Genomic DNA, 54,882 nt, shown 5'->3' with positions numbered 1-54,882 from the left:
GACTTTGGGGAGGTACTTCCTTTTTTGTGTTTTGAAACCCTTGCCCTGTAAGGGCTAAGATTTATGAAATTTATTCATTTATTTTTATTTTTGATATTTCCTTATGAAAATCGGATTGAATTTGTAACGACCATGAGAATTTGACGGCACTTTTTTGATTCATTCGCCAAAGTGTGATAAAATAGTTAACTGTGTAAAAAGTTTAGAATTAGGAGTTGTATATGATGAGTAACATCCAAGAAGGACAAGTGATTGAAGGAAAAGTCACTGGAATCAAGCCATATGGCGCGTTTGTTGAAATCGACGACCAAACACAAGGTCTCGTTCATATTTCTGAGGTAACTCACGGTTTCGTAAAAGATATTAATGAGCATTTATCTGTAGGTGACAAAGTATCTGTAAAAGTTTTGAATGTTGACGAAGAGAATAATAAATACTCTCTTTCGATTCGTGCGACTCAGGACAAGCCACAAGCTCAAACACAGAAACATCAAGCACCTGTTGCACAGTCAACAGAAGAAGATTCTGGCGGCTTCAACGTGTTGAAAGATAAGCTAGAAGAATGGATCGAACAATCAAAAGAGCGCGAAAAAACATTCCGTCGCTAATATAAAAATGTGTCTTTTGTAATTTTTTCATTTACAGAGGACACTTTTTTTGATTTCATCGCGATTTTTAAACATAATAGAACCAGCAATTCATTTATGTACGTTAAGTTGAAAGGAGTTTAGGTTATGGAAAATTTTCAGTTTTATAACCCGGTACAGTTGGTCTTTGGACGTGGTCAACTTGAAAAGCTACCGAACTTAATTCCGGATGGCGTCGAGCGCGTATTAGTTGTTTACGGTGGCGGCAGCATTAAGCGAAATGGGATTTACACCAATGTCATGAAAAAACTTGAGAATTATGAAGTTTTTGAGCTAGGCGGTGTAGAACCGAACCCTCGCATTACAACTGTCAATCGTGGTGCCGATCTTTGTAAACAACATAATATCGACTTCATCTTAGCAGTTGGTGGCGGCAGCGTTATTGATTGTACGAAGTCAATTGCCGTTGGTGCTAAATATGACGGAGATGCGTGGGACTTAGTCACCCGAAAAGTGAAAGCACCAGGCGGATTGCCATTTGGAACTGTCTTGACTGCTGCTGCAACGGGCTCTGAGATGAATCGCGGCTCTGTCATTACGAACTGGGAAACGAATGAGAAGTACGGATGGGGTTCACAGTACACGTGGCCATTGTTCTCCATTCTTGACCCAGTTCATACGTATTCTGTACCGAGAGAGCAAACGGTTTATGGAATCGTCGATATGATGAGCCATATTTTAGAGGACTATTTCCATAAACCGACGAATGCACCGGTACAAGACCGGATGGCTGAAGGAATTCTTCGGACGATTATCGAAACGGCGCCGAAGTTACTTAAAAACTTGGAATCATATGAGTACCGCGAAACCATTATGTATGCAGGAACCATTGCGCTTAATGGCTTCCTTCAGATGGGTTATCGAGGCGATTGGGCGACGCATAATATTGAACATGCGGTGTCAGCCGTTTATGACATCCCACACGCAGGAGGTCTGGCAATTCTCTTCCCGAATTGGATGGAGCATAACTTGAATGTTCATACGGAACGATTCAAGCAAATGGCCGTCCGTGTTCTCGGTGTCGATCCAACAGGCAAATCGGATGAACAAGTCGGTCAAGAAGGAATTGACCGTCTACGTAAGTTTTGGACAGCACTCGGTGCACCAACCCGACTTGCTGACTATGATATCGACGATTCGCAATTGGACGTAATGGTCGAAAAAGCAATGGCAAACGGACCTTTCGGAAACTTCAAAACACTTCATGCAGAAGATGTGCATACTATTTTACGTCAATCCTTATAAAATTCATTAAACCAGTCGTGAGGCGTTCTACGGCTGGTTTTTTTGTGTGTTATAAATGTTTTTTCATAAAATTGGTGACATGATAACTTTTTAGCCGTATATAATAACAAACAAACTTAGAAAAGTTGGTGAACCAAAATGTATCCAATTCACTCTGGAATTGAAAATCAAGTTTATGACTATAAAGATTTATCTTATATCTTGTTTCGTTTAGGTTTTGAAAACGAAGACATCGAATTCGAAAAGGGATCGATTGATTACCCGTTAAATCAGCCACATGGCGGTCGTGCATTTTTACGTATTCCGATCTACATTGAAATCGGCCACTTTAACGAACCTGAAGCGAAAGTTCGAATCGCCAAACCATATATTCTATCGCAGTCTTTTGAAGAAGGATTGACTGAAGAAGGGCTTTCAGGAAGTCTTTCCTCTACTGTGACGAGAACAGAAGCTGACTCAGTCTTACATTCGGCGCTAATGGAAGAAGCAGAACGAGTAATTGAACAAGTCGAAAAAGCATTGCTACAATAAATCAATCCATATAAATTCCTTGGTCGCCTGCTTGGATTTTTTCGTCTGGATCCGGATTAATGATTCGTTCTTCCTCACGTACCAACCCAAGCAGGAGCTTACCATCCTTCTGTAATTGGTGTGTAAGATCAATAATCGTGTGACCTTCCCATTTTTCCGAGATGTCTTGTAGATGTAGCTTTTGCGTGGACAACACGGAAGCTAAGTAATCAAATGTTTTTGCATGTCCGGACCCCACCAGCTCTTGATAAATGAGTAAGCTGGTCGTCTCGTTTGTGCAAATGACTTCCGTCGCTCCAGCACGTAACACATTATTTTTTTGTTGCTCAGTCAATACTTCTGAAAAAATTGGAATTTCTCTGTGAATACCACGTGCTGTGATCGTCAACAAGGTCGAACGGTAATCCGCTTCCACTTCTTTCAATGACTGATCAGCAGTAATAATAATTTTTTCCGCTTCTTCGATATTCGCCTGCTGCCACGTTTCATCAACCGTTGGGTCACCTTTAATAAAATGAACAAAGGTGAGCGGTAAAGGGTTTGAGCGACACGTTCGGTCAACGAGCACAATAGATGGTGGCTTTGTGTTGTTTTCCTGAAACAAATGAATGAGCCTACGCGTTCGCTCATTCCACCCAACGATAATGATGTGCCCCTTCCCTTGATAAGCAACCTGGCCCTGATGAAACTCCTTTTCTTTTTTCTGCGTTTGATTCGAAACAGCAACCATATAGTAGGCCACCAACCCTCCACCTAATAAAATCATGACCATCGTCAAAAACCTACCGAGCATTGTCACAGGTGCATAATCTCCATAGCCGATCGTCGTCCCTGTAATGAATGCCCACCAGATTCCTTCAAAAATCGTATTGAATTGCTGCGGTTCGACTAAATAAATAACCGTTCCAAACAAAAGCAAAAAAGATAGAACCGTAATAACCAATCGAAACAATGTCGGTAACTGAAAATATGTTCGTAGCAACTGTTGAAACATAGTAAACCACCTTTGTATGTAGCGACTCACGGATATTTTAACCAGATTGCTATGAAATTATTAAAAAAGACTGAGCTGATTGTTGATAAAAGTGGTCTAACTGTCGATAAAAGAGTGCTGACTGTTGATACGAGTGCTCTGACTGTCGATAAAGTCGTTGTAACTGTTGATACGGGTGCTCTAACTGTTGATAAAGGTGTTGTAACTGTTGATACGGTCGCTCTGACTGTCGATAAAAGCGTTGTAACTGTTGAAACGAGCGCTCTGACTGTCGATAAAAGTGTTGTAACTGTTGATAGGAGTGCTTTGACTGTCGATAAACGCGTCGTAACTGTTGTTAGAAGCACTCTAATAACCGTATTAGAATAAAAAGCAGTACATATTAAATGCTATGTTATATTTATTGCTGATAAGTTTGTCAATTGTGAAGTTGGTTGAATATTTGGAAAAATGGAAGTTATGCTATGATAAGTGTTAGAACTTTGTGGAAACTTATACTTAAACGGACGGGGCTGTTGTGAAATCAGGGCAGGATAGAGTAGACGATGAAAATATATTAAGAAAAAAGTCAATGTGTACAAACATTCATTTCGTGGTATAATGAAAATAGAAGGATTATAAGTGCATAAACTAATAAAGACCGCCCATGCTGGTACATGGAGCGGTCGAAATAGACCGAACCCCATCAGAGGGGCTAGGCAGCAAAAGGAAAAAGTAATCCCTCAGCGCCGCTCAAACGCATTGGAGGGGTTATTTTTTTGGTTTTTGTCAGACATAATAAACGCCACCAACATCCCGAAGGATATCATCAGCGTTAATGCACTAACAATGTCCATAGGCGAGCACCTCCCTCCCCGGGAAGTCTCCCGACGAAGACTAACGGCAGATCAACAGTGCTACCTAACCCCTCATGCGAAGCCAGTCTATTGTATTTTATTGTAACATATCGCTACCATTTATACTGAATACTGAGACAATTTTTATTTTATATAAACTGATTAATAGTTTTACGAAAATAGCAAAAAATTTCCGTAAAATGTGAAATGGTGCACTTAAGTAAATGTGGCTTTAGTTAGCAATCAATACAAAACGCTTGGATAGAGTTTTATTTCTAACCAAGCGTTTTCGTGCATTCATTCAAGTATTATTTCATCTCAGTTTTTCCATGGTAAGTCAACTACTTTCCTAAAAGGTGAGCTGCTTTTCAAATAAAAATCAAACTTATTCTGCTTCCGAAACCACCGTGCGTGCAGTTGGCACAGCTTTCAAGCGTTCAACCGGGATTTCTTTACCGGTTTCTTCGCAAATACCGTATGTGCCTGTATCCATTTTTTCTAATGCATGATTTACTTCTTCTAATTGCTGTCGATCACGGTGATAAATTGTCATATCTTTTTCTCGTTCAAAAAGCTCGGTACCTTGATCGCCAGGGTGCGTTTCGTCAAAGGAGTTCAGTTCTCCGACGGAACCTTCCATTAAATCCTCTTGGTTTAAATAGCGTTCGATACGCTCTTCCAAGTCACGTTTTTCATCTTCAAGTTTATTTTTTATTTCTTTCAAATCTTGCTCGTCCATAAGATGAATCACTCCTGATTTGTTATTTTGCCACCACTCCAATTGTGCAACGTGATAAACAAATCAAACGATCGTTTTCGTCCTTGATTTCAATTTCCCATACCATCGTCGTTCGTCCAACATGTCTTGGTGTCGCATAAGCATAAATGGTTCCATCACGTTTGCTTTTGATGTGGTTGGCATTAATTTCAATTCCGAAGACATTATATTTTTCCGAATCGACATTGAGAAAACCACCGAGACTTGCGGCGGATTCAGCTAAAGCGACAGAGGCTCCTCCATGCAAGTAGCCCATTGGTTGATGAACAGTAGGTGTGACAGGCATGGATAAAACCACTTTTTCTTTTGTTCCTTCTAATACCTCAATTCCCAACGTTTCAAACAATGTACCCTCTAAATTCATTTACAGTAGCCCCTCTCAATTTTCCCTTTTTCCAAGAACTTATTCGATTAGAGTGTAAAAACATGAGCAAGCAAGAAAGATAATCCATATAACAAACCATAAAACGTATTCGTCTGCGCGGTATATTTCATCGCCGGCATCATTTCAAGCGGTGTCTCATTCTCTTTAAATGTTTTCACCGCATCATATGCTTTTTTCGCACTGATAAAGACAATCAGACCCCAGATTGGCATCATGTCGACCACCATAAAAATCACAGCACATAAATAAGCGAAGATGAAAAAGCCAGCAAGCACGCGAATCGCATTGTCACGGCCGACTAAAATCGCAAGCGTCTTCCGTCCGTGTTTCTTGTCGCCTTCTAAGTCACGAATATTATTGGAAAGCAAAATCGCTCCAATCAATACAGCAATCGGAATCGTCAATAAAAGTAACTCTCCGGTCACAACTTCTGTTTGAATGTAAAAACTAATGCCGATAATAACAGTACCCATAAAAAATCCGGAGAAAATTTCACCGAACGGCGTATAGGCAATCGGTATTGGACCTCCAGTATATAAGTAACCGAATAACATACTGACCGAGCCGATGACGGCAATCCAGAACGTCGTTTCTAAACAAATGTAAAAACCTAATAAAACGGCGATTCCATAAAAAATAAAGGCCAAATTCCGGACTCGCACTGGTGAAACGCCATCACGAACAATTGTCCCGCCGATTCCGACGGACTGATCGTTATCGAGTCCTTTTTTAAAATCATAATATTCATTAAACATATTGGTTGCCGCTTGAATCAGCATCGATGCCAGTAACATGGCAATAAACAAACCAAAATGTAGTCCCGTTTCCAAGCTGGCAATCATCGTGCCAATAAAAACAGGTGCAAATGAAGCCGTCAATGTATGTGGTCGAATCATCCGCCACCACACTTGAAAGCCCGATTTTTCTTGAAGTGCATCTCGGATGGATTTATCGCTGGACATGAAACAATTCCCTCTCTCCCAAATAATACGTTGATTAATCTAAAATAAGTTTAGAGAATGCCTACTTGGATGTCAATGTGAACAACTTTCGAAACTTGATTGAAGCTTAATTGAAAGGCTATGTTAAAACCACACACGTCCTATGGGTAACATCGTTCTGCCGATAAACCATATGAAGCCGCCGATAAATCGTGTGGAGCCGTCGATAAAATGAGTAAAGCCGTCGATAAACTGGGAGAAGCCGTCGAAAAACTGCCAGAAGCCATCGAAAAACGAATCAAAGCCGCCGAAAAACCGTGAGAAGCCGTCGAAAAACGAATCAAAGCCATCGATAAAACGTGAAGAAATCATTATTGCATCATCAACAAGGAACTTTATTAATGCATTTTGAAAAGAAATATTTTTTCCATTGATATTGACTCATGAATACAGTAAACTAAACCAAATCACGAAGACACAAAGGAAGTGAACAGATGAACGGACAAGAACGCAAAAACATTCAGCCAGGTATAGAGGTTGATATTGTTCTAAAACAAGATCAACGAACTGGAAAAACGACGCGTGGAATTGTAAAAGACATATTGACCAAGTCAGCCCAACACCCACACGGAATTAAAGTTCGACTACAAGACGGACAAGTTGGCCGAGTGAAAAACATCATCGGTGAATGAGTAAAAACAAGGCAATTCCTCTCTTCATTTCCTCAGCCTCCCAACCTTCACTTCGGTGCTTATTCTTGTCCACATCCGTAAAAAGACTTACAATATAGGGTGGACCGTTTTTAATGAGAATAGGTGGAGGAATATGCATGATTCAAATTGAGAAAACATCCGTGCATGACCAATTAAATCAAGCAACGGCTTATATAACGAACCGTAAACAAATTGAGGTATCCCTTGTGGAACCGATCGAACATATATCTGCCCTGCAGTTTTTCAAGAAAACGAAAAACTTAGGGGACCGAATGTTTTGGCAAAATCCGACTGGCGATATGAAAATCGCGGGTGTCGGTGCACATAAACGATTGACCCCCGAAAAAGGTGAGGACCGTTTCCAGTCCATTCGAAAGCAATGGGAAGCGTATTTGGAGAATTGCTTGCTTCCTGAAGCGGGCGAAGCTGGAACAGGTCCCATTTTATTTGGCGGCTTTTCATTTATGGATCACATCAATCAAACAGACGACACGTGGAAAGCATTCGCTTCTGGTGAGATGATTTTAGCGAAATGGATGCTGACAGAACAAGACGGTCAGACATACTTAACGCACCATACGACGATTGATGCGACAACGAATGTAAATGAAATCGCAAACCGTTTTACCGAAATGAAAAAGGTGCTGAGCAAGCCATCCATTGAGGTAACCTTACCGACGGTGCAATCGATGCATGATCAATTTACGTATGAACACTGGGAAAACTTATTGAATGAAGCAATCGATGCCATTCGTGAACAAGCACTTGGAAAAGTCGTATTGGCGAGAAAAACAGACGTTTTATTCGATCACGAAATTCCACTTGCTGAAGTCATTGAACGAATGATCGATAAGCAGACGAATAGCTATGTATTTGTCATTGAGCAGGAGGACGACGCATTTATCGGTGCAACACCGGAACGACTCGTTCAAGTAAAAGGAAATGAATTGTTATCGGCCTGCCTTGCTGGGACAACCGCTCGAGGAAAGACAGAGGAAGATGATGAAATGCTCGCATGGCAGCTGTTAAACGATGAGAAAAATCGTGAAGAGCATGACTATGTCGTGCAAATGATCAAGCAGTCGGTCGCTCCTTATGTCGAAAGCTTTGATATTCCCGATGCACCCGTCATTTATCCGTTAAAATCGTTGCAACACTTATTTACACCAGTGACAGCTACATTGAAAAACGATGCAACGATTTTGGATTTGGTGAAACAATTACACCCCACACCGGCATTAGGTGGAGAACCGCGTGACAAAGCCCTTCAATTTATCGATGAAAAAGAGCCATTTGATCGTGGTTGGTACGCGGGTCCAATCGGTTGGTTGGATGCAAATTTTGATGGGGAATTCGCCGTCGCGATTCGTTCGGGACTCATTACTGAAAATCAAGCTACGTTATTCGCAGGTTGTGGTGTCGTAAAAGATTCTGACCCACAAGCGGAATACGAAGAAACACGGATCAAGTTTACACCAATGCTTGATGCTTTGGGAGGTACACAGTAAATGAATATGGGAGAAGCGTCTAGATATTTAACCAACTTTGTCGATGAGTTAGCCCAAAACGGAATGGAACATGTCGTCATTTCGCCGGGCTCTCGCTCGACTCCCTTAGCATTAACATTTACCGAGCACCCAACGATTCAAGAGTGGGTGCATTTTGATGAACGCTCATCCGCTTTCTTTGCATTGGGGATGGCGAAATCAAAACAAAAACCCGTCGCATTAGTCTGTACATCTGGAACGGCTGCAGCGAACTATTATCCGGCAATTGTCGAAGCGTATTATAGTCGTGTGCCATTAATCGTCTTGACAGCAGACCGCCCACACGAACTTCGTGATAACGGGGCACCACAAGCAATTGATCAAATCAAAATGTACGGCGACTACGTAAAATATTTTCACGAAATGGCAATTCCAGAAGCGGACCCATCGCTCGTAGCGTATGCGAGACGCCAAGCAGCAAGAGCGTATAGCCAAGCGGAAGCGACCCAACCAGGTGCTGTTCAGTTGAACTTTCCTTTTAGAGATCCGCTTATTCCGGATTTCACATTGGAAAATCTTTGGGGCAATGCATCGGGCAAGTATGTGACAGGAATCACCGGGCATGAACAGCTACAACCAAGTCAGACCGAAACACTGATCGATCAACTAAAAGATTTATCAAAGGGCGTCATCGTTTGTGGAGAATTGCCGGGTGATACTGATGTCGAGGCGATCCACCAATTGGCAGAACAATGGAACATCCCTATTTTCGCGGACGTATTATCGCATGTTCGTCATGGAAATACCGGCAACGCAAAAGTCATATCAACGTATGATGCCATTTTGAAAGACGAAGAAGTCGCACGCAGCCTGGAGCCAGACTTCATCCTTCGCTTAGGTGCGATGCCTGTATCAAAGCCATATTTGAAATGGATTCAAGCGGTGCCACTGAAACATCATATCGTCGTCGATCAAGCGAGCGGATACCGTGAACCGGCAAGTTTGGAAACGACAATGGTCTACAGTGAACCGAATGAGCTGATTCAGCAAATGCTGAAATCACCCGTGCAACTAACCGGTGATGCGGCATGGTTAGACACATGGACAAAAATGGATGAAACGGCGATGAAAGAGATTCATGAATCGGTTGAAGGGGAACAGTTAACCGAAGGCAAAGTCGCATATGAATTAACCGAAGCGGCAACTACCGGCGACGTTATTTTCGTCGGTAACAGCATGCCAATCCGTGACTTAGATACATTCTCACTCGCCAAAAAAGAAAAAATCCTCATCCATGGAAACCGTGGAGCGAACGGCATTGACGGATTAATTTCAACAGCGACTGGATTCGCAGCGACAGGGAAAGCCGTGACCCTATTTCTCGGCGACCTATCCTTTTTACATGACTACACGGCATTATTTATCGCAAGAAAATATGAACTGAATCTGCGTGTTGTCGTCGTCAACAACAACGGAGGCGGGATCTTCTCTTTCTTGCCACAAAACAGTGAAGCGGACCATTTTGAAACATTGTTCGGCACGCCATTTAACCCGCCGATCAAAGCATTGGCTGAAGCGGTCGGCTATCACTATCACCAACCGACCAGATCCAAAGAATTACAACAGCTGCTGGAACAGCCAATTACGGGAATGGAAATCATCGAAGTCGTAACAGAGCGTGATGAAAACAAACAACATCACCGAGCGTTATGGCAACGCATTGCAGAAAGTATCAGTAAAGAAGGTTGATTGAAATGATTGTACCTGTAGGAAATCAACAATATTTTGTCCGGCTGGCAGGTGCTGGCGAACCGGTCGTACTTCTACACGGCTTTACCGGGACCGCCAAACAATGGGAAAATCTTGTGAATCAATCAGACATTTTTTGTCAGTGGATTGGAATTGACATGCCAGGCCATGGAAAAACCCTCATTCGTGATGAAAAAACGATGGAAGGCTATGTCGATGAATTGATTGAAGTCATTAATCAATTAGAGCTCAATCGCTTTCATTTAGTTGGTTATTCCATGGGTGGCCGCACCGCTATGCTCCTGGCAGACCGGTACCCGAACCGTGTCAAAAGCTTAACCTTGGTCGGTGCATCGCCAGGACTTGAATCGGAAGAAGAGCGAGCCGAACGAAAAAAGAAAGACGAAGAACTGGCTACATTTATCGAAGAAAAAGGAATCGAGCGATTTGTCGACTATTGGGAAAATATCCCGCTCTTCCAAACGCAAAAGTCTTTACCGAACGACATTCAAAAAGCGATTCGAAAAGAACGACTCATCCAAACGGAGCACGGACTTGCGCTATCGCTTCAAACGATGGGAACCGGAGTCATGCCGTCTTTATGGGACCGTTTAGAACAACTGAACCTTCCGACATGTTTAATTACGGGTAAGCTCGATGAGAAATTTACGGCAATCAATCAAAAAATGGTTGAACGCTTGCCACAAGCGGAGTTGAACATTGTTGAAGAAGCGGGTCATGCAGTTCACGTGGAAAATCTCCATTCTTTTGTTAAAATAGTAAGTGAATTTTTACAAATCCATATGAAACATAAAACACATACGTAGGAGGAAAACAATATGGCAGTCGAATGGACAAAAGTTCGAGACTATGAAGAAATTATTTACGAAAAATACAACGGAATCGCAAAAGTTACCATTAACCGACCAGAAAAGCGTAACGCGTTTACGCCATTAACGGTTAAAGAAATGATCGATGCATTCACAAGAGCACGTGATGACAAAGAAGTAGGTGTCATCGTTCTTGCAGGTGCAGGAGACAAAGCATTCTGTTCCGGTGGAGACCAGTCTGTTCGTGGACACGGTGGTTATGTCGGTACAGACGAAGTGCCACGCTTAAACGTATTGGACCTACAACGCTTGATTCGTGTCATCCCTAAACCAGTCGTAGCGATGGTTTCCGGATATGCAATCGGAGGCGGCCACGTGTTGCACGTATGCTGTGATTTGACGATTGCTGCAGACAATGCTGTATTCGGCCAAACAGGACCAAAAGTAGGAAGCTTCGATGCTGGTTACGGCGCAGGACTTCTTGCTCGTATGGTTGGACATAAGAAAGCACGTGAAATCTGGTACTTATGCCGTCAATATAGTGCAGAAGAAGCTGAAGACATGGGCTTAGTCAACACTGTCGTACCTTTAGAAAAATTAGAAGAAGAAACAATTCAATGGTGTAACGAAATGCTCGAAAAATCACCAACTGCACTACGTTTCCTAAAAGCATCCTTCAACGCTGATACAGACGGCTTGGCAGGACTGCAACAAATGGGCGGAGACGCAACACTACTTTACTACACAACTGATGAAGCGAAAGAAGGCCGCGATGCATTTAAAGAAAAACGCAAACCGGACTTCGACCAGTTCCCTCGCTTCCCATAAGTCGCAGAAAACAAAGATCACATCTATGGCTAGGTGTGATCTTTTTCTTTATATTTCGAAACGAAAAGGACCAAATCGATAAGGAGAACGGAGTGAATATAATGGACTCTATGATCTTTGCCGCCGTATTTGTCATCTTTATTATCGCTATCATGTTTAATTCGAAAAAGAAGAAGTGATTATTTTTGAAAAAGACGTAAAAGAGGGATTCTAAATGGGAACATTATTTTCAAAAGCATATGACAGGGTGATGAAGCCTGTCGAACAAAGACGCTTCGGAAAAATACGAAAAAAGTTTGTCTCCAATCAACAAGGAACAGTTTTGGAAATCGGTTCAGGGACAGGCGCGAACTTTCCATATTATAAAAATGCCGAAAAAGTTATTGCCATTGAACCGGACAAATCGATGAGAGAGCTTTCAGAGAAAAAGCGAAGCGAGGCGACTGTACCCATCGAATTAGTCGATGCGACGGCTGAACAGTTACCTTTTGATGACAATACATTCGATGTCGTTGTCGGAACGTTAGTGCTCTGCTCGGTCACTGATTTAAACCAAGCTCTTCAGAAAATAAAACGCGTGGCTAAATATGATGCACCCGTATTGTTTTTGGAACACGTTCGGCTAGATCAACCATTCGTTGGTAGATTACAAGATGTGGTGACACCTGTCTGGAAACGGCTATGCGATGGCTGCCATCTCAACCGCAATACATTGGAAATCATCAAACAGAATGGCTTTCGTGTAGAGCAAGTGGACGAGCATTTTAAAGGATTGTTTTTGGAGATTCGAGCGAGGAATGAGAAATAAAAAAGTAAGGTGGAAAGTTCATTAATTTATTATTCTTCGTAAATGTAAGTATGTATCACCTGAACAACCTTATTGACAAGATCATTCGGTGCTTTTCCTTTTATTTTTGCATTTCTGGTTTTCCAATCTAAATTTTTAACTTGGTCGCTAATGATAACTCCTTCGACGGCAAAACCTTCTGGTATATGAATGTTGAATCCCCATTCTCGTTTTGTTCCACTAATAGGACAAACGGTTGCATAACCAGTTACACGATTAAATTTCGCTGGAGATAATACAATAGCAGGTGTTCTTTCAGAGCTTGTTTGTGGATAAAAGTCTAAATAAATAAAATCTCCTCGATCTGGAACCTTCATATTATAACTCTTCCTTTCCAACTGATTTATCGAAGAATTCATCGTACGGGTTTTCACCTTCACATTGAGCTAGTAAATCGTCTAAAGTTGGCTTACCTTTTGGTTTTAAATAAATTCCATTATTAGTTTCCTGAATTTCTAATTCTGTTCCTTTTTCAATCCCATATTTCTCAGCTAACTTAAAAGGTATACGAATTCCAATGCTATTTCCCCATTTTTGTGCTTTCACAGTTATATGATGCCTCCTTGTTTCCTCGTTTGGCTCCATTATACCACACTCCCACCACTAAATGTATACTCTAGTATATACATTGGAGGTAGAAATGATACTTAAAGTAGTGTATAGACAGGAAACTCATGATACAATGTAAACCAAAGTGCAGTGGATCATATATTACAATTCACCACCCATGCAGTTACACGGAATGGTCGTATAGACCGAACCCAGTGAAAAATGGCTAGTAGCTAAAGGTTGGATAATCTCTCAGTGCCGTACTAACGCTATTGAGGGTTTTTTTTATAGTTACCAGAGACGTTCAATGCAAGGAACATTCCGACCGAGATTAGCAGCAGTATACATATTCTAGTTATCTCTAAAATTGACTGTAGTGATCAATCGACAACAAGCATATTCCGAATCCTTGTGAAAACAACATTTATACATAAAACTTCTTTTCGGAAACTAGACATAAGAAACTACAGGAGTGATTTGAATGGACAATTTCTTAATAATCCTGTTTATGTTGAGCTTCATCGGCATAATCATTAGTTTAATCCGCCCTTCTTTCATTCGTTTTTCAAGTAGAAAAAGTGCTATGAAAGTATTCATACCTTTACTTTTGGGAAGTTTTATTTTTATTGGTGGTCTTAAAGAGGGCTTCGTATTTTTATTTTCATTACTATTTTTGCTCAGTTTAGTTGCGATGATCATCGGTTTAATCCGTCCTTCTTTACTGAAATTCTCAAATCGAATAAGTGCCATGAAAGTTTTGTTCCCGGTATTTTTAGCAAGCTTCCTTATCGTTTTAATAACGACAGATCCTGTTGAGGAACAACGGACTGACCAAGAGACAGTACAAGAGGATGCAGTTGAACAGAAAGAGACTGAAGAAACAGAGAATGCAGAAGAAGAATCTGAAGAACAAAAAAATAAAAATGAAGATGAAAACGCGGCTGAGTCTAAAAGCAAAGACGATCGTGAAGAAATACATAACGAGGAAAAAGAAAACACGAATGAAGAATCTGATTCCTCATCAGTGAACAAACAAGAAGAAAATCAACAAAACAATACAGAAAACAAGAATGATTCCAATACATCGAATGATGAGTCAACGAACGAGTCGACGGATTCAGAATCAGACAAAAGCCCATCTAATGAAGCCAAAGGGACGACGGCCACTGTGACTCGGGTCGTAGACGGTGATACGATTGAAATTAACCTGAACGGGATGATTGAAAGTGTTCGTTTGTTATTAGTCGACACACCAGAAACTGTCCACCCATCACTACCCGTCCAAAAATTTGGACCAGAAGCCTCTTCATTTGCGAAGAAAATGTTATCGGGCAAGAAAGTTCAAGTAGAGTATGATGGCCCAAAAAGAGATAAATACGGACGGTTATTGGCTTATTTGTGGGTTGATGGTAAAAACTTTAATGAGATGCTTTTAAGAGAAGGATTGGCCAGATTAGCTTACGTTTACGACCCACCCTACACGCATATGAGTTCATTCACGAAAGCTCAATCGGAAGCAGTAAACGCGAAGAGAGGCATTTGGAGTATTGAAGGTTATGTACAATCAGATGGTTTTAACACTGTCGAATCTGAAACCGAAACCAAGCAATCGAACAATTCTTCTACGGCATCCACTGAAACGAATGCCTCCGGGTCTTCAGCCTATAACGGACCATATAATCCACATGGTAAAGATCGAGATTGCGGAGACTTTGATAAACAAAAAGGCGCCCAGGCATTTTTCGAGGCTGCAGGCGGTCCGGAACAAGATCCTCACCGATTAGATCGAGATGGTGATGGGACCGTTTGTGAAAGTTTGAGTTAAGATTGATAGATTGAATGATGATTTATATACAAAGAATTGATTCCCCTCAGAGGCACTTCTGAGGGTTTTTTTATGGAATGGAGATGAAAAATCAATCAATAAGTTTAATTCCTCAATTAAAATCTGAATTTTTTGTTTCTAACTTAATTTACTAATATAAAAGAAATTACTTAGAACTATTTCAGATGTTACAATAGACGATATACATACTTACACACCAAGGGGATGAGAGAATGACAATCATGCCACAATGGCTTACGAAACGTGCGATGATGACACCGGATCGAGAAGCGGTTGTCTTAAGTGATGATACACGTTATACATTTAAAGAACTAGACCAACATGCAAGTCAATATGCATATCAACTGAAACAACAAGGAATCAAACAAGACGACCATGTTGCTGTATTATCCAAAAATAGCTATGAAATGTTTGTCATGATTCATGCACTGCAAAAGATTGGTGCGGTCATGTTTCTATTAAATACACGCTTATCCGTCAATGAATTTTTATTTCAACTAAAAGATGGCGAAGTGACTCACCTATTATTCCAAGAAGGCTTTCGGTCTGTCGTTGATGAACTAACTGTCGAAGTCGATTTACATAGCGTATCTTTCGAGCAATTTTCTTTTGAAGGAAAGGTAGAAGAAGGTATCGCTGAATTCGATTTGGACCACGTTACGACCGTTCTCTATACAAGTGGTACAACTGGATTGCCAAAAGGCGTTCAGCTTACTTACGGAAACCATTGGTGGAATGCGAATGGATCTGTCTTGAATCTTGGACTGAATGCAGATGACCGCTGGTTGCTCTGTGTGCCACTATTCCACGTGAGTGGACTATCCATTTTATTCCGTAGCGTGATTTACGGCATACCAGCTCACTTACATGAGCGATTCGATGTCGAAAGTGTGCACGAAGACATCATGAATCGCGGTGTTACGACAATGTCTGCCGTTTCTGTCATGTTAGAAGAATTGGTCGAACGATTGGGAAATGAATCATACCCAGAGAGCTTCCGTTGCATGTTACTCGGTGGCGGACCAGCGTCGAAATCGTTATTAGAGGCAAGCAGAGAGAAGAGTATACCTATCTTCCAAACGTATGGAATGACAGAAACAGCGTCGCAATTCTGCACGCTAGATGAAGAAAATGCATTAAGAAAATTAGGTTCTGCAGGCAAACCATTATTTCCTGGGCAATTAAAAATCATGAATGATGCTGAAGAATGTCGGGTTGGCGAAGTCGGTGAAATTCTGATGAAAGGCCCATCCATTACAAAAGGCTATTGGAACCGCCCAGATGCTAATAAAGAAACCATTCATGACGATTGGCTAAAAACCGGAGACCTAGGTTATCTGGATGAAGAAGGATTTTTATATGTTGTCGATCGAAGGAAAGACCTAATCATCTCTGGAGGCGAAAACGTCTATCCGGCAGAAATTGAATCCGTATTAAAATCACACCCATCTGTCAAAGATGCCGGAGTCGTCGGGAAAAAACACGAACGATGGGGACAAGTGCCTGTCGCATTCGTTGTGATTCGGGAAGAAGAGACGTTTTCAGCCGAAGCTTTGATGGATCACTGTGAGAAAAACTTAGCGAAATATAAAGTGCCGAAAGAGTTTCATGAAATTGATGAGTTGCCGAGGAATGCTTCTAGGAAGTTGATGAGGATTAGGTTGGGAAAATAAAAATATTTAAAGATCGTAATTATTGATTTAATTGGAAGTGTGTATTGATCGGATAACCCTAATTAGTAAGTTTAGTAATTAATGTACAGATACCACACACTAATAAAATAGTCATATTATTAACCAAACGGTGCAATAGGATTAGCTATAAAACTTATAACATTTATAACTTTCTTGTCAATAAAACTCGTAAATTATAAAATCATAGTAAATATCTTCAAAAAATGCTGTGTAAGGAGGTTTTAGTTTTGCAACTCATCGATAATATAAATAAAACATTAAGTTCAGATTTAAAGGATATTATAAAGAAAGATAATAAGGTTTCAATCGCTGCTGCTTATTTTTCTATTTATGCATATAAAGAATTGAAAGAACAGTTAGAACAAGTTGAGGAACTACAATTCTTATTTACCTCGCCCTCTTTTACTTCCGAGAAAACTAACAAAGAGAAACGTGAATTTTATATTCCGCGTTTAAACAGAGAAAAGAGCCTCTATGGAACAGAATTTGAAGTCAAATTACGAAATGAACTTACTCAAAAGGCAATTGCTAAAGAATGTGTTGAATGGATTAAGAAAAAAGCTCAGTTTAAAACAAATGTAACTCAAGAACACATATCGGGTTTTATGAATGTGAACGGAACAAATGAACACCACACCTATGCACCTATTAATGGTTTTACTACAGTCGATTTAGGTATTGAAAAAGGTAATTATATGCATGGTTTGGTTCAGCGACTAAATGGTGAACATGCATTACACTATAAGCGTACTTTTGACCAAATTTGGAACGACGAAGAAAAGTTGCAAGACGTTACAGAGGAAGTTATTGACAATATTACGACCGTTTATAAAGAGAATTCTCCTGAATTCATCTACTTCTTAACTCTCTATAATATATTCAATGAGTTTTTAGAGGATATCTCGGAAGATGTTTTACCAAATGATGCAACGGGCTTTAAGGATTCTTCTATTTGGAATACATTATATGATTTTCAAAAAGAAGCTTGTTTAGCCATAATTAATAAATTAGAAAAATACAATGGTTGTATTTTGGCTGATAGCGTTGGGTTAGGTAAAACCTTTACAGCGTTGAGTGTTATTAAATATTATGAAAATCGCAATAAATCAGTCCTGGTTTTGTGTCCTAAAAAACTATCAGATAACTGGAATACATACAAACAAAATCTTCTTAACAATCCAATCGCAGATGACCGTTTAAGATACGATGTACTTTATCACACAGATTTATCTCGTGATAAAGGTTACTCTAATGGAATACCACTTGATAGACTAAACTGGGATAACTATGACTTAGTTGTTATTGATGAGTCACATAATTTTAGAAATGGCGGACAAGTGTATGGAGATAATGATGAAAAGGAAAATCGTTATCTTAAACTATTAAACCGTGTAATTCGACAAGGTGTTAAAACAAAGGTTCTAATGTTATCGGCAACCCCTGTTAACAATCGTTTTACGGATTTAAAGAATCAATTAGCTTTAGCGTATGAAGGCGAAGAAGAAAAGCTTAATAAGGAATTGAAAACAGAGACTACGATAGAAACAATTTTTAGACGTGCTCAAGCTGTTTTTAATACCTGGAGTGATTTATCTCCAAAACAACGTACTACAGAAAGGTTACTTAAAACGTTAGACTTTGATTTCTTTGAGCTACTTGATAGCGTTACGATTGCACGTTCTAGAAAACACATCGAACAGTATTATGATAGTGCACAAGTCGGGACGTTTCCTGAGCGAAAAGAACCGAAGTCCATAAGATGTAAGCTCTCAAATATTTATAATCTCATGGACTACAATGCTATTTTCGAACATTTAACCATGTTAAACTTAGGTATTTATAAGCCTACTGAATATATTTTACCTAGTAAAGTTTCGAAGTATGAGGAGAAATATGGAACGGATATGGCTCATACAAGATTTAAACAGTCAGACCGTGAACAAGGTATATTAGTTTTAATGCGGACTAATTTATTAAAGCGATTAGAAAGTTCAGTCTATTCATTTCGTCTAACCATGGAACGTATGTTGTCTAACATAGAAAATATGATTCAAACTATAAGCAACTACAGAGAAGGTAAAGTGTTAGAGGTTAATCAAATAAGTGATGATGACTTTGATACGGATGACCAGAACACTGACTTTTTTAGCGTGGGTTCTAAAATCAAAATCATTTTAAACGATATGGACTATCAAATGTGGCTTGAAGACTTAAATGATGACAAAGAAATCCTAATTAAGTTAATAGATGAAATGAAGCGAGTTCAACCAAAGAACGATGAAAAGCTTTATCAATTAACCAAAGAAATAGAGCAAAAGATTAATAATCCAATAAACGAAGGGAATAAAAAGGTCATTATTTTCTCAGCGTTTTCTGATACTGTAGAGTATTTATATCAATATATTGGTGAATACTTTAAAGATAAATATGGTCTGAATTCTGCTATGGTAACAGGAGGTGAAGGTGGCTCTAATACAATAAAAGGCTTAACAAATGATTTAAATACAATATTAACGTGCTTCTCACCAAAATCGAAAGACAAAGAATTAATTTTTCCTAACCAAAAAGAAGAAATTGATATATTAATAGCTACAGATGTCATATCAGAAGGGCAGAACCTTCAGGACTGCGATTATTTAATTAATTATGATATTCATTGGAATCCAGTTCGTATTATCCAGAGGTTCGGGCGAATTGACCGTATTGGAAGTACAAATAAAGAGATTCAGTTAGTGAATTTTTGGCCAAACATGGATTTAGATGACTACATCAATTTAAAAGCACGAGTGGAAACGAGAATGAAAATTACAGTCATGACATCAACAGGTGATGATAATCCGATTGATGATGAAAGTGGAGACTTACAGTACAGAAAACAACAATTACAACGACTACAGAAAGAAGTTGTTGATATTGAGGAAATGACCAGTGGTGTATCCATTATGGACCTTGGTTTAAATGAATTCCGTATGGACTTACTTAGTTATATTAAAGAGCATCCTGATTTAGAAAAATCTCCAATGGGCATGCATGCCATAGTGTCATCGTCGAAAGAACACCCACCAGGTGTCATATATATATTAAGGAACCTTCACAGTGATGTTAATGAAAAAAGTCAGAATCGACTTTATCCGTTTTATTTAGTTTATATATCAGAAGATGGCGAAGTGATAAATAATCACTTAGACCCCAAGACTACTCTTGATTTATTAAGGCTAAAATCGAAAGGCGTTAATGAACCCATTATGAAACTGTGTCAAAACTTTAACAATGAAACAAATGATGGTCGTGATATGGATAAATACTCAGATCTTCTTCATGACACTATCAGTTCAATCATTAATGTAGATGAGGAAAGTGACATAGATAGCCTCTTTAAAGTTGGTGGAACTTCAGCCTTGAGAACACATATAAAAGGATTGAATGACTTTGAACTAGTTTCATTTGTGGTGGTGAGGTAATGTTTAATTTTCCTGAAAGCACTTTATTTGACCGCCGTATTCCAAAGAAAAAGTTCTATGAACATTTGCAAGTAAATACCAAGCTTGAGCAACTGTTTGTAAAAGAGATAGATAAAATTGTATGGAAGTATAAGTTATCCTTGGATACTGTGAATATTAATGCAGGTAAAAATGTGAATGAAATTGAGATACTAGAAGTACATTTGAAACAAGATAAAGTTAGTCAAAAAATCATTGAACAAATTGATAGAGAAATACCTTATCATATTGTATTTTTGATAGAGCATGGTTTTATGTGCCAACTTTGGGTTAGCTATAAAGAAAGACATAAAAACGACGAAGGCCGATTTAAGGTCAATACTTACTTTAAAACAGATTGGATGAAAAAAGAAGAGTTGTCATTAAAAATTGAAGGTCTTAATCTAGACCAAGTCTATGAATCCTTCATTAAACAAATTGGCAAAGGACAAATAGAAATAAATGAAGAAGTAACCCTAGAGGAAGCTATTAATAATTCAAAAGAAAAAGAGAAGTTAAAAAGACAGATTCAATCATTAGAGAAAAAGATTGCAAAAGAAAAGCAATTTAAAAAACAAGTGTCAATGATGAGCGAATTAAGACAACTTAAAGAAAGATTTGATAATGAGTAAATTAGAAAGGGCTGAAGTAAATGGATAAAATGAAAATGGAATCAGTAAATCTCATAGAAGAAAATATACTAAAGCTTTCTGAACTATTTCCAAATGTGATAACTGAGACAAAGGATGAAAATAATAATCTTGTTAAAAAAGTTAACTTTGAATTATTAAAACAAGAATTATCTGAACAAATAATTGATACGCATCATGAAAGATATGAATTTAGATGGGTGGGAAAAAATGCAGCAATAAATGAAGCTAATACACCAACTAAGCTAACACTAAGGCCAATATATGAGGAGAGTAAAGCTTGGGAAAAAACACAAAACATTTATATAGAAGGCGATAATTTAGAAGTATTAAAAATAATGCAAGAGAGTTATTTAAATATGGTTCAGATGATATATATCGACCCTCCTTATAACACTGGTAATGATTTTATATATAATGATTCTTTTAATGTAGATAAAGAAACATATGAAAAAGAAATAGGTCTTTATGATGACGAAAATAATAGACTATTTAAAAACACTAATTCAAATGGACGCTTCCATTCAGATTGGTGTAATTTGATTTATCCAAGATTAAAATTAGCCCAAAAACTCTTGAAAGAAGACGGTGTTTTATTTATAAGCATTGATGATAATGAATTGGAAAACACATTGAAAATCGGAAAAGAAATCTTTGGAGAAGTAAACTTTGCAGGAATTGTTACGTGGGACAAAAAAAGAAAAGGATCATTCCTATCTAAAAATATTATAAGTATGACAGAATACTGTGTAGTATTCTGTAAAGATATCTCTAAAGCAAAAATTGTTGGAGGTGTAGCCGATGAAACAGAATCGCAGCCATTAATCAAAAGAACTAATAAGCCAAAAACATTGGAGTTTCCAGAAGATGTGGTTGAGACTAAACTAGTGGATGGATTATATAAAAAGGGTAAATATGGGACCGGGAGTAGCAGTGTTGAGTTATTAGAGGACGTAATTGTTGAAGACGGCTTTATCAAGTCTAAATTAAAAATCTATGGTCCGTTTATTTGGTCGCAAAATAAGGTTAATGAACAGTTGGGACTAGATGCAAAATTCATTATTAATACTGATTCTTTTCAATTAAGATGTTTCAAAAAAAATGATAGTACCAAATACAAAGGTTTCCCATCATTAATAAGTGGAGTAGAAATAAACGGCACTAATGAAGATGCATATGAAGAATTGATTAATCTATTTGATTCTGAAAAGATATTTGATTATTCCAAACCAAAAAATTATGTAAAAGAGTTTATTAAAAGTCAAACCCATTTTAATAAGGATGCTATAATCATGGATTTTTTCTCAGGATCTGCTTCAACTGCACATGCTGTTATGGAATTAAATGCATTAGATGAAGGTAATAGAAAATTTATTATGGTGCAGTTAGATGAAAAAGTAAACAAAAATAGTAATGCCTTCAAAAATGGATATAAAACCATTTCTGATATTGGGAAGGAAAGGATTCGACGCGTTGGTGAAAATATAAAAAAGCAAATTAATAAAGATAAAGATGATAAAGGATTTAATTGTGTGCCAGATATTGGTTTTCGTGTTTTTAAATTAGATAGTTCGAATATGAAAGATATTTATTATGCAGCAAATGAATACTCACAAGATATGATTGCATCATTAGAATCTAATATAAAAGAAGAACGCACTGACTTAGATTTACTCTATGGTGTTATGATTGATTGGGGGTTACCATTGTCGTTAGTACATGAAACAGAAGAAATAGGAAATGCAACAGTTCATATAGTGGAATACGGTTCTTTAATTGCTTGTTTTGATGATAATATTTCAGACGAAGTGGTCACAAGTATCGCAAAGAAACAGCCATTAAGGGTAGTTTTTAAAGATGATAGCTTTGATAATAGTCCAGACAAAATAAATGTAACGGAAATATTTAAACTTTATTCACCTAATACAACAGTGAAAGTTATATAGGAGGTAAATCATGAAGTTACAATTTAAACATCAAAAATTTCAAGCTGATGCCGCTTCAGCTGTCTGTAAAGTGTTTAACGGTCAACCTAAAATAACTCCAACTTACATTGTTGATAAAGGAATTTCTAGTGATCCTCAAATGTCCCTTGAGGAGAATGAGCAATTAACAGGTTACTATAATAAAAGAATAATGTTAAATGACAGTCAAGTTTTAGAAAATTTGCAGAACGTACAGCGTGAACATCAGTTAGAACCATCCGATCATTTAGATGGGAAATATAACCTAACGGTTGAAATGGAGACAGGTGTCGGAAAAACCTACACATATATTAAAACAATATTCGAGCTGAATAAGTTGTATGGTTGGAGTAAGTTTATCGTTGTTGTTCCATCAGTTGCTATTCGTGAAGGTGTTTATAAATCGTTTCAGATGACGCAGGAGCACTTTAGTTTAGAATATAATAAAAAAGTTAGATTCTTTATTTATAATTCGAAGGACTTAACGAAGATCGAACAATTTGCTAGTGACAGTGGGATTAATGTAATGATAATCAATTCTCAAGCTTTTAATGCAAGAGGTAAAGATGCTCGACGTATATACATGGAATTGGATGAGTTTCAATCTAGAAAACCTATTGATGTTATTGCAGCTACTAATCCTATTGTGATAATTGATGAACCTCAATCAGTAGAGGGGAAAGCTACTAAGGAGAAGTTAAAAGAGTTCAAACCATTGATGACATTGCGCTATTCGGCAACACATAAAAAAGGATCTATATATAATATGGTCTACCGTTTAGATGCATTAGAAGCATACAATAAGCGATTAGTTAAAAGAATAGCAGTTAAAGGTATTTCTGTATCAGGAACAACCGGAACAGACAGTTACTTATATTTAGAAAGGATAAATTTATCAGGTGATAAACCACCAACAGCTACTTTAGGTTTTGAGAAAAAGGGTAAAAACAAAGTTCGCCGTATCACACGTAAGATATATGAAGAAGATAATCTTTATGACTTATCAGACGGACTTGAACAATATAAAGGATTTACCGTTGCACGTATAAATGGTTTTAACAACTCAGTAGAGTTTACGAATGGTGTGATTTTGTATGCTGGTGAAGTTGTTGGTGATGTTAATGAAGACCATTTGCGACGTATTCAGATCAGAGAAACTATTCAATCACATTTAGAAAAAGAGCGTGAATTATTTTATAAAGGTATTAAAGTTCTTACTTTATTCTTTATCGATGAAGTAGCTAAATATAAACGGTATGATGAAGATGGTCAAGAAATTAACGGAATTTACGGTGAAATCTTTGAAGAAGAATATCGATCTATATTAAACGAGTGGCAAATTGCACTTGGTGAAGATGATTACCTTAAATATATCAACAATATTGACGCTTCTACAACACATAAAGGTTATTTCTCTATCGATAAAAAATCAAGACAGTTTAAAGACAGCAAAATAAACAACCGAAAAGAGAATACATCAGATGATGAGGATGCTTATGATCTTATTATGAAAGATAAGGAACGTTTATTAGACTTAAAAGAAAATGTGCGATTTATCTTTTCACACTCAGCTTTACGTGAAGGTTGGGATAATCCGAATGTTTTTCAAATTTGTACTTTAAAACAGAGTGGCTCTGACGTTCGAAAACGTCAAGAGGTAGGGAGAGGTCTTAGACTCTGTGTAAATAACATGGGCCAAAGAATGGATGCTACTACACTAGGTGAAGATGTACATAAAGTGAATACTTTAACGGTTATTGCTAATGAAAGCTATGAAGATTTTACGAAAAGTTTGCAATCAGAAATAGCATCGGTTGTCGCAGATAGACCTAAAGAGGTCACACATGAACTATTTGAAAATAAGGTTATTAAGGACGAAAATGGACTAAACGAACAAGTTGTTGACCGAAAACTAGCTATAAAAATCACTAATGGTCTAATTAGAAATGGTTATATAAATGATGAAAATGAATTAACCGAAACCTATTATGATGACGTGAAAAATAATCAGTTAAAGGTTCCTGAAGAACTTGCAGCATATACACATGAGGTAGTTAGCATTCTTGATTCGATTTACGATCCTAGTGTTATGAAACCAGAAAATGCACGGGATAATAACGTAGAGGCTAAAGTTGATCATTCAAAGCTCCGTATGAAAGAATTCAAGGAACTATGGAACAAAATCAATCATAAATCCGCTTATGTTGTTAATTTTGATACTGATGAATTAATTAGAAAGTCAATTAATGAGTTAGACCGAAAGTTAAGGGTATCTAAAATTTACTTTAAAGTTGCTGAAGGTGAAATGGAAACTATTAAGTCGAAGGAATCATTGACCGCGGGTGAGGACTTCAAAAAGAAATTTTCTAAAGAGGAAGAGGTAGAGGCAGCCGCCAGCACTAATGTTAAATATGATTTAATCGGTGAAATCGTCGAACATACAGGCCTTACTCGTCAGTCAATTAGTCAAATTCTTAGAGGAATTAATCAAGAAACATTTGAACAATTTAAAATGAATCCAGAAGAATTTATCATTAAAGCTTCGAATCTAATTAATGAGCAGAAGGCCACAGTTATTATTGAGCATATCTCATACAATAAATTAGAAGAATCATATTCCACTGATATATTCACGGAACCAACTCTAAAAGGCAAATTAGATGTTAATGCAATAAAAACCGATAAGCACCTTTATGATTATTTAATTTTTGACTCTTCAAATGAACGTAAGTTTGCAGAGGAGCTAGATACAAAAGAAAACATTGCACTATATATAAAGTTGCCAAACGACTTCTATATAAACACACCAGTAGGTAAATATAACCCCGACTGGGCGATTGCTTTTGAAGAGGGGACAGTCAAACATGTTTATTTTGTAGCAGAAACAAAAGGAAGTATGTCGTCATTAAGTATTAGGAAAGTAGAAGAACTTAAGAAAAAATGTGCAGAAGAACACTTTAAAAAGATAAGTGATGATTCAGTAAAATATGATATCGTATCAAACTACGAAGAGTTATTAAATTTTGTTAATTTTAACTAATGATAGAAAGAGGAAGCAAGCATTGAGTATAGAAGATACAGAATTTATGAAGCAAGCATATGGCATGCTGTATGATTTGGAGAATCAGTTAAGAAAAGTTATTAGTATAACAATGACCGAAGAATATGGATCTGGATGGCTTATTCAAGCCCCGTTAACTAATTTGTACAAACCGTATAGGAAAAACTTTTCTAGATTTTATTTGCACGAACTAGTCTCAATGCTTTCCTCGTACGAATGTTTTTCAGAAATATTTAAAGTTAAAGAAATAGCTCAATTGAAATCTATTTTACCCATTAGAAATAAGATTGCACACTGTAAATTAATCACTAAAGAAGAGTTAAGGTTGCTTTCATATGTATTAGGTTTTGTAAATGAAACTGCACATAGCATTGTATTCGTTAATCAAAAAATAAATAATTAGAGTTGAAGACCAACATTTTTTTAAAAAATTTTGAGGAAAAGTGGTGAAAGTTTGTGAATATAAATGAGTTTGTTAATAATTTTTCAAATCATCCAGTACTTTTTATTGGAACAGGTTTTAGTTTAAGGTATTTAGAAGATTCTTATACATGGGATGGACTCTTATCCTTCATTGCTAAAGAATTAAAGGGAAATGATGAGTTTTATTTAGATTTAAAATCACATAATTATCATAATGGAGAGTTTGATTTTTCTGGGATTGCAACAGAATTAGAATATGAGTTTAATAAAGACCTGATGAAATATAGAGACGGACAGTTCAAAAAGATTAATGATGAATTCTACGAAAATATGAAAAAAAACATAAACTTAAGTAGATTTAAAATATATATAAAACAATTATTATCAAGTTATAGACTTAAAGACGAAAAATACGAAGAAATTTTGGAGTTAAAAAAAGTAAGAAAAAACATTGGGTCTGTTATTACAACCAATTACGATACATTTATAGAGCGAATATTTAAGTTTGATCCCTTAATTGGCAATGAAATTTTATTGAGCAATCCATATGGATCTGTATATAAGGTTCATGGTTGTGTAAATCATCCTGAAAAAATAATCATTACACAAGATGATTACAAGTCTTTTGATGAGAGATATGAATTAATAAGAGCACAGCTTCTTTCATTATTTATACATAATCCAATTATATTTCTTGGATACAGTGTAAGTGACGAAAACATTAAGAAAATCCTCAAAACAATATTTACTTATGTTGATCCCAATACTTCGGAAGCTGAAAAAATAAGAAAAAACTTTTTACTCGTAGAGTATGAGAAAGGGTCGAATAATACGCAAGTTACCGATCATGACATTGATTTAAATAGTTCTTCAACAATAAGGATAAATAAAATTAAAACCGATAATTTTATTGAAATTTATAAAAGTTTAGCTGAGTTAATCTTACCTGTATCTGCAATGGATATTAGAAAAGTTCAAAATATAGTAAAAGAAATATATTCTGGAGAAGGTAGCATTGAAGTTAGCATAACTGAAGATATGGACTCTTTAAAAAATCGCGAGAAAGTTTTAGCAATTGGGTCTTTAAAATCCATAAAATACGAATTTCATACTTCTTCGGAAATGATGGAAAATTATTTTAAAATTGTTGAAGAATCTAATCATCAATTATTAGAACTAATAGATAAATTAAAAATTCAAAAAAACCAATATTTTCCTATTTATGCTTTTTCACAAATACAACCACAATTAAAAGATATTAATAGGTTAAAAGATATTCAAAAAAACAAATTAAAAAATATATTTAAAAATGAAGTAGACTTTGGTGAGCAACATGAGACTATAAATGAAGTTTTTAATGATCCTTCAATTCCTCAATCTAGAAAAACTATTGCAATAGCTTTAGGTATGAAAAATAATCGTATTTCTAATGAAGATGCTAAAGAATATTTAATAACTTTAGGAAATAAGAAGTCTACAGATTACAGGAAGCTATTATGTCTTTACGATTACAAAAAGTACAAAGAACCTCATGAAGACATTTTTAACTAGTATTACTTTTATAAAAGCCATCGTACATAGTGATAAGTATTGAGAGTGATTATATGAGCCACCGGTTAAAAGTAGGTGTGTTAGAAGAAGTGGATTTAATTGATGAAGATATTTGGAGAGTTTTCACAATTATTCTTTCCAACAAGTCAAAAAAGTCTTCTACTTATAAATATGCCTTAATGAAATCGATCATTGAAAATTTATATCAGGTAAATGAGAATTATGAATTAACTTACGACCAACTAGCATATGTATTTGCTAAAGTTTATTGGAATTTAGTGATTAATCATAACCTGACAAATCATAACAGAGGACATCCTTCTAGTGTAGTCAGTGCATTACAAGGGTTTAAAGAAAAATATAGCATACCTCGGGAGTTTAACTTCGATAAAATTAATCATGAATTACAACTTAAAATAGTTTCGAAAGTAAAATCAATAATGAAGATTAATGTATTCGGAGCATTGTACGGAGACACAAAAAAACAGTTCTACGGATTCGACCATAATAGAGAATACTTCAAGTTAAATCCAAGAGTACATGAGTTTATGCTGACATACCAACGGCTAATCGTTCATTTAACAAATTACCATATGGCAAGGATGATTGAGCAACTAAACGACATACCAGATATAAACTACTTGATCGGTAAAGTGGAAAGTATAGCGAAAAGAAGCTCTTTAAAGCCTTATGAGAATATATTGCTACATTATTTCGAATCAACATGTTTTTATTGTGGACGAGACCTTTATAAAACCAAAGCAACTCACGTCGATCATTTTATTCCATGGTCATTCGTTCAATCTGATCATATCTGGAATTTAGTGTTGGCTTGTAATCAATGTAATACATCGAAGAGCGATAAGCTTCCAGATCGGCAGTATTTAAATTTCATTATTGACCGAAATGAACAACTTCAAGAAAAAGTAATAGAGAATAAACAAACTCTTCTAGAAAATTATAAAGATAAAAAAATAATTTTGCTTTATGACTATTCTATCAAAAATGGTTTTGATGAGATTTGGGTTCCGAGAACTTTTTAATCTTCAACGCTCTCTAAAAATATTTTGTCATTAAAGCTGCCTCTCTCGGTAGCTTTTTTTATTCTTTTTTCTTCAACATCTTCCATAGATACTCCATGTATTTTGGTTAATGAATGCATAATTTCTAAAATGTCTGCCAGTTCTTCAATTACCTCATCGTCAGAAGAAGCGTTTTGATATTCAGTAATTTCCTCATTTAATTTCTTTTTTAATTCGAAAGTATATTCTTCCTTGCTAAGAGTTCTCGTAGTATATTTCTTTCCGGTAAGCTCAATAATTTGAGGTATTTTATCTCTTACTAGTTTATTATGTATAGGCATTAGGACACCTCCATAGTTTTTGATTTATATACTACACCTTACAATAATTTATTTCTATTATAATATAATACTAGAATTCTATTTAGAGAAGAGGTCATTCAATGGCAAAAGTAAATTTTATTTCCGACGACAATCTGTATAAAAAAGCAGAAGATGCATTTATAAAGCATAAAGTATTCATTCAAAAGTTGCTTCCTGAAGCAGATATACAACATATAGGAAGTACAGCAATCCTTGGGAGCTTAACCAAAGGGGATTTGGATATTCAAGTAAGAGTGTCAGCTGCGGAGTTTCTGAGAGCTGTTACTGTGTTAACGAAACATTATGAGATTAATGAGGGAAGTACAAAACAGATACATTTCGAGCATTTCAAGACGATGCGGCGGAACCTCCTTTAGGCATCCAATTAACGGTTATTGATTCTGATCTTGATTTCTTTTGGAAGATTCGTGAGGTATTAAAGTTGAATGATGAGTATTTACGAGAATACGATAATCTAAAAAGAACATATGAAGGCAGGGATATGGAAGCCTATCGAGAGGCCAAAAGTGATTTCTTTGAGAAATTAATGGCATCACCGGAATTTAAGCGATTATAACTTAAACTTTGCAGCACGATATGTAAAACATTCAACAACCCATTGACTTTCCCACACAAAATTACTACAATTTATATAATTTTAAGAAAAAAGGAGTTTCGACAATTATTGAGAAACTTCTTTTTATATTTCATCTTACAAAGGACGATACAGCATAGGGGGCATATTCAATGGGTATTCATCATCACAATCATCCGTACATGACGATTCATGATTTCAACGAGCACAGTCATATTGGGTGGGACAATTCATTAAAGCCGATAGCTGAAGTGGAATCTGGACAAGTGGTAACTTATGAGATCACCGAGGCGTCTGGCGGTCAATTCACAAAGGGATCTACAGCACAAGATGTAGCAAACATTGATTTCACAAAAGTGAATCCAGTAGCAGGGCCTGTATATGTGAAAGGTGCTCAGCCTGGCGATACGTTAGAGGTCGAATTTCTCGACTTTAAACAATTGGATTGGGGTTGGACGGCACTCATTCCTGGCTTTGGTTTACTTGCAGAGGATTTTAAAGACCCAGCGATTAAAATTTTTGATTTGAAAAAGAGAAACACAACTGAATTTTTAGATGGCATTGATTTATTTCTAAAACCTTTCCCAGGTACAGTCGGAGTTGCGCTTCCTGAAGCAGGGGATTTCAGTATTGTACCTCCACGTAAAAATGGAGGTAACATGGATATCCGCCACCTGACAAAAGGAGCAAAGCTTTACTTACCTGTTTGGGTAGAGGGTGCTTTATTTTCTATTGGTGACACACATGCTGCTCAAGGAGATGGGGAAGTATGTGGAACGGCGATTGAAGCTTCGATGGAGGCAACGGTTCGCTTTAAGTTGCATAAAGGGAAAACGATTGCCGAGCCGCGTTATGAAATTCCTGGACCTCCCACACCAGAAGCGGATAGCCGGGGCTACTTTGTGACGACTGGACATGGAGAAAATCTCTTTAAAGCTTCTCAAAATGCGATCCGCTATATGATTGAGCACTTGGTGAGTGAATACCATATGACAGAAGAAGAAGCATATATGCTTTGTAGTATCACGGTAGATTTAAGAATTAGCGAGATCGTCAACTCTCCGAATAGTCTTGTATCTGCGTTTTTACCGAAGTCTATTTTTAGATAGGATAATTATTGATCTAGGGACATTTAAATAGAAAAGTTAAAAATAGAACTCCAGACGACCTCGGAGTTCTATTTTAATTATAGTCTGTTCAGCCAGGATTTCATTACATAACTTTAACGAGGAAATTGAATTAATTGAACATCATCAAAAAACTTCACCTTGTATCCTAAACGAATAAGTTCTTTTTCAACTTCCAACACATACCCGCCTAATTGATTAACTTCATGGACGATATTCTTCAACTCTTCTTCATTAGCATCCGTTAGGTAATAGCAGCTATCGATTTGAAAAAGATCCATTAAAAACACCTACTTATTTTGTATAATCATATGCTCATATAATATCACTTCTCAACGTTCTTTTTCACATTAGCACAAAAAATCAAGTTTTCGAGAATCATTCAGTTATACTGGTATGTAAGAGTAAGAGGTGATCCAATGTCCTACCAAGATCATGAAAAAGCTATACAACGATCATTAAATTATATTGAACAACATCTGGCTGAACGATTGCAGCTTAACCGTATGGCTGAACATGCCGGTTATTCGAGATTCCATTTTCAACGTGTTTTTCGAAAAATTATCGGCAAATCAGTTGCCGAATATGTGAGAGAGCGGCGGATGACACAAAGTGCGAGGGAATTAATTACGACAGATCAGCGAGTGATTGATATCGCTTTGAATTATCAATTTAACTAACTTCCGAAAGAAGTCTCCCTCTTCAAGCGTGTGATGGGAGTAGCCCAACGGTAAGGGGGAGATGAATTTCGGTTGAGCGATAGCCCAAAAGTTACTGTCTTTTATATCAATGTGGTATAATCAGTCTTATAACGTATAAGGGCTGGTATGACATGAATTTAGATAGTAATAATCATTCAGTGTTCTTGATGTATTACCATTTGGTATTGGTAGTGAAATATAGAAGGAAAGTCATTGATGACACCATTTCAGATTATTCGAAAGAAAAGTTTGTATCGTTGGGTGAGAAATACAACATTACGTTGGTCGAATGGAACCACGATATTGACCACTTTCATATTTTGTTCAAAGCTCATCCTAATACCGAACTATCAAAGTTCATCAATGCCTATAAAAGTGCCAGTTCAAGACTTATCAAAAAAGAATTTCCTTTTGTGCGAAAGAAGTTATGGAAAGAAATGTTTTGGTCAAGAAGTTTTTGTCTGCTGACCACTGGTGGTTCACCTATTGAGGTGGTTAAAAAATACATTGAAAATCAAGGAATAAAGTGAGGTGAATTGATATGACTAAACTGAATAAAGCATACAAATTCAGAATATATCCAACAGATGAACAATCTTTGATGATCCGTAAAACCTTTGGTTGTGTTCGCTTTGTCTACAACAAAATGTTGGCAGAACGCATAAAAACCTATGAAAACCTAAAAGATGATAAAGGTGCCATGAAAAACGTTAAACATCCTACTCCTGCCAAGTATAAAAAAGAGTATGAATGGCTAAAGGAAGTAGACTCGTTAGCATTAGCCAACGCTCAACTGAATTTAGATAAGGCATATAAAGCCTTCTTCAAAGGGAATGCTAAATTTCCGAGATTCAAAAACAAGCGCCACAAACAAAGCTACACAACAAATGTCGTAAACGGTAATATCCAGTTGTTGGATGGTCATATCAAGTTACCTAAACTAAAAAAGGTCAAAATGAAACAACATCGAGAAATCCCTTCAGAATATAAAATTAAATCCTGTACCTTATCTATGACAGCATCGGGAAAATATTATGTTTCTATCCTTACAGAATATGAGACAGAGGTTAAGGCTAAAAAAATAAAAAATGTAGTCGGTTTGGATTTTGCAATGAATGGATTGTTTGTCGATAGTGAGGGTGAGAAAGCCAATTACCCTAAGTTCTATCGACAAATGCTTGATAAATTAGCAAAAGAACAACGCAAACTTTCTCGAAAAAAGAAAGGTTCTTCGAATTGGAACAAACAGCGTATTCGAGTAGCGAAAATTCAAGAGAAAGTCGCCAATCAACGCAAAAACTTTCTTCACCATAAATCAAAAGAATTAGTTACTAATTTTGATGCTATAGTGATTGAAGACTTAGACATGAAAGGGATGTCACAAACACTCAAATTCGGCAAAAGTGTCACTGATAATGGATGGGGAATGTTCGCATCTTTCTTACAATACAAACTAAAAGAACAAGGGAAACAACTTATCAAAATAGATAAATGGTTCCCCTCTACAAAAACTTGTTCTAATTGTGGAAATGCCCAACCAATGCCTATGAACATTAGAACTTACACTTGTTCATGTGGTCTAAATCTCGACAGAGATTACAATTCAGCAATCAATATCAAAAACGAAGGCCTTCGCTTATTAGCGAGTACCTAATAACGAAATAAACTTTTGGAACAAGAGGGTTAGCTTGGTCAATTTCGTCAGCTAATAAAAGTGACGATTACCCAAGAAGCCCCCACTTCAAGCAACCCGTAAGGGTGGTAAGTGGTGGGAGTAGTTCACGTCGCAAGAATCCTTTACAAGAGCTTTCAAGAAAGTGTATGACATAACGCCTAGTGAATATCGGAAATTGCTTAGAAAATTAGTTAGCAAAGGAGAGTTCATAGTGAGTAAGAGTAATAACGCACCGAATGGGTGGAAATTGACCGGGGAATCGCCATTTGATTATGAAACCGGATTAGACAATAACATTGTGAATCATCGCGTAAAAACAATGATGATGAAACTAAAAATAATATAATCAGTATGCTCTTAGGGTGGAGTGCAGATGCACTTTTGTATATTCCTAGGCTAGTGATCAATTTAATTAAAGCAATATTTTAATTCTGGTGCGATTATATAAGAGATTATGAGAGAAAAAACAAGAACCAAAAAAGTTTTCAGTGGATTCCATCTTGAGTCTGAGGTTGTTGAATGATTAGAAGAATTAGCAAAAAAATATAAATCTGAAACAGTTATGAAAAAGAGCTTTAAATTGGATTAAGTACATAAAATGTTGAAAGTTTATTCTAAGAGAAAAGGTATTTTGAAATACGAACCTTTGTTCCTAGTTTTGTCTTTGATATGGTATAATAGAGTTATCCCTTTTCCAAACAATTTTATTGTTTAAGGGAAGAAGATTCTTTCTTCTGGAAAGGGGTGAATAGGTATGGTTGAAGTGCTGATCATTGTTACGTCAGTCATTAATTTTGTAATAGCTATGATCAATTTTGCTGTTGCAAAAATGAACTATCGTAACAGGAAAAAGGACTCCCGCTCTGCAAAGCGGAAATCCCAGTAACTCACAGGGTTTGAAGATTCCCGAAAGGGTTTCTTCATTCCCTACCCATATTCTATTCTCATTATATACTCATCATACAATTAATACAAGAATAGAGGTAATAAAATGCTTTGGTTAGCTTTTTTCCTTTCTTTACTCGCTTTATGTATAGGCATTTTTTCAATTATCTTCATAAAAAGAAAATAACACACTTACCCTATTTATTTAACCTGTCATCTTGGAAACCAACAGTCGAACAGATTATTTTCAGTGGTATGCATTGTCTTGCATCTTTGGTACAATTATAGTTAATAATATTTTTATTTGTCAGAATTTAAAGGAGGTGAGTAAGTATGTTTCTAGACTTGTTAAACACGTTGTTTATTGATGCGACTGTCTTTTATCTGTATTTAGGAATCCTCTTGATTGTTGTTGGTGCAATTTATGTCAGCCATCTTTATAACCAACATCTATCCAACAGTGATTATTTGTTTACGAATCAGCACCAAAGCACAAAGGTTAATATAAATCCATTTGAGAAACCGATTATAACCAATGAATCATTTATCGTATGGCTGATCATGACGTTTAAAAGAATAGATGAAAAAGACGATAAAGCCGATGACAATTCCTCTTATTTTAAACAGATTTTTAAAATAAGAGGAGGACAAGAATGGAACAAAACAGCTTACTCACTTTCTTCAGAAAGTATTCTTTTTTAATTTTTCTATTGTCATTTTTGCTTATACTGAGCGGGTGTAGCAATAACTTCACACCTGTTGACAGTGCATCTACAGGGTTCTTTTCACATTACTTTGTATATCCGCTGTCACTTTTGATTAAAAAAGTTGCTCTTTTTTTACAAGGAAATTACGCGGTGGCTATTATTGTTATTACGATAGGCATTCGTTTCGCGCTATTGCCATTCTTCATTAAACAATCGAAGAATAGTAAGGAATCCCAAGGGAAAATGGCATTGATCAAACCGGAAATGACTGCGATACAAGAGAAGTACAAAGGAAAGAACAGCCCAGAAGATCGGCTGAGTATGCAAAAAGAACTAAGTGCTCTTTATCAAAAACATGATTTTAATCCGGTGAAAATGGTAACAGGTTGTCTGCCTATGATCCTTCAAATGCCGATTCTAATTGGTTTTTATTATGCGATTAGGCGCACACCTGAAATTGCCGAACAATCATTTCTATGGTTTAGTCTCGGAGAAACAGATATTTTATTCGTTTTAGTGGCTGTTCTTATTTACTATCTGCAAGCAAAAGTCAGTTTGATTGGCTTGGAGCAACCCCAACGAAAACAAATGGCGATGATGGCTGTAATCTCTCCGATTATGATCGGAATCATTTCGTTAAACGTACCAGCAGCCCTACCATTATATTGGGCAGTGAGTGGTTTATTTGTAATCATTCAGACGGTAATTATAAAGAAAACCATCCACGGAACATAAATTAGCTTATTAATTAGGGGTGCAAATCGTAATGGATTTAGCACCCTGATTTTTTAAGGTATGGGGGCTTATACAAGTAACACTGCATTCATATAGGTCCACAAATGGTTGTTCGGGTACGCCTTTTGGATATGGTCGAAAGCCTGCATGGTCATGAAAAAATTAAATAACGGTGTACAATTTATCGGGAGATAAAGTATGACTTCTATAACATGTTCAACAAACGGAGCCATTTTGTTTAACAAGGGATTGCCTATTTTATGGTAAAATAAGGTTATGAAAAGGGGGTTTATAGATGACTTTAAATCACTTCATAGGGGCTAATATAGAACTTCCTACTGGTACATTTGGTAGGAACCCAACATATAAACCTCTATCGGAATTGAAGTTAAAAGGACTAAGTTTAGAAAAACGTTTGAAGAAGAATAACGGGTCTAAGCTCGTTAAGGTGTATGAAACAGAAGAAGATGCAAGTGGAATTGATGTTCTTAATTTAGTTTCTGGGTACGAACCAGTAAGAGAAAAATTTACTACTTCTTTTGTATATGAAGTAGAAGGATACTTACACACTAACAATACAGCAAGTCACCATAAATCTATCAAGACACTTTTTAATTATATTGACGAAAACTTATTAGAAGGGAATTTTATGGAAATATATTCTTGTTGGGATGGACATGAAGGTAAAGAAAAAGATGACAGTAAAAATGTAGCTATTAACCTTAGCACATTTCAATTTGGAAAACATTTAAAGTTAAAAGACATAAACCATCTTTGCGAAACATTCTTTTTAGAAGATAAGCAGTACGTATTGATAAAGAGATAGAAAAGATTACACTATTTAAGTAGCGGGCGCTTTCATTTAATAAGAAGCTTTCTTGTTAAGTAAATGGATAAATGAACGTTGAAATAACAAAGGTAAAAATATGTACAAACTTTAATTTCGTGGTATAATTAACATAGGAAGATGATAAGTGCATACAATAATAAAGACCGCCCATGCTGTAACATGGAACGGTCGTAATAGACTGAACCCCAACAAGAGGGGTCGGCAGCTAAGGAAAATAATCCCTCACGTACCTGCAAAAGCGCATGAGGGATTATTTTTTATGGTTATTATCAGAAACGATAAACGCTACTAACATCCCGAAGGAAATCATGAGCGTTAGCGCACTAACAATGTCCATTGGCAAGCACCTCCCTCCCTGGGAAGTCTCCCAACGAAGACTAACGGCAGATCGACAGTGCTACCAACCCCCTCATGCGAAGCCAGTCTATTGTTTTTATTGTAGCATAGATTAGCAGGATGGAGTTACATTTTCGGCGATTCATAAATTTTAAACAAACAGGCGTGATTGTTGAAGAAAGAGATAATATAAAACGCTAAAAAGGCTGAGTTTACTCAGCCTTTTTTGCTTGCTAATTGTACTGTTGAAACATTGTTAAAGAGAGTGCAACTAGATGTGTTATTCATATTGTGAATAGCACTTTTCTCCCCCATAACTGAATGGGTTAGAGTTAACCCAGCCTTTTTTGTTTGCTTAATAATTTAAATTAATACTTCAATAAGCCGTCACTTTGATTCGCCTCATATCTTTGATAGTTCAAAGCGACAATGGCAAGGATTAAAGCAAATACAGCAATAACCCCTCCAATGATTGAATTAAATTCAACTTTATATAGATCAATATTTATTCCACCAATAAATGAACCGATTGCCATACCTATGTGTATATTCGAATTATTGATACTTTGTTGGATGTCAGATGTCTCTGGTGCAATAGAAACTAATTGGCTTTGTATTGCCGGTGTAAGTGCCCAGCTTAAGAAACTCCATAACATTAATGCAATAACTAACATCACAGGTTTAGAAAGAAGAACAAAAATCATGAATAGCATCGTTGCAAAAAGCGATAAGACAACGATGATTGTTTTTTTAGTTCCAAAACGGTCAGATGCATAACCACCAGACCAACTACCAAAAATTGCAGCGACACCAAGTATTAAATACATAATAGTTAAAGAGTCTCCAGTAAGATTCATTGTTGTTTGTAAGAAAGGGGTTAAATACGCGTAAAGCGATAAGTGTCCCACATAAAATAGAATGGAGATGGATTGTGTCATTATTATTTTTGGATTTGAAAGGGCATTAATTTGAGCCTTTAGCGGCAAAGCCTCTTTTCCTTCAATTTCGCTCATGAACAACCACATCAGTACAATTAAAATCATCAGGATGAAGACAATCATTAAAAATGGTGCTCTCCAGCCCCATTCATTCCCTAGAAATAAACCAAAAGGAACGCCAAAGACTAATGAAGCGCTCACTCCCGTCAATACGATACCGATCGCTCTGGAGCGGTGAGTCGTAGACGTGATTTGAGAAGCAATCGACAAGCACAATGAAATAAGAAGTGCTGCGAACATTGCTGATAGAATTCTTGATATTAGAAGTGGTGTAAAACTTGTACTTACAACGGCAAGAACGTTAGAAAGTAAAAAAAGTACTAAAACGATAATAATTAATTTTTTGCGTTTTATTTTAGCAGTTAATGAAAGAAGTATAGGACCCGAAATGGCAAAGCTTAATGAAAATACAGTGATCAAGAGGCCAGCGCGTCCTAAAGTGATGTCTAAATCATTTGCAATTAAAGGAAGAATCCCTCCAATAATCAATTCGACCAATCCTACAATAAAGGTAATGGTCGTTAAAATATATACTCTTTTATCCATAAAGTTCCTCCCAAAAAAACAGGGCCACCCACAATGGGAGGCCCCGCTAAGTAGCAGATCATTTGCCCTCTAACATAGTTTTAATGATGATTCCTGTTCAGTATTATTTAATTAAAGATAAATTATCATGCTTTAAAGTTGCTGTCAATTGAATATAAGCTTTTATCTGAGCAGACACGATTGTTGAGTAAAAGGTATGGTTAACTCGATTTTTATTTGCAGAATATTTAAAATGATACTTCAATAAACAGTCACTTTGTTTTATGATGAAAGAAGAGGTGATGGTATTGGATTCAAACGTATTGCCAGAGGGTTTGTCGCTTCCAGCTCTTTTCTTGAATGTAAATGCATTTGATGAAAACTGTGAAATGATCGCTAGTAAAGCTCAGGAGAAAACGGTTCGAATCGCTACAAAATCTATTCGGTCTATCCCGGTTTTACAGCGGATTTTAAATTCGAGTTCTGTGTTTCAAGGGTTATTATGCTATAGCCCTGATGAAGCTGTTTATCTTACTGAAGCGGGATTTGATGACATCATGATCGGCTATCCGTGTTGGAATGAACAGGCACTGACGAAGATTGCAAAATTGAATGCTCGTGGTCATCAAATTACGTGTATGGTGGATGCTGAAGAACAGGTAGAATATTTACACCGCATTAGTGAAAAAGCTGAAGGATTTTTTTACTTATGTATGGATATCGATATGAGTACGACATTTGGTAGTCTTCATTTTGGTGTGAGACGTTCGCCGATCAACTCCGTGCGTGAAGCGGTCCGTTTAGCACGAAAGATCAAAACATATTCAGGTTTGAAGCTTCATGGTGTAATGGGATATGAAGCGCAGATTGCGGGTGTGACGGATCGGATGCCTGCCAATCGCATAAAAAACCAAGTCGTTTCGTTTTTAAAAGAACGTTCAATCAATGAAATTCATACGCGGAGAAAGCAGGTTGTTCAAGCGCTAGCTGAAGAAGGAATTGAGCTATCGATTGTCAATGGTGGCGGCACGGGAAGTATGGATTCAACAGCAATGGATGATCGTGTCACAGAAATTGCCGCAGGATCCGGCTTTTATGCGCCGTTATTATTTGATTATTACCGAGATTTTCAATATAAACCAGCGCTATTTTATGCATTACCAGTCGTCAGAAAACCGGCACCAAATATATATACATGTACGAGTGGTGGCTTTATTGCATCAGGTCCACATGGTAAAGATAAAATGCCGCAACCGATTTATCCACCAGGGGGAAAGTTGCTGCCATTTGAGGGTGCGGGCGAAGTACAGACGCCAATTCATTATGAAGATGTTTCCCTAAATATTGGCGATCCGATTATTTTTAGGGCTGCAAAAGCTGGTGAAATTTGTGAGCGCTTTCAAGAGATAATTTGTGTAGAGGATAAACGGATTGTTGATCGTTATTCTACGTACCGGGGGGATGGCCAATGTTTTCTTTAATTAAAAGAGCGCAGGGGAAGAAGTGGAAAAACTGGGCAGAAACGCATGAGGGCCAGCCGGAGTCGACGTTTTATCCGTCCTCGGTAGATGAAGTCGTTACCATTGTGAAAGAAGCGGCCAACCAAGGAAAGAAAATTCGTGTGATTGGTGCTGGCCATTCATTTACGAACTTGGTCGGAACAGAGCAATGGCTCGTGTCGCTCGATCAATTGACGGGGATTGAGCAGGTGGATGAAGCAAATGACACAGTAACGGTATTTGGTGGAACTCGTTTATATCAATTAGGTAAAGAACTGGATCGATTAGGCTATGCTCAAGAAAACTTAGGAGACATTAATGTTCAATCGATTGCAGGAGCGATTTCAACAGGAACTCATGGAACAGGCCTGTCATTCGGGAATATCCCGACACAAGTTGAAGCGTTAACGTTTGTGACAGCATCGGGTGAGCTTTTAACGGTTTCAGAAGAAGAGAATGCAGACTATTTTAAGGCATCTCTCGTATCTTTAGGCACATTTGGGATTATTGTGAAAGTAAAACTGAAAGTCGTCGAATGCCCTGTCTATGAATATCGATGTGAGAAAATTAATTACCCGCTTTTTATAGAGAAGCTTGATGACTATATTGCGAACAATCGTCATTTTGAATTTTATATCTTTCCTTATTCTGATCTGGTACAAGTGAAACGGATGAACGTATCAGAAAACAAACCTCAACGATTATTTTTTCATCATTGCAAAGACCTTGTGATGGAGAATTATTTATTATACGTGCTATCGACAGGGTGCAAATGGTTTCCAAAACGAAGCCGAATGATCAGTAAGTTTTTAGCAAAAGGTATCAGTGAAACGAACATTACAGCAAATAGCCATCAATTATTTGCGACACCACGGCTTGTGAAATTTACTGAAATTGAATACTGCATCCCGCTTCACTATTTAAAACCTGCGCTAGATGAAGTCCGTGCCTGTATCGAAGAGAAAAATCATGAAGTTCATTTTCCGATTGAATGTAGAGTCGTGAATGCCGATGATATTTGGCTTAGTCCGTCTTACGAAAGAGAATCCGCATATATTGCTTTTCATATGTTTAAAGGAATGCCATATGAATCCTATTTCCGTGATATGGAAGCCATTATGCGAAAATACGAAGGAAGACCACATTGGGCGAAAATGCACAATTTGAATCAAAAGGATTTACAAAATCTTTATCCAAAGCTTTCGGACTTTCTCACCATTCGTGAAAAGCTTGATCCTAATGGAATGTTTATGAATGAATACCTGGAAGAAAAACTCGGGAAAGCTCGAGTTGAAAAAGAACCGGTGGGATGAATTGAAAGAAATTGATTTAACATACGATAGAAATAATAATGAACCCTGGAAACTAAATCAGTTCCAGGGTTCATGCATGTTTATTTACCTAACCACTCATCAACAGTGTCTCTATTTTCTTCAATCCAATTGGCTGCGGATTCTTCAAATGGTACGTCATTTTTTTCATACTCAGCCATCATATCTTCTAGGTCGTCAACTTCGATGCTCCATTGAGAAAGGATGTCGTAAGCCTCTGGATATTTTTCTTCGATACCTTTGTAAGAAAGGACATAGACATTGTCGTATTTAAAGTGTTCCTGTGTATCTTCTAAAAACTTCAAGTCATTACGGGAGAACATAGAATGCGGTCTCCAGCCGGTAATGATGAATGGCTCTTCTTCGGCTAGTTTATTCTCCATGACTTGTAGCATGGCAGCTTCACTGGATGGTGTCAATTCAAAACCGTCTAAGTTGTATTCAGGATCGGCAAAAACTTTTTTGGATAGTTCAACGATACCGGCACCTTCACCGATCGTGACGACTTCTCCGTCAAATTTTTCTCCTTTACCTTCAAGGTCTGCAATTGATTCTTCTTCTACATATTCAGGAACGACCCAGCCGAGTGGCACGTTTTCGTAGCTTGTCGCAACTTTTTGTAGCTCATCTTTATAATCATTCCACAGAGCTTCTTCTGTGTATGGAAGCCATGCGTCCATAAAGAAATCTACTTCTTCAGAAACCATGCCTTCCCAAATAACCGGTTGATCAAGAAGTGTTACTTTAACATCGTATCCAGCTTCTTCAAGAATTTGTTTCGCAATTTGTGTCGGTGCTTCAGTACTTGTCCAAGAAGTTTGACCGAATACAATTTCACCTTTTTCTTCTTCTGTGTTTGTACCTTCCTCAGATTCCCCATTGTCAGAACCACAAGCAGCAAGAATCAATACAGCTGCCATGGCCATCATTATGATGACTCTTTTCATAATTAAAATTCTCCCTTCGCTATCTGTTGAATATTCTCTATCTGTTCTTTCAATGTTTCTGCGGTAAATTGCTTGGAATCGACTTTATCCGATGCCCAATAGTGGTGCTTTTCACCTTGTATCTTTTTTAACATATTATCTGTGTTGTAGATTTTTAGGTTATAGACCCAATTTGCCATATTTAATATAGCGGCTTGATGGGACCCTTCATTGGAAGCTGTACACATCTCTTCAATAAGATGAACATTATAATCTCTGAAATAGGCGTCATAGACAGATGTCATAACACAACCATCAGTGACGACACCTCCGACGATTAGGTCGGTTACGCCCATGCTTTTCAGCAATAAATCCAATTCAGTTTCAAAAAAAGCACTCCAACGATATTTATCTATGACGATATCTTCTTTTTGAGGAGCAATTTCGTCCCAGATTTCGATATTTTCAGTTCCTGAATCATAAAAATAAGGAGTTCCATCTTCATTTAATGGCTCGCCTAATGAAAGTCCAATACCATCCTGACGATTGATGTGACGTGTATAAATAATCGGCATTTGTTTCTCGCGTGCTACCTCAACGATTTTTTGTGTATGTGTAACGACGCTATCCATATTAATTAGTCCAAAATCAGATTCTTTTTGTAAGTCAATGAGCACAAGTGCTGTCTTGTTGTTTTGCATATAAAAATCTCCTTTATTTCTTTTTTGGTATTCGTTCAAATATTTCTCTGGACTCAAAGTGGTTCGCTAAACGCATCATCCAGTCCAAGTAATCCTTTGTATCGGCAATTAATTCAAGGTCTCTGTTGGCATCCTGTTTAATGGATTCCTCTTTGGATTCTGTCGCAACTTCTTTTATGGCCGGTTCAGCTTGTTCAACGGCTTTTGTAATGATACTTCGTTCTAAGCGAATCATCTTTACAAAGTAGTTCAAAAAGTTTTTCATAAAGTCTTTTTCAGCAATGAAGTGATCTTTTCGTTCGCCTTTTTTCCAAACTTTCGTGACCATTTCAGTATCAATTAATTCACGGATCCCATTACTGACGCTCGCTTTACTCATCGCCACTTGCTCTGTGATCTGGTCCAAAGTAAGTGGTTCGTCGGAAAAATATAACACTCCGTAGATACGACCGACTGATGGTGTGACGCCATAGACAACCATAGACTGGGCAATGGCGCTCACCATTAGATCCTGGGATTCCTGTAACTTCTCCTGGTCATTTGCCAATAAAATACACCACCTTTTATTAATTCGTACAATTAATTTAATTTATATAATATATATTATACAAAATAAATAAAAAGTCAAATAAAATTTTTAAAAAAGTAGTCATATTCAAGAATGTCCATGCATATATACATTCTATAAGCAAAAAATTCTATAAATACATTTTTATCATCCTGCTCACACTAGAGGTAGGAGGATGATGCAAATGGACAAGCGGAGATTTTATGTCAATGTAGAAACGGGAGAAATTTCAGAGTTGAAGGTAGGTAATAATGCGCAGTTTACAGTCTATGCAAATCCAGAAGAGGTCAAAGCGTTGCGCAAATGTTTTGAAGACAAAGATCATGCGGACTATGGAACGTACTGGCGAGCGCATGTGCCGTTCAAGGAGTATCACAACGACGAGGATAACGATGCTGTTGATCATGAACTGCTTCGGGCATATAAAATGATCTATCAACTAGGCGATGAGGAGGCGAAAGAGCATATTAGCCAATTCCCGTTTTTCGAATCACTGATGGACTCAGATGATTTTTAAAATCATTCCTAAAATCTTCCGTATTCTTTTCATTTTGAGGTTTAGCATTTTCTAAAAAAAGGTATAAATGTAGTAGACAATACGGAAGGTGGTTTAGACAATGAGACATCGAATGAATTTCAAAAACATCTTACTTTCGTTGATTGTCATTCTTGCTTTGCCAATCTCTTTCGCTGCGAATGCTGAAGGAAATTTGGAAGTAAGCTATGATGAACAACAAAACCACCAATCACAACTTCAACAAAAAAATGAGATGGTTGTGATGGGGGAAACGCAAGAAGAGAAAGAAGAACATACAGAACAACCATTGACTCATGAACAAATCGTCAGTGTGACGGATCAATTCATGGATCATTTGGTTCAAGATACAGATCAGTACTACAACGTGAAAGCATATGAAACAATGGACGAATTTAAAGAAAGCTTCTATGGCTTTGCTTCAGAAGAAGTCGTTGATGAATTCGTAGATGTATATTACGAAATCAGGGACGGCGAGTTGAAAGTCATCCCAACTTCTACACCGCCGTGGTTTGAAGCGGGAGAAGATTATAATGTGCAACAAACAGAAGCAGGAACTTATGTTGTCACACAAGAAACTGGGAATGAACTTCATGGAAACTATACGATTGAAGTCGGGATTGATTTGAATGAAGATCAGAAACCACGTATAATGAGCGTTAACTATCAAGGTTAATTTGCTGTAAAGGAACGTATGCAATTGAATACTTTTAGAGATTATTACAACAATGAAGTTAAATTCGCCATTCGTGAACAAGCTTTCTCGGAAAATCCGCAGCATGTCTGGGTGATTACCCGGTACGGTGACCAATGGCTTCTGACGAAACACGGTGACCGAGGAATGGAGTTTCCCGGCGGAAAAGTTGAGCCAGGGGAGAATGCACCCGAAGCTGCGATCCGCGAAGTATTTGAAGAAACCGGTGGGGTGGTCAACCACTTAGAGTTCATCGGTCAATATTACGTCGATGGAAAAAGCGACTACATTATTAAAAATGTGTACTTCGCTCATGTCGATGAAATGACGGAACAAGTCCACTATTTTGAAACGGATGGACCTGTACTATTGGATCGACTACCGGATAATGTGAAAAAGAACAAGCAGTTTAGCTTTATGATGCGAGATGAGATTTTGCCATTATCTTTAAAAGAAATTGAAAAAAGAGATTTAATGTAAGAAGGAACACAAGCGCTTAGTGGCGCTTGTGTTTTTTTGGTGGTGAATAGCTCATGCTAATTGCGGTAGGGCTCATATATTTTGGGGTTGGGCACATAAGTCGCAACTTTGGGTCCATAAATTCGTATGCGGGTCGCATTTCTTTTGTTCCTGGGCGCATATCCGTGTGAGATGGACGCATACTTTTTCAGAATGGGCGCATATATTTTGTTCGGTTAATTATTGTGGCTCGATTTCTGAGATATTCTCCGTACTTCTTTGGTTAATGAACTGAGGAGCTTCGAACAAATTGAACAGGCAGAAAAATATTTGGATTCTACTAGTCGTAAAATTGAAAGCATGAAGAATCTCTTGAACACTTTCGAATTTACGCGGTATACTATAAGTAGAGAACAATACTTTAGTGAATTGGAACGCTTTTTAGATGAATACGGAAATGAAGAAGGATTGAATGTACAAATTTTTTCGTATGAAGCAGAAAAGGACCAAGAAAACTACTTAAAACGCATTAACCAATCAAAAGCAAGAGTGAAACGTTCACTAAGGAATTATGAGACGTATTTTTCGGTAAATGACACAAAAATGTGTATTCCCATCACTGTGTTAAATGAAAAATACGTCGCGGAAGTAAAATCGATCATTAGTAATTCAGAGGTAGAAAGAATTGATGGAAATATTATAAACATACTCTTAGTAGCCTATGTTTTGGTCGTGGAAGAACCAGAAAATAACGAAGGCGGTGTTTTAGATGGCACGGAGTAAAGAGTCTGTAAATACGGTTGTAAAAAGCACTGAACAACAAAGTAAGCAAACCAAAAAACGTGCAGGTATACCACTCGCTCGTGTTGGCTTGAACAACAGACAAAAGCGTTTACGGGAAGAAAACAGAAGAACAATGGCTAATCGCAGAGCCAAACAAAAAGAAAGTGTCCGATAATGGACACTTTCTTTTATATTTTTTCTACATATCACATAACTTATATTAAACAGTGATAACCGAGGTGATATTGTGAATCGGGAACCGAAAAGAAAACGTCTCAACCTACCATTGGCTATAGTGCCAATGTCAAATAAAGAAAGAAATCTTAGGGAGACCAACCGAGCCATTATTAATTCTTTTAATAAGAATATTCAAATGCAAGACCCCTACTTAATTGCTGAAGAAATCTTAGAAAGCATTATTGAAGAGGGACATCCAGTTGAAGAAATAGTAAATCTGTTCCATCGAAGAATATCCGAATACCGAAAGTAAGAATTATTTGCAAAATAAACTTGCTTATAACAGGTTTATAGTATAAAACAGAATACTATTGAAACATTTCATGAAATATAAATTAAGGCTACTGATTTACTATCAAAGTGTATTGTCACAAAGTATTTTTCACTTTTGTCAAAATTAGATACAAAAAGTTCGCTTAAAGATCTAAAACCCTTCAGGTTGGAATACATTAATCATGTACTTAATTTCCATTCACAACCTGTTTCATCTAAAATACAAGCGGCTAGTTCTACAGGTGAAAAAGTTATTTAGTTTCTCTCTATCTCAAATCCTTTGTCCTTCAATAACTCGAGCACATTTCCTTCATTAAAAAAGTGAGCGGTTCCTACTGCAACAAAGAAATTTTTGCCGGAATATTCATTTGAGATCTCGGCGATTCGATCGGCCATCATTTGATCTCTTTTGACCATCATATTATCGATATACATCTGTTCGTATTTCTGATTTTCAGAGTTGGAATCTACAGTACGTTTAATATCGGTTAACATTGATTCATCACCAAGTCGGTAACCAGCAAAGCTCTTTATCCCTTCATTGATTTGCTTATCCATATTATCAATAGTCTGTTCGAGCATGTAAGCATAGTAATCATCTGGCTGATTATGAATCAATTCGTAACGTTCCCGACCTTCAAGGCCGATAATTTCCGTGTTTTTTGGTTTTGTTTTTGTCAAATATTCTTCCACGCTATAGTCGCTAGTAAGACCTTTTTTTCCTATTTCATAGTTTATAATTCTTTTAGAGAGCGCGTATGGCTTCATGCTATTCAATTGTCCAAATCTCGCTTTAATCTTTGTTGAATAATCCCTAATTGAATCAACTAATTCTTCTGGCATATGATCTTCTAATGTTTCTCCATTTGGGTAATAGAAATATTCTTGGGTTAGATCTTGTTCATCCTCAGAGAAATGCTTTTCAACTAGAAGAAAGTCTGAGTTTTCAAGTGCTGATTCGATATCTTCTTCAAATGGATACATATCCTCTGTGCCTATATGCATAGTTCCTAAAAAGTGAAATTGATTTTTGCCATCTGTTCCTGTCCAAAAAAAGCCTTTTGTCCGATCAGGTAAATCAAAATCTTCTACACTTATTATATCCTCTTCATTTATCTCCGTTTCATCAATACTTTTTGTCTTTTTTTCTTCTTGTTCATTTACGTCCTCATCGTGATCTTGTGCTTCTTCCTGGCAACCAACAAGTAAAATCAATACCCCTACTAATAAATAAACCATCTTTCTCATGTACTTTCCTCCCCCTATTAAAAAGTGTACCAAAAATTAATCTATATACAATTATTTTCCTTGCGTATATTTCACAACACAGGATTAGTAAAGCTACATCCGACATGTTAGGCCCATATATTTTGAGACCGGGCACATAAATTTCAACTTTGGGTCCATAAATTTGTATGCGGGTCGCATATCCTATGTTCGTGGGCGCATATCCGTATGGAATGGACGCATATTTTTTCAAGATGGGCACATATATTTGGTTGAGTTAATCTTGGTGGGTGAATAGCACGCGCTAATTACGGTTGGGCTCATATATTTCGAGATTGGGCACATAAGTCGCAACTTTGGGTCCATAAATTCGTATGCGGGTCGCATATCCTTTGCTCCCGGGCGCATAACCGTGTGAGATGGAACCATATTATTTCAGAATGGGCGCATATATTATCCGCAGCTTACAATGACCAACAAAAAAAGGACCGGGATCACCCGGTCCTTACCACTTTTTATTCAATTATCCTCTAAACGTTGGTCCTGCTTCAGCGATATCTTTTGTTACATGATCGAACTGTTTGAAGTTTTCATGGAATTTCTTCGCTAAGTCTTGTGCTTGCTGGTCGTAACGATCTTTGTCAGCCCATGTTTTCTTTGGGTGAAGAACTTCTGTTGGTACACCAGGGCACTCGGTCGGAATGTGAAGACCAAAGAAATCGTCTTGTACGGTTTCAACATTTTTCAGATCGCCTTCCAAAGCTGCTTGAACCATGGCACGTGTATAACCAAGTTTCATACGTGAGCCTTCGCCATATGGGCCACCTGTCCAGCCTGTGTTCACTAGGAATACTTCTGAGTTGTGCTCATCAATTTTTTCACCGAGCATTTTTGCGTATTCTGCAGCTGGTAATGGCAAGAATGGTGAACCGAAGCAAGCAGAGAATGTCGCTTGTGGCTCTGTGACACCACGCTCAGTTCCAGCTAGTTTACTCGTATAACCACTTAAGAAATGGTACATTGCTTGTTCTTTTGATAGCTTACTGATTGGAGGCAATACGCCTGAAGCATCAGCAGTCAAAAAGATAATTGTATTCGGATGTCCGGCACGACTTGGACGGACGATATTATCAATATTATCAATTGAGTAAGCGGCACGCGTGTTTTCTGTTAAGCTCGTGTCATCATAGTCTGCTTCACGGTTTTCGTCCAAAATAACGTTTTCCAAAACAGAACCAAAACGAATGGCATTAAAGATTTGTGGTTCTTTTTCAGCAGATAGATTCACGGTTTTTGCATAGCATCCGCCTTCGATATTGAATACACCGTTTTGGCTCCATGCGTGTTCGTCATCACCGATTAAGCTTCTGCTCGGGTCGGCGGATAAAGTTGTTTTCCCTGTTCCGGAAAGTCCGAAAAATAAAGCAACATCACCTTCTGCGCCGACGTTCGCTGAACAGTGCATTGGAAGCACTTCATTTTTAGTCGGTAGCATATAGTTCATGACAGAGAAAATGGATTTTTTAATTTCTCCAGCATATTCTGTTCCGCCAATTAAAACGATTCGGTGCTTAAATGAAACAATAATAAATGTTTCAGAATTTGTACCGTCTACTTCAGGGTCAGCTTTGAAATGTGGAGCAGAAACGACTGTAAATCCAGCCTGATGATTTTCTAGCTCTTCTTTTGAAGGACGGATAAATAGACGATTGGCAAATAGGTTATGCCAAGCAAATTGTGTAATGACTTGGATCGGCAGGCGGTATTTTTCATCCGCACCGGCGAAGCCTTTGAAAGTAAATAATTCATTCTGAGTTTCCAAGTAATCGATAACTTTATGAAATAGATTTTCGAACTTTTCTTCGCTGATTGGTTGGTTGACACTTCCCCATTCAACATGATCTTGGGATTCTTCATCTTTTACGATAAATTTATCTTTCGGTGATCTTCCTGTATATGTTCCAGTTGTTGCGCGAATGGCTCCGGTAGAAGACAGGACGCCTTCCTCACGGCTCAATACTTTTTCAACAAGTTCAGCAACTGAAAGATTTTGATGATTCACGTCTAAATCGGTTAAGCGAGAGACGAGCGAATCAAGTGTATTTGTGCTCATTCATTCATCATCCTTTACGTTTAAGTTAAAGTGTGCTGTTTCAATCTGGTTATTAGTATAACACATTAGATATATTAATCCATACTAATGGTGAAAATAATTGTGACTAAATTATAACAACATTCAGAGGTACTTTACCAACCTTTTATTAAAATTTGATGGATTGTTTTATCTTTCATACTCTAAATCTGTCGCTTAATCATGAAATATCGTATTTAATGTAAACATGTTATGCTTTTATTAAGAAGTTTACAAGCTGATTTTTTTGAAAGGTAGGTTATTTAAATGGAAACGAAAACAAATAAAGAAGAAACTTTGAGACAGTTCCAAACGTATATGCTTCAATTTCCTGAAGAGGCAGAGAACCTCATCCCGTTTATTTCCTTCATTAAAGACCGCGAAGAATTATTTGACCGAAGCGTGTCACCGGGACATATTACCGGTAGCGGATTTGTTCTTCATCCGAATAAGCCGGATCATATATTGATGTTATTTCATAAATCATTGGAAAGATGGTTACAACCAGGTGGCCATGTGGATCCAGGAGAAACACCAGAGGAAGCAGCCATTCGTGAAGTGAAGGAAGAAACAGGCATCGATGTGCGTCTTCATTCAGTACATAAAGAACAGCTGTATCCTTTTGATGTCAATATTCATTACATCCCTACGAATAAACAAAAAGGCGAACCAGGCCATTTTCATTATGATTTCCGTTATCTTTTCGTGACAGATGAGACAGAAATCGGTCAAAATGATGAAGATCACGATGTCAGGTGGGTACATGTTTCAGAAATTCCGGACCAATTAATGGCTCGTGCGATTAAGCAGATTCAAGCGCTGCACCAGTAGATGGACGTTCACGTTTTCAGTAAAGTCGAATTAGTTAATCATTGACAATATAAATTGACAAGTTCCCTTATTTAGCGATATGATAATGCAGAAACGGAATAACTCTTATCCAGAGAAAGCGGAGGGAACAGGCCCGATGAAGCTCGGCAACCATCACAAGCTGTGACAGGTGCTAACCTGATGCAAGGTGTCCCTTGGACGATAAGAGCGGAAGGCGGATAATCACCTTTCCCTTTTGTCATGGATAAATGGGGAAGGTTTTTTTGTTGGATTGAAGACGTTCGTTTTCAATTGATATTAAAACTACGTCTCTGACATCACTCGATTACAAGCCGTATGAAGAGTGATGCTGTCGTCTGACCAGGAGAGAGTGCCGTAATAATTCTTGGGAGGAAATAGATATGGAAAGGAAACGAAGATTATTCACATCTGAATCGGTTACAGAAGGCCATCCAGATAAAATCAGTGACCAGATCTCAGATGCCATCTTGGATGAAATTTTAAAAGAAGATCCAGATGCACGAGTAGCATGTGAAACAATGGTTTCAACAGGTCTTGTTTTAGTATCCGGAGAGATTTCAACGACTTCATATGTTGATATCTCAACAATCGTTCGTGATACAGTAAAAGAAATTGGATATACACGGGCGAAATATGGTTTCGATTATGCGACATGTGCTGTATTGACCTCCATTGATGAGCAATCCGAAGATATTGCTGCTGGAGTCGATGTTGCTTATGAAAAAAGAGAAGGACAAATGACGGATGAAGACATTGAGGCAATTGGTGCAGGTGACCAAGGCTTGATGTTCGGTTTTGCAACGAATGAAACGGAGGAATTAATGCCTCTGCCGATCTCACTTTCTCATAAGCTGTCGAAGCGTTTATCCGATGTTCGTCGAACGGAAGTGATTCCGTATTTACGACCAGACGGGAAAACGCAAGTAACGGTTGAGTATAAGGAAGATGGTACACCAGGACGAATTGATACGATTGTCTTGTCTACACAACATCATCCGGAAATTACATTGGAACAGATCAAGAATGATATTATGGAATTCGTCATTCGACCGATCGTACCAGAAGAGTTAATGGATGATGAGACAAAAATCTTCATTAATCCAACAGGACGCTTTGTCATCGGCGGACCTCAGGGGGATGCCGGGTTGACAGGAAGAAAAATCATCGTAGATACATACGGTGGTTATGCTCGTCATGGCGGAGGAGCATTCAGTGGTAAGGATCCGACGAAAGTTGACCGTTCAGCCGCTTATGCTGCGCGCTATGTCGCGAAAAACATCGTCGCTGCGGGACTTGCTGAAACGTGTGAAGTGCAATTGGCTTATGCAATTGGCGTAGCACAGCCCGTTTCCATTAATGTTGATACATTTGGAACAGGCGCTGTCTCTGAAGAACGGATGGCTGAAGTTATTCCAGAAGTATTTGATTTGCGCCCTGCAGGTATAACGAAAATGCTTGATCTGAAGCGGCCGATTTATAAGAAAACAGCAGCTTTCGGACACTTTGGACGAACAGATGAAGATTTCACATGGGAACGTACAGATAAAGTAGATGAGTTAAAGCGTTTCTTTGAAAATAACTAAATCATAGATTCTTGAAAACAGTTGTTATACATAGTGTATAGCAGCTGTTTTTTTATTAAATCACTCGATTACATTTTGAATTTAAGTAATGTAAAATATAATTCAAAATATTTAGATTTGTGGTACGATGATTATAAATAAAGTTATGGCGCCCAAAGGCTCTGTTAAAGATTAGTGTTGATTTTTAATTGCCTGTGGGTGAAAGCTTTTCGCTGATAAACCGAGCGAAGCCGTCGATAAACTGTGCGGAGCCGTCGATAAACTGTGCGGAGCCGTCGATAAACTGTGCGGAGCCGTCGATAAACTGTGCGGAGCCGCCGATAAATCGAGCGAAGCCGTCGATAAATCGAGCGAAGCCGTCGATAAATCGAGCGGAGTCGCCGATAAACTGTGCGAAGCCGCTGATAAATCGTGGAGAAACCGATATTGAATCATTAACAACGGACTTTAACAAAGCCAAGTGAAAAGGGGGGTCTTTAAATGGTTCCACCAAAAGCTCTTTTTGAGTCTGGATTGAAAATCGTCGGGGTTCTTACGATTATTTGGGGCTTAGTCCATATTACTCCGGTGGTTTTTCAATTTATGTCTATTTATAATCAACCGGATATGATGACGAATCAGAATTTAAGTTCTTATCGTTTTTCGCTAATTTTTCAAGTCGTGTACCCTGTAATTCTTTTGATCATTGGGTTTTACCTACTTAAAGATGGAAAAGCCGTTGTGGAATTAGCCTTTAACAATTTGTCTGCGAAAGACGAAGATAAGATTGGCTCATTATTTTATCTTTTTATGAAGATGGTCGGATTAGTTTTAATCATCTATTCCCTTCCAAAAGCGTTTCAGATTATATCCAATATCATTTTCACATCTTCTGTTAACAGTGTAGGTACGAACGAGCAAACACAATTCATTGTTCAGAATCTCGTAATGGTAGTGATTCAATTTGTATTCGGGTTTTATTTACTGAGAAGCGGAAAGATTTTTTATAAAATTGGCTTCACTAAAAACAATAAAGATGAATGATGGAAGCTAAGTTGAATGGTGTTTTGGGAAAAAATGGAGCTAACGATATGGAGGGGAAGTTATGTCCCAAAGGATCGCTGAACGATTTAAGAACTTTGCTACATTAGAATGTCACGGATCGAGTGATCTCTATGAAAATTTATCGAACCAAATTGCAACAGATAATGAATTGTTGGATTTAAGCATGTATGCAAGAGAAGGGCAACCGATCCCTAACTTACTTTTTGGCGCTGTTCATTATTTGTTGCTACAAGGTGAGGAACATGAATTGAAGGAATTCTATCCTAGCATCGTCGATCAGGTGAGTAGAGAGGATAATCCCTTTCCTTTTTTAAAAGATTTTTGCATGAAAAATAAAGATAAAATAAAGGCCATCTTAGGAAAGAAGCTAGTCCAAACAAATGAGGTACGGCGATGTGCCTATCTGTATCCTGTGTTTTGTTATATATACAACCAGATCAAGAGACCACTTTCACTCATAGAAATCGGGACAAGTGCAGGATTGCAGTTGCTATGGGATCATTATTCCTATTCTTATGGGGACGAGCAAGTCTTTGGCAATCAAAATTCCACTGTTCATTTAACATCCATGGTACGTAATGGTGAAATACCTTATGAATTATTAACATCAATTCCACCGGTCAGTGATCGACTGGGCATAGACTTAAACGTTACCAATCTTACCGATGAAGACGAATGTTTATGGTTAAAAGCACTTATTTGGCCTGAACATAAAGAACGACTAAAAAACTTTGAAAATGCAGTAGAACAATTAAGGGTAAATCCACCTAATCTAATAGAAGGAAATGGTGTAGCAATACTCCCTGAGATAATAAAAGATGTTCCTACTCATACAGCGGTTTGCATCTTTCATACTCACGTAGCCAATCAAATGCCTGAAGCGGCTAAAAGTGAACTGTTGGATCAGGTTAATGAAATAGGAAGAAACAGAGACGTTTTTCATATTTATAATAATATTTACGACAGAAAACTTCGTGTCGATTCCATTATAGATGGAAAACCCGAGACAAAGATTATTGGTGATACAGACGGGCATGGTAGATGGTTTGATTGGCATTTAACATAGGCAAGGGAGATTGGGGACAGGTTTTAAAAAATAAGATTTCACTGGATTCAAGCCAGACTATTGCATGAAATAAGGAGGTTCATTTATGGGTCTTGGAATGAGTACTTGAAAGTTCTAGAAAGATTGAAGAGTGTTAAAGATGAGAATTGGGAAACTTTAAGTATTCCAAAAGGAAAATCAGAAGAATATTTGCAGAAGAAGTTAAAGAAACATCAATCTCAAAATTGTTGATACGATTAGAACGGGAATCGGTCACAATAACTCTACGAGCGTCAACAATTGTATAACTACAATAACTAAACGAATTTGTTTTGATAAGAAAAACAAATTCTTTTTTTATGTCTTTTTTCTTGAATAAATTTCATAAATCTTAGCCCTTACAGGGCAAGGGTTTCAAAACACAAAAAAGGAAGTACCTCCCCAAAGT

The 54,882-nt window shown here is 37.2% G+C and carries 56 protein-coding genes, 1 pseudogene and 1 riboswitch; of the genes and pseudogenes, 41 read left to right on the top strand and 16 right to left on the bottom strand.

The window, feature by feature from the left end:
- The first annotated feature begins 221 nt into the window (after positions 1-221).
- The 3 genes from yugI to FPQ10_RS10395 all read left to right on the top strand — a co-directional run bounded on the left by yugI (position 222) and on the right by FPQ10_RS10395 (position 2,423).
- Positions 222-608 carry a S1 domain-containing post-transcriptional regulator GSP13 gene (gene yugI, locus FPQ10_RS10405; RefSeq protein ID WP_144163451.1) on the top strand — a complete coding sequence of 129 codons (387 nt, stop codon included), beginning with the start codon at positions 222-224 and terminating at the stop codon, positions 606-608.
- Between the two features lie 126 nt (positions 609-734).
- A complete protein-coding gene (locus FPQ10_RS10400; protein WP_144163450.1) occupies positions 735-1,892 on the top strand; it encodes an iron-containing alcohol dehydrogenase in 1,158 nt (385 codons plus the stop codon).
- Positions 1,893-2,030: 138 nt separating this feature from the next.
- On the top strand, positions 2,031-2,423 hold the full coding sequence (locus FPQ10_RS10395; protein ID WP_144163449.1) for a YugN family protein: 393 nt from the start codon (positions 2,031-2,033) through the stop codon (positions 2,421-2,423).
- A 1-nt stretch (position 2,424) separates the two neighbouring features.
- Here the strand turns inward: FPQ10_RS10395 and FPQ10_RS10390 are convergent, their stop codons facing one another.
- The gene (locus FPQ10_RS10390; protein ID WP_255439882.1) at positions 2,425-3,447 is read right to left on the bottom strand and encodes a potassium channel family protein; all 1,023 of its coding nucleotides are present in this window, start codon (positions 3,445-3,447) and stop codon (positions 2,425-2,427) included.
- A 21-nt stretch (positions 3,448-3,468) separates the two neighbouring features.
- Here FPQ10_RS10390 and FPQ10_RS10385 point away from each other — a divergent pair, with 21 nt between their 5' ends.
- A complete protein-coding gene (locus FPQ10_RS10385) occupies positions 3,469-3,786 on the top strand; it encodes a hypothetical protein (protein WP_144163447.1) in 318 nt (105 codons plus the stop codon).
- Between the two features lie 852 nt (positions 3,787-4,638).
- Here FPQ10_RS10385 and FPQ10_RS10380 read toward each other — a convergent pair.
- From FPQ10_RS10380 to FPQ10_RS10365, 4 genes are all read right to left on the bottom strand, one after another.
- A complete protein-coding gene (locus tag FPQ10_RS10380; RefSeq protein WP_144163446.1) occupies positions 4,639-4,992 on the bottom strand; it encodes a TraR/DksA C4-type zinc finger protein in 354 nt (117 codons plus the stop codon).
- A 22-nt stretch (positions 4,993-5,014) separates the two neighbouring features.
- A complete protein-coding gene (locus tag FPQ10_RS10375; RefSeq protein WP_144163445.1) occupies positions 5,015-5,395 on the bottom strand; it encodes a hotdog fold thioesterase in 381 nt (126 codons plus the stop codon).
- Positions 5,396-5,442: 47 nt separating this feature from the next.
- The gene (locus FPQ10_RS10370) at positions 5,443-6,378 is read right to left on the bottom strand and encodes a 1,4-dihydroxy-2-naphthoate polyprenyltransferase (protein WP_144163444.1); all 936 of its coding nucleotides are present in this window, start codon (positions 6,376-6,378) and stop codon (positions 5,443-5,445) included.
- Positions 6,379-6,501: 123 nt separating this feature from the next.
- Complete coding sequence (locus tag FPQ10_RS10365; RefSeq protein ID WP_144163443.1) at positions 6,502-6,729, bottom strand: hypothetical protein; 228 nt, start codon at positions 6,727-6,729, stop codon at positions 6,502-6,504.
- 122 nt (positions 6,730-6,851) lie between these two features.
- Here FPQ10_RS10365 and FPQ10_RS10360 point away from each other — a divergent pair, with 122 nt between their 5' ends.
- The 6 genes from FPQ10_RS10360 (at position 6,852) to FPQ10_RS10335 (ending at position 12,772) form a co-directional block, all read left to right on the top strand.
- On the top strand, positions 6,852-7,049 hold the full coding sequence (locus tag FPQ10_RS10360; protein ID WP_144163442.1) for a YwbE family protein: 198 nt from the start codon (positions 6,852-6,854) through the stop codon (positions 7,047-7,049).
- Between the two features lie 137 nt (positions 7,050-7,186).
- Positions 7,187-8,578, top strand: a complete 1,392-nt coding sequence (locus FPQ10_RS10355) for an isochorismate synthase (protein WP_186278651.1) — start codon at positions 7,187-7,189, stop codon at positions 8,576-8,578.
- Positions 8,579-10,306 (top strand): 2-succinyl-5-enolpyruvyl-6-hydroxy-3-cyclohexene-1-carboxylic-acid synthase, encoded by a 1,728-nt coding sequence (menD, locus tag FPQ10_RS10350; protein ID WP_144163440.1) that lies wholly within the window; start codon positions 8,579-8,581, stop codon positions 10,304-10,306. It abuts the gene before it with no gap.
- A 5-nt stretch (positions 10,307-10,311) separates the two neighbouring features.
- A complete protein-coding gene (gene menH / locus FPQ10_RS10345) occupies positions 10,312-11,133 on the top strand; it encodes a 2-succinyl-6-hydroxy-2,4-cyclohexadiene-1-carboxylate synthase (RefSeq protein WP_144163439.1) in 822 nt (273 codons plus the stop codon).
- Between the two features lie 12 nt (positions 11,134-11,145).
- The gene (menB, locus tag FPQ10_RS10340; RefSeq protein WP_144163438.1) at positions 11,146-11,964 is read left to right on the top strand and encodes a 1,4-dihydroxy-2-naphthoyl-CoA synthase; all 819 of its coding nucleotides are present in this window, start codon (positions 11,146-11,148) and stop codon (positions 11,962-11,964) included.
- Positions 11,965-12,178: 214 nt separating this feature from the next.
- Positions 12,179-12,772 carry a class I SAM-dependent methyltransferase gene (locus FPQ10_RS10335; protein WP_144163437.1) on the top strand — a complete coding sequence of 198 codons (594 nt, stop codon included), beginning with the start codon at positions 12,179-12,181 and terminating at the stop codon, positions 12,770-12,772.
- A 29-nt stretch (positions 12,773-12,801) separates the two neighbouring features.
- Here FPQ10_RS10335 and FPQ10_RS10330 read toward each other — a convergent pair whose 3' ends face one another.
- Complete coding sequence (locus FPQ10_RS10330) at positions 12,802-13,128, bottom strand: type II toxin-antitoxin system PemK/MazF family toxin (protein ID WP_144163436.1); 327 nt, start codon at positions 13,126-13,128, stop codon at positions 12,802-12,804.
- A 1-nt stretch (position 13,129) separates the two neighbouring features.
- Positions 13,130-13,357 (bottom strand): AbrB/MazE/SpoVT family DNA-binding domain-containing protein, encoded by a 228-nt coding sequence (locus FPQ10_RS10325; protein ID WP_255439879.1) that lies wholly within the window; start codon positions 13,355-13,357, stop codon positions 13,130-13,132.
- A gap of 484 nt (positions 13,358-13,841) precedes the next feature.
- Here FPQ10_RS10325 and FPQ10_RS10320 point away from each other — a divergent pair, with 484 nt between their 5' ends.
- From FPQ10_RS10320 to FPQ10_RS10280, 9 genes are all read left to right on the top strand, one after another.
- Positions 13,842-15,185, top strand: a complete 1,344-nt coding sequence (locus tag FPQ10_RS10320) for a thermonuclease family protein (protein WP_144163435.1) — start codon at positions 13,842-13,844, stop codon at positions 15,183-15,185.
- Between the two features lie 233 nt (positions 15,186-15,418).
- Positions 15,419-16,879: an o-succinylbenzoate--CoA ligase gene (locus FPQ10_RS10315; protein ID WP_144163434.1), complete on the top strand. Its 1,461-nt coding sequence runs from the start codon at positions 15,419-15,421 to the stop codon at positions 16,877-16,879.
- 248 nt (positions 16,880-17,127) lie between these two features.
- Positions 17,128-20,361, top strand: a complete 3,234-nt coding sequence (locus FPQ10_RS10310) for a helicase-related protein (RefSeq protein WP_144163433.1) — start codon at positions 17,128-17,130, stop codon at positions 20,359-20,361.
- Positions 20,361-21,011 carry a DUF4391 domain-containing protein gene (locus tag FPQ10_RS10305; protein WP_144163432.1) on the top strand — a complete coding sequence of 217 codons (651 nt, stop codon included), beginning with the start codon at positions 20,361-20,363 and terminating at the stop codon, positions 21,009-21,011. Before FPQ10_RS10310 ends, FPQ10_RS10305 begins: the two co-directional genes overlap by 1 nt.
- A gap of 20 nt (positions 21,012-21,031) precedes the next feature.
- Entirely contained in the window at positions 21,032-22,975 is a 1,944-nt protein-coding gene (locus FPQ10_RS10300) for a site-specific DNA-methyltransferase (RefSeq protein ID WP_144163431.1), read from the top strand.
- Between the two features lie 10 nt (positions 22,976-22,985).
- Positions 22,986-26,033: a type III restriction-modification system endonuclease gene (locus tag FPQ10_RS10295; protein ID WP_144163430.1), complete on the top strand. Its 3,048-nt coding sequence runs from the start codon at positions 22,986-22,988 to the stop codon at positions 26,031-26,033.
- A gap of 22 nt (positions 26,034-26,055) precedes the next feature.
- Positions 26,056-26,457, top strand: a complete 402-nt coding sequence (locus tag FPQ10_RS10290) for a Swt1 family HEPN domain-containing protein (protein ID WP_144163429.1) — start codon at positions 26,056-26,058, stop codon at positions 26,455-26,457.
- A 53-nt stretch (positions 26,458-26,510) separates the two neighbouring features.
- Positions 26,511-28,028, top strand: coding sequence for an SIR2 family protein (locus tag FPQ10_RS10285; RefSeq protein WP_144163428.1), 1,518 nt, complete (start codon positions 26,511-26,513; stop codon positions 28,026-28,028).
- A 53-nt stretch (positions 28,029-28,081) separates the two neighbouring features.
- Positions 28,082-29,071: an HNH endonuclease gene (locus FPQ10_RS10280; protein ID WP_144163427.1), complete on the top strand. Its 990-nt coding sequence runs from the start codon at positions 28,082-28,084 to the stop codon at positions 29,069-29,071.
- On the opposite strand, the gene FPQ10_RS10275 is transcribed toward FPQ10_RS10280, so the two are convergent.
- Positions 29,068-29,391: a nucleoside triphosphate pyrophosphohydrolase gene (locus tag FPQ10_RS10275; RefSeq protein WP_144163426.1), complete on the bottom strand. Its 324-nt coding sequence runs from the start codon at positions 29,389-29,391 to the stop codon at positions 29,068-29,070. The genes FPQ10_RS10280 and FPQ10_RS10275 overlap by 4 nt on opposite strands.
- 101 nt (positions 29,392-29,492) lie before the next feature.
- Between FPQ10_RS10275 and FPQ10_RS13390 the strand changes: the two genes are divergently transcribed.
- The 3 genes from FPQ10_RS13390 to FPQ10_RS10265 all read left to right on the top strand — a co-directional run bounded on the left by FPQ10_RS13390 (position 29,493) and on the right by FPQ10_RS10265 (position 31,116).
- A complete protein-coding gene (locus FPQ10_RS13390; protein ID WP_255439876.1) occupies positions 29,493-29,789 on the top strand; it encodes a GrpB family protein in 297 nt (98 codons plus the stop codon).
- A gap of 65 nt (positions 29,790-29,854) precedes the next feature.
- Positions 29,855-29,989, top strand: a complete 135-nt coding sequence (locus tag FPQ10_RS13385; protein WP_255439875.1) for a GrpB family protein — start codon at positions 29,855-29,857, stop codon at positions 29,987-29,989.
- Positions 29,990-30,159: 170 nt separating this feature from the next.
- Positions 30,160-31,116: an acetamidase/formamidase family protein gene (locus FPQ10_RS10265; RefSeq protein WP_144163425.1), complete on the top strand. Its 957-nt coding sequence runs from the start codon at positions 30,160-30,162 to the stop codon at positions 31,114-31,116.
- Between the two features lie 113 nt (positions 31,117-31,229).
- Here FPQ10_RS10265 and FPQ10_RS10260 read toward each other — a convergent pair whose 3' ends face one another.
- Positions 31,230-31,415 carry a hypothetical protein gene (locus tag FPQ10_RS10260; protein WP_144163424.1) on the bottom strand — a complete coding sequence of 62 codons (186 nt, stop codon included), beginning with the start codon at positions 31,413-31,415 and terminating at the stop codon, positions 31,230-31,232.
- A 138-nt stretch (positions 31,416-31,553) separates the two neighbouring features.
- Between FPQ10_RS10260 and FPQ10_RS10255 the strand changes: the two genes are divergently transcribed.
- The 8 genes and pseudogenes from FPQ10_RS10255 (at position 31,554) to FPQ10_RS10225 (ending at position 36,663) form a co-directional block, all read left to right on the top strand.
- The gene (locus tag FPQ10_RS10255) at positions 31,554-31,814 is read left to right on the top strand and encodes a helix-turn-helix transcriptional regulator (RefSeq protein ID WP_255439873.1); all 261 of its coding nucleotides are present in this window, start codon (positions 31,554-31,556) and stop codon (positions 31,812-31,814) included.
- A gap of 152 nt (positions 31,815-31,966) precedes the next feature.
- Positions 31,967-32,365 (top strand): IS200/IS605 family transposase, encoded by a 399-nt coding sequence (gene tnpA, locus FPQ10_RS10250; RefSeq protein ID WP_144163423.1) that lies wholly within the window; start codon positions 31,967-31,969, stop codon positions 32,363-32,365.
- Between the two features lie 11 nt (positions 32,366-32,376).
- Positions 32,377-33,489 carry an RNA-guided endonuclease TnpB family protein gene (locus FPQ10_RS10245; RefSeq protein WP_144163422.1) on the top strand — a complete coding sequence of 371 codons (1,113 nt, stop codon included), beginning with the start codon at positions 32,377-32,379 and terminating at the stop codon, positions 33,487-33,489.
- A 130-nt stretch (positions 33,490-33,619) separates the two neighbouring features.
- Positions 33,620-33,679 (top strand): annotated as a pseudogene (locus FPQ10_RS13530) (AraC family transcriptional regulator); the annotation flags it as partial.
- A 42-nt stretch (positions 33,680-33,721) separates the two neighbouring features.
- Complete coding sequence (locus FPQ10_RS13380; protein WP_255439872.1) at positions 33,722-33,856, top strand: hypothetical protein; 135 nt, start codon at positions 33,722-33,724, stop codon at positions 33,854-33,856.
- A gap of 872 nt (positions 33,857-34,728) precedes the next feature.
- Positions 34,729-35,097, top strand: coding sequence for a hypothetical protein (locus FPQ10_RS10235; RefSeq protein ID WP_144163421.1), 369 nt, complete (start codon positions 34,729-34,731; stop codon positions 35,095-35,097).
- A gap of 155 nt (positions 35,098-35,252) precedes the next feature.
- Positions 35,253-35,837, top strand: a complete 585-nt coding sequence (yidC, locus tag FPQ10_RS10230) for a membrane protein insertase YidC (RefSeq protein WP_255439871.1) — start codon at positions 35,253-35,255, stop codon at positions 35,835-35,837.
- A gap of 295 nt (positions 35,838-36,132) precedes the next feature.
- The gene (locus FPQ10_RS10225; RefSeq protein WP_144163419.1) at positions 36,133-36,663 is read left to right on the top strand and encodes a hypothetical protein; all 531 of its coding nucleotides are present in this window, start codon (positions 36,133-36,135) and stop codon (positions 36,661-36,663) included.
- Positions 36,664-37,391: 728 nt separating this feature from the next.
- Here the strand turns inward: FPQ10_RS10225 and FPQ10_RS10220 are convergent.
- Positions 37,392-38,567: an MFS transporter gene (locus tag FPQ10_RS10220; RefSeq protein ID WP_144163418.1), complete on the bottom strand. Its 1,176-nt coding sequence runs from the start codon at positions 38,565-38,567 to the stop codon at positions 37,392-37,394.
- A 287-nt stretch (positions 38,568-38,854) separates the two neighbouring features.
- Between FPQ10_RS10220 and FPQ10_RS10215 the strand changes: the two genes are divergently transcribed.
- Entirely contained in the window at positions 38,855-40,027 is a 1,173-nt protein-coding gene (locus FPQ10_RS10215; protein WP_370512041.1) for an amino acid deaminase/aldolase, read from the top strand.
- Positions 40,027-41,358: a D-arabinono-1,4-lactone oxidase gene (locus FPQ10_RS10210; RefSeq protein WP_144163452.1), complete on the top strand. Its 1,332-nt coding sequence runs from the start codon at positions 40,027-40,029 to the stop codon at positions 41,356-41,358. Before FPQ10_RS10215 ends, FPQ10_RS10210 begins: the two co-directional genes overlap by 1 nt.
- Before the next feature lie 80 nt (positions 41,359-41,438).
- Here the strand turns inward: FPQ10_RS10210 and FPQ10_RS10205 are convergent, their stop codons facing one another.
- The 3 genes from FPQ10_RS10205 to FPQ10_RS10195 are packed head-to-tail and all read right to left on the bottom strand — an operon-like array spanning position 41,439 to position 43,550.
- A complete protein-coding gene (locus tag FPQ10_RS10205; RefSeq protein WP_144163416.1) occupies positions 41,439-42,323 on the bottom strand; it encodes a glycine betaine ABC transporter substrate-binding protein in 885 nt (294 codons plus the stop codon).
- Between the two features lie 2 nt (positions 42,324-42,325).
- Entirely contained in the window at positions 42,326-43,003 is a 678-nt protein-coding gene (locus FPQ10_RS10200) for a cysteine hydrolase family protein (RefSeq protein WP_144163415.1), read from the bottom strand.
- A 13-nt stretch (positions 43,004-43,016) separates the two neighbouring features.
- Positions 43,017-43,550: a GbsR/MarR family transcriptional regulator gene (locus FPQ10_RS10195; protein ID WP_144163414.1), complete on the bottom strand. Its 534-nt coding sequence runs from the start codon at positions 43,548-43,550 to the stop codon at positions 43,017-43,019.
- Between the two features lie 205 nt (positions 43,551-43,755).
- Here FPQ10_RS10195 and FPQ10_RS10190 point away from each other — a divergent pair, with 205 nt between their 5' ends.
- The 5 genes from FPQ10_RS10190 to FPQ10_RS10170 all read left to right on the top strand — a co-directional run bounded on the left by FPQ10_RS10190 (position 43,756) and on the right by FPQ10_RS10170 (position 46,217).
- The gene (locus tag FPQ10_RS10190; RefSeq protein WP_144163413.1) at positions 43,756-44,088 is read left to right on the top strand and encodes a hydrolase; all 333 of its coding nucleotides are present in this window, start codon (positions 43,756-43,758) and stop codon (positions 44,086-44,088) included.
- Positions 44,089-44,188: 100 nt separating this feature from the next.
- A complete protein-coding gene (locus FPQ10_RS10185) occupies positions 44,189-44,782 on the top strand; it encodes a hypothetical protein (protein ID WP_144163412.1) in 594 nt (197 codons plus the stop codon).
- Between the two features lie 18 nt (positions 44,783-44,800).
- The gene (ytkD, locus tag FPQ10_RS10180) at positions 44,801-45,280 is read left to right on the top strand and encodes an RNA deprotection pyrophosphohydrolase (protein ID WP_370512040.1); all 480 of its coding nucleotides are present in this window, start codon (positions 44,801-44,803) and stop codon (positions 45,278-45,280) included.
- Positions 45,281-45,538: 258 nt separating this feature from the next.
- Positions 45,539-46,042 (top strand): type II toxin-antitoxin system SpoIISA family toxin, encoded by a 504-nt coding sequence (locus FPQ10_RS10175; protein WP_255439869.1) that lies wholly within the window; start codon positions 45,539-45,541, stop codon positions 46,040-46,042.
- Positions 46,029-46,217, top strand: a complete 189-nt coding sequence (locus FPQ10_RS10170; RefSeq protein ID WP_144163409.1) for a hypothetical protein — start codon at positions 46,029-46,031, stop codon at positions 46,215-46,217. The genes FPQ10_RS10175 and FPQ10_RS10170 overlap by 14 nt, the downstream gene beginning before the upstream one ends.
- Before the next feature lie 590 nt (positions 46,218-46,807).
- On the opposite strand, the gene FPQ10_RS10165 is transcribed toward FPQ10_RS10170, so the two are convergent.
- The gene (locus tag FPQ10_RS10165; RefSeq protein ID WP_144163408.1) at positions 46,808-47,800 is read right to left on the bottom strand and encodes a TraB/GumN family protein; all 993 of its coding nucleotides are present in this window, start codon (positions 47,798-47,800) and stop codon (positions 46,808-46,810) included.
- Between the two features lie 502 nt (positions 47,801-48,302).
- The gene (pckA, locus tag FPQ10_RS10160) at positions 48,303-49,892 is read right to left on the bottom strand and encodes a phosphoenolpyruvate carboxykinase (ATP) (protein ID WP_144163407.1); all 1,590 of its coding nucleotides are present in this window, start codon (positions 49,890-49,892) and stop codon (positions 48,303-48,305) included.
- Between the two features lie 285 nt (positions 49,893-50,177).
- On the opposite strand from pckA, the gene FPQ10_RS13455 reads away from it, so the two are divergent.
- Positions 50,178-50,741 carry an NUDIX hydrolase gene (locus FPQ10_RS13455; protein ID WP_144163406.1) on the top strand — a complete coding sequence of 188 codons (564 nt, stop codon included), beginning with the start codon at positions 50,178-50,180 and terminating at the stop codon, positions 50,739-50,741.
- A 102-nt stretch (positions 50,742-50,843) separates the two neighbouring features.
- A riboswitch (SAM riboswitch) is annotated at positions 50,844-50,949 on the top strand.
- Between the two features lie 193 nt (positions 50,950-51,142).
- Entirely contained in the window at positions 51,143-52,345 is a 1,203-nt protein-coding gene (metK, locus tag FPQ10_RS10150) for a methionine adenosyltransferase (RefSeq protein ID WP_144163405.1), read from the top strand.
- A 184-nt stretch (positions 52,346-52,529) separates the two neighbouring features.
- On the opposite strand, the gene FPQ10_RS10145 is transcribed toward metK, so the two are convergent.
- Positions 52,530-52,835, bottom strand: coding sequence for a hypothetical protein (locus FPQ10_RS10145; RefSeq protein ID WP_144163404.1), 306 nt, complete (start codon positions 52,833-52,835; stop codon positions 52,530-52,532).
- Between FPQ10_RS10145 and FPQ10_RS10140 the strand changes: the two genes are divergently transcribed.
- Together FPQ10_RS10140 and FPQ10_RS10135 are read left to right on the top strand one after the other, a co-directional pair.
- The gene (locus tag FPQ10_RS10140) at positions 52,826-53,368 is read left to right on the top strand and encodes a hypothetical protein (protein WP_144163403.1); all 543 of its coding nucleotides are present in this window, start codon (positions 52,826-52,828) and stop codon (positions 53,366-53,368) included. The two genes, FPQ10_RS10145 and FPQ10_RS10140, sit on opposite strands and share 10 nt — an antisense overlap.
- Before the next feature lie 61 nt (positions 53,369-53,429).
- The gene (locus FPQ10_RS10135; RefSeq protein ID WP_144163402.1) at positions 53,430-54,455 is read left to right on the top strand and encodes a DUF2332 domain-containing protein; all 1,026 of its coding nucleotides are present in this window, start codon (positions 53,430-53,432) and stop codon (positions 54,453-54,455) included.
- Positions 54,456-54,882 lie beyond the last annotated feature (427 nt).

The sequence above is a fragment of the Allobacillus sp. SKP2-8 genome, assembly GCF_007559355.1.
Taxonomy (GTDB): Bacteria; Bacillota; Bacilli; order Bacillales; family Alkalibacillaceae; genus Allobacillus; species Allobacillus halotolerans.
Note: the sequence above shows the minus strand (reverse complement) of the source record. Positions and strands in the feature narration are given on the sequence as shown.

Excerpts from the sequence above, each read along its gene's own strand:
- FPQ10_RS10255 (WP_255439873.1), top strand. The coding sequence starts at position 31,554 with ATGTCCTACCAAGATCATGAAAAAGCTATACAACGATCATTAAATTAT.
- FPQ10_RS10375 (WP_144163445.1), bottom strand. The coding sequence starts at position 5,395 with ATGAATTTAGAGGGTACATTGTTTGAAACGTTGGGAATTGAGGTATTA.
- FPQ10_RS10265 (WP_144163425.1), top strand. The coding sequence starts at position 30,160 with ATGGGTATTCATCATCACAATCATCCGTACATGACGATTCATGATTTC.
- FPQ10_RS10330 (WP_144163436.1), bottom strand. The coding sequence starts at position 13,128 with ATGAAGGTTCCAGATCGAGGAGATTTTATTTATTTAGACTTTTATCCA.
- FPQ10_RS10355 (WP_186278651.1), top strand. The coding sequence starts at position 7,187 with ATGATTCAAATTGAGAAAACATCCGTGCATGACCAATTAAATCAAGCA.
- FPQ10_RS10320 (WP_144163435.1), top strand. The coding sequence starts at position 13,842 with ATGGACAATTTCTTAATAATCCTGTTTATGTTGAGCTTCATCGGCATA.
- FPQ10_RS13390 (WP_255439876.1), top strand. The coding sequence starts at position 29,493 with ATGGCAAAAGTAAATTTTATTTCCGACGACAATCTGTATAAAAAAGCA.
- FPQ10_RS10140 (WP_144163403.1), top strand. The coding sequence starts at position 52,826 with ATGGTTCCACCAAAAGCTCTTTTTGAGTCTGGATTGAAAATCGTCGGG.
- FPQ10_RS10315 (WP_144163434.1), top strand. The coding sequence starts at position 15,419 with ATGACAATCATGCCACAATGGCTTACGAAACGTGCGATGATGACACCG.
- FPQ10_RS10360 (WP_144163442.1), top strand. The coding sequence starts at position 6,852 with ATGAACGGACAAGAACGCAAAAACATTCAGCCAGGTATAGAGGTTGAT.
- FPQ10_RS10235 (WP_144163421.1), top strand. The coding sequence starts at position 34,729 with ATGTTTCTAGACTTGTTAAACACGTTGTTTATTGATGCGACTGTCTTT.
- metK (WP_144163405.1), top strand. The coding sequence starts at position 51,143 with ATGGAAAGGAAACGAAGATTATTCACATCTGAATCGGTTACAGAAGGC.
- FPQ10_RS10260 (WP_144163424.1), bottom strand. The coding sequence starts at position 31,415 with ATGGATCTTTTTCAAATCGATAGCTGCTATTACCTAACGGATGCTAAT.
- FPQ10_RS10185 (WP_144163412.1), top strand. The coding sequence starts at position 44,189 with ATGAGACATCGAATGAATTTCAAAAACATCTTACTTTCGTTGATTGTC.
- FPQ10_RS10220 (WP_144163418.1), bottom strand. The coding sequence starts at position 38,567 with ATGGATAAAAGAGTATATATTTTAACGACCATTACCTTTATTGTAGGA.
- yugI (WP_144163451.1), top strand. The coding sequence starts at position 222 with ATGATGAGTAACATCCAAGAAGGACAAGTGATTGAAGGAAAAGTCACT.
- FPQ10_RS13455 (WP_144163406.1), top strand. The coding sequence starts at position 50,178 with ATGGAAACGAAAACAAATAAAGAAGAAACTTTGAGACAGTTCCAAACG.
- FPQ10_RS10300 (WP_144163431.1), top strand. The coding sequence starts at position 21,032 with ATGGATAAAATGAAAATGGAATCAGTAAATCTCATAGAAGAAAATATA.
- FPQ10_RS10225 (WP_144163419.1), top strand. The coding sequence starts at position 36,133 with ATGACTTTAAATCACTTCATAGGGGCTAATATAGAACTTCCTACTGGT.
- FPQ10_RS10200 (WP_144163415.1), bottom strand. The coding sequence starts at position 43,003 with ATGCAAAACAACAAGACAGCACTTGTGCTCATTGACTTACAAAAAGAA.
- FPQ10_RS10280 (WP_144163427.1), top strand. The coding sequence starts at position 28,082 with ATGAGCCACCGGTTAAAAGTAGGTGTGTTAGAAGAAGTGGATTTAATT.
- menB (WP_144163438.1), top strand. The coding sequence starts at position 11,146 with ATGGCAGTCGAATGGACAAAAGTTCGAGACTATGAAGAAATTATTTAC.
- FPQ10_RS10400 (WP_144163450.1), top strand. The coding sequence starts at position 735 with ATGGAAAATTTTCAGTTTTATAACCCGGTACAGTTGGTCTTTGGACGT.
- FPQ10_RS10335 (WP_144163437.1), top strand. The coding sequence starts at position 12,179 with ATGGGAACATTATTTTCAAAAGCATATGACAGGGTGATGAAGCCTGTC.
- FPQ10_RS10395 (WP_144163449.1), top strand. The coding sequence starts at position 2,031 with ATGTATCCAATTCACTCTGGAATTGAAAATCAAGTTTATGACTATAAA.
- FPQ10_RS10190 (WP_144163413.1), top strand. The coding sequence starts at position 43,756 with ATGGACAAGCGGAGATTTTATGTCAATGTAGAAACGGGAGAAATTTCA.
- FPQ10_RS10135 (WP_144163402.1), top strand. The coding sequence starts at position 53,430 with ATGTCCCAAAGGATCGCTGAACGATTTAAGAACTTTGCTACATTAGAA.
- FPQ10_RS10245 (WP_144163422.1), top strand. The coding sequence starts at position 32,377 with ATGACTAAACTGAATAAAGCATACAAATTCAGAATATATCCAACAGAT.
- pckA (WP_144163407.1), bottom strand. The coding sequence starts at position 49,892 with ATGAGCACAAATACACTTGATTCGCTCGTCTCTCGCTTAACCGATTTA.
- menH (WP_144163439.1), top strand. The coding sequence starts at position 10,312 with ATGATTGTACCTGTAGGAAATCAACAATATTTTGTCCGGCTGGCAGGT.
- FPQ10_RS10385 (WP_144163447.1), top strand. The coding sequence starts at position 3,469 with ATGAAATTATTAAAAAAGACTGAGCTGATTGTTGATAAAAGTGGTCTA.
- ytkD (WP_370512040.1), top strand. The coding sequence starts at position 44,801 with ATGCAATTGAATACTTTTAGAGATTATTACAACAATGAAGTTAAATTC.
- menD (WP_144163440.1), top strand. The coding sequence starts at position 8,579 with ATGAATATGGGAGAAGCGTCTAGATATTTAACCAACTTTGTCGATGAG.
- FPQ10_RS10165 (WP_144163408.1), bottom strand. The coding sequence starts at position 47,800 with ATGAGAAAGATGGTTTATTTATTAGTAGGGGTATTGATTTTACTTGTT.
- tnpA (WP_144163423.1), top strand. The coding sequence starts at position 31,967 with ATGAATTTAGATAGTAATAATCATTCAGTGTTCTTGATGTATTACCAT.
- FPQ10_RS10205 (WP_144163416.1), bottom strand. The coding sequence starts at position 42,323 with ATGAAAAGAGTCATCATAATGATGGCCATGGCAGCTGTATTGATTCTT.
- FPQ10_RS10275 (WP_144163426.1), bottom strand. The coding sequence starts at position 29,391 with ATGCCTATACATAATAAACTAGTAAGAGATAAAATACCTCAAATTATT.
- FPQ10_RS10305 (WP_144163432.1), top strand. The coding sequence starts at position 20,361 with ATGTTTAATTTTCCTGAAAGCACTTTATTTGACCGCCGTATTCCAAAG.
- FPQ10_RS10295 (WP_144163430.1), top strand. The coding sequence starts at position 22,986 with ATGAAGTTACAATTTAAACATCAAAAATTTCAAGCTGATGCCGCTTCA.
- FPQ10_RS10365 (WP_144163443.1), bottom strand. The coding sequence starts at position 6,729 with ATGATTTCTTCACGTTTTATCGATGGCTTTGATTCGTTTTTCGACGGC.
- FPQ10_RS10380 (WP_144163446.1), bottom strand. The coding sequence starts at position 4,992 with ATGGACGAGCAAGATTTGAAAGAAATAAAAAATAAACTTGAAGATGAA.
- FPQ10_RS10370 (WP_144163444.1), bottom strand. The coding sequence starts at position 6,378 with ATGTCCAGCGATAAATCCATCCGAGATGCACTTCAAGAAAAATCGGGC.
- FPQ10_RS10170 (WP_144163409.1), top strand. The coding sequence starts at position 46,029 with ATGGCACGGAGTAAAGAGTCTGTAAATACGGTTGTAAAAAGCACTGAA.